The 55,463-nt window shown below is 72.3% G+C and carries 59 protein-coding genes (1 of these 59 only partly in view); 30 read left to right on the top strand and 29 right to left on the bottom strand.

Annotation, left to right across the window (positions count from 1 at the left end):
• The 4 genes from TR46_RS18495 to TR46_RS42400 all read right to left on the bottom strand — a co-directional run.
• Positions 1–1,020: the 5' portion of an MFS transporter gene (locus TR46_RS18495; RefSeq protein WP_236655377.1), read on the bottom strand. The gene continues 270 nt to the left of window position 1, outside the view; 1,020 of the gene's 1,290 nt are visible here — the first part of the coding sequence; the start codon lies at positions 1,018–1,020; its stop codon lies beyond the left edge, outside the window.
• A gap of 99 nt (positions 1,021–1,119) precedes the next feature.
• On the bottom strand, positions 1,120–1,329 hold the full coding sequence (locus TR46_RS18490; protein ID WP_042402250.1) for a hypothetical protein: 210 nt from the start codon (positions 1,327–1,329) through the stop codon (positions 1,120–1,122).
• 10 nt (positions 1,330–1,339) lie between these two features.
• Positions 1,340–2,794: a GDSL-type esterase/lipase family protein gene (locus tag TR46_RS18485; protein ID WP_236655376.1), complete on the bottom strand. Its 1,455-nt coding sequence runs from the start codon at positions 2,792–2,794 to the stop codon at positions 1,340–1,342.
• A gap of 185 nt (positions 2,795–2,979) precedes the next feature.
• Positions 2,980–3,159 carry a hypothetical protein gene (locus tag TR46_RS42400; RefSeq protein ID WP_042402247.1) on the bottom strand — a complete coding sequence of 60 codons (180 nt, stop codon included), beginning with the start codon at positions 3,157–3,159 and terminating at the stop codon, positions 2,980–2,982.
• Positions 3,160–3,382: 223 nt separating this feature from the next.
• Here TR46_RS42400 and TR46_RS42395 point away from each other — a divergent pair, with 223 nt between their 5' ends.
• The 3 genes from TR46_RS42395 (at position 3,383) to TR46_RS18470 (ending at position 5,858) form a co-directional block, all read left to right on the top strand.
• Positions 3,383–3,856: an STAS domain-containing protein gene (locus tag TR46_RS42395; RefSeq protein ID WP_042402244.1), complete on the top strand. Its 474-nt coding sequence runs from the start codon at positions 3,383–3,385 to the stop codon at positions 3,854–3,856.
• Positions 3,857–3,911: 55 nt separating this feature from the next.
• Complete coding sequence (locus TR46_RS42390) at positions 3,912–4,064, top strand: hypothetical protein (RefSeq protein ID WP_161790150.1); 153 nt, start codon at positions 3,912–3,914, stop codon at positions 4,062–4,064.
• Between the two features lie 114 nt (positions 4,065–4,178).
• Positions 4,179–5,858: a SpoIIE family protein phosphatase gene (locus tag TR46_RS18470; protein ID WP_052432910.1), complete on the top strand. Its 1,680-nt coding sequence runs from the start codon at positions 4,179–4,181 to the stop codon at positions 5,856–5,858.
• 36 nt (positions 5,859–5,894) lie between these two features.
• Here the strand turns inward: TR46_RS18470 and TR46_RS18465 are convergent, their stop codons facing one another.
• The 3 genes from TR46_RS18465 to TR46_RS45555 all read right to left on the bottom strand — a co-directional run bounded on the left by TR46_RS18465 (position 5,895) and on the right by TR46_RS45555 (position 9,089).
• Positions 5,895–7,802 carry a transketolase gene (locus TR46_RS18465; protein WP_042402241.1) on the bottom strand — a complete coding sequence of 636 codons (1,908 nt, stop codon included), beginning with the start codon at positions 7,800–7,802 and terminating at the stop codon, positions 5,895–5,897.
• Between the two features lie 60 nt (positions 7,803–7,862).
• Entirely contained in the window at positions 7,863–8,561 is a 699-nt protein-coding gene (locus tag TR46_RS38080) for a PRC-barrel domain-containing protein (protein ID WP_052432909.1), read from the bottom strand.
• Between the two features lie 66 nt (positions 8,562–8,627).
• Positions 8,628–9,089 carry a WhiB family transcriptional regulator gene (locus TR46_RS45555; RefSeq protein WP_063770615.1) on the bottom strand — a complete coding sequence of 154 codons (462 nt, stop codon included), beginning with the start codon at positions 9,087–9,089 and terminating at the stop codon, positions 8,628–8,630.
• Between the two features lie 171 nt (positions 9,090–9,260).
• Here TR46_RS45555 and TR46_RS18450 point away from each other — a divergent pair, with 171 nt between their 5' ends.
• Both TR46_RS18450 and TR46_RS18445 read left to right on the top strand, forming a co-directional pair.
• Positions 9,261–9,650, top strand: coding sequence for a hypothetical protein (locus TR46_RS18450; RefSeq protein ID WP_042402238.1), 390 nt, complete (start codon positions 9,261–9,263; stop codon positions 9,648–9,650).
• 122 nt (positions 9,651–9,772) lie between these two features.
• On the top strand, positions 9,773–9,985 hold the full coding sequence (locus tag TR46_RS18445; protein WP_042402235.1) for a hypothetical protein: 213 nt from the start codon (positions 9,773–9,775) through the stop codon (positions 9,983–9,985).
• Here the strand turns inward: TR46_RS18445 and TR46_RS18440 are convergent.
• The 8 genes from TR46_RS18440 to TR46_RS43130 form a co-directional block, all read right to left on the bottom strand.
• Positions 9,964–11,970, bottom strand: a complete 2,007-nt coding sequence (locus TR46_RS18440) for an aconitate hydratase (RefSeq protein ID WP_042402233.1) — start codon at positions 11,968–11,970, stop codon at positions 9,964–9,966. The two genes, TR46_RS18445 and TR46_RS18440, sit on opposite strands and share 22 nt — an antisense overlap.
• A gap of 88 nt (positions 11,971–12,058) precedes the next feature.
• Complete coding sequence (locus TR46_RS18435) at positions 12,059–13,921, bottom strand: complex I subunit 5 family protein (protein WP_042402230.1); 1,863 nt, start codon at positions 13,919–13,921, stop codon at positions 12,059–12,061.
• Between the two features lie 15 nt (positions 13,922–13,936).
• On the bottom strand, positions 13,937–14,293 hold the full coding sequence (locus TR46_RS18430; protein ID WP_042402227.1) for a sodium:proton antiporter: 357 nt from the start codon (positions 14,291–14,293) through the stop codon (positions 13,937–13,939).
• Positions 14,290–15,045, bottom strand: a complete 756-nt coding sequence (locus tag TR46_RS18425) for an MnhB domain-containing protein (protein WP_042402224.1) — start codon at positions 15,043–15,045, stop codon at positions 14,290–14,292. The genes TR46_RS18430 and TR46_RS18425 overlap by 4 nt, the downstream gene beginning before the upstream one ends.
• Entirely contained in the window at positions 15,042–15,344 is a 303-nt protein-coding gene (locus tag TR46_RS18420) for a Na(+)/H(+) antiporter subunit B (protein ID WP_042402221.1), read from the bottom strand. Before TR46_RS18420 ends, TR46_RS18425 begins: the two co-directional genes overlap by 4 nt.
• Positions 15,341–15,667, bottom strand: coding sequence for a monovalent cation/H(+) antiporter subunit G (locus TR46_RS18415; protein WP_042402219.1), 327 nt, complete (start codon positions 15,665–15,667; stop codon positions 15,341–15,343). Before TR46_RS18415 ends, TR46_RS18420 begins: the two co-directional genes overlap by 4 nt.
• Before the next feature lies 1 nt (position 15,668).
• Entirely contained in the window at positions 15,669–15,935 is a 267-nt protein-coding gene (locus tag TR46_RS18410; protein ID WP_052432908.1) for an MrpF/PhaF family protein, read from the bottom strand.
• On the bottom strand, positions 15,932–16,420 hold the full coding sequence (locus tag TR46_RS43130) for a hypothetical protein (protein ID WP_152626559.1): 489 nt from the start codon (positions 16,418–16,420) through the stop codon (positions 15,932–15,934). Before TR46_RS43130 ends, TR46_RS18410 begins: the two co-directional genes overlap by 4 nt.
• Positions 16,421–16,646: 226 nt before the next feature.
• Between TR46_RS43130 and TR46_RS18400 the strand changes: the two genes are divergently transcribed.
• Genes TR46_RS18400 through TR46_RS18390 form a run of 3 tightly spaced genes read left to right on the top strand, consistent with a single transcriptional unit; the run spans position 16,647 to position 18,449 of the window.
• Positions 16,647–17,213 carry a Dps family protein gene (locus tag TR46_RS18400; protein WP_042402210.1) on the top strand — a complete coding sequence of 189 codons (567 nt, stop codon included), beginning with the start codon at positions 16,647–16,649 and terminating at the stop codon, positions 17,211–17,213.
• Positions 17,210–17,902, top strand: coding sequence for an HAD family hydrolase (locus TR46_RS18395; RefSeq protein ID WP_042402208.1), 693 nt, complete (start codon positions 17,210–17,212; stop codon positions 17,900–17,902). Before TR46_RS18400 ends, TR46_RS18395 begins: the two co-directional genes overlap by 4 nt.
• Before the next feature lie 7 nt (positions 17,903–17,909).
• Entirely contained in the window at positions 17,910–18,449 is a 540-nt protein-coding gene (locus TR46_RS18390; RefSeq protein WP_084718689.1) for a cysteine hydrolase family protein, read from the top strand.
• Positions 18,450–18,496: 47 nt separating this feature from the next.
• On the opposite strand, the gene TR46_RS18385 is transcribed toward TR46_RS18390, so the two are convergent.
• Entirely contained in the window at positions 18,497–18,679 is a 183-nt protein-coding gene (locus TR46_RS18385) for a tudor domain-containing protein (RefSeq protein ID WP_042402205.1), read from the bottom strand.
• 41 nt (positions 18,680–18,720) lie between these two features.
• Positions 18,721–19,551 (bottom strand): DUF72 domain-containing protein, encoded by an 831-nt coding sequence (locus TR46_RS18380; protein WP_042402422.1) that lies wholly within the window; start codon positions 19,549–19,551, stop codon positions 18,721–18,723.
• Positions 19,552–19,645: 94 nt separating this feature from the next.
• Between TR46_RS18380 and TR46_RS18375 the strand changes: the two genes are divergently transcribed.
• The 14 genes from TR46_RS18375 (at position 19,646) to TR46_RS18310 (ending at position 35,123) form a co-directional block, all read left to right on the top strand.
• Positions 19,646–19,921, top strand: coding sequence for a DUF6479 family protein (locus TR46_RS18375; protein ID WP_042402201.1), 276 nt, complete (start codon positions 19,646–19,648; stop codon positions 19,919–19,921).
• 67 nt (positions 19,922–19,988) lie between these two features.
• The gene (locus tag TR46_RS18370) at positions 19,989–20,948 is read left to right on the top strand and encodes an LLM class F420-dependent oxidoreductase (RefSeq protein WP_042402199.1); all 960 of its coding nucleotides are present in this window, start codon (positions 19,989–19,991) and stop codon (positions 20,946–20,948) included.
• Between the two features lie 116 nt (positions 20,949–21,064).
• Positions 21,065–22,888, top strand: coding sequence for a thiamine pyrophosphate-requiring protein (locus TR46_RS18365; protein WP_174505128.1), 1,824 nt, complete (start codon positions 21,065–21,067; stop codon positions 22,886–22,888).
• Positions 22,889–22,959: 71 nt separating this feature from the next.
• Positions 22,960–24,051 carry an enolase C-terminal domain-like protein gene (locus tag TR46_RS18360; protein WP_042402419.1) on the top strand — a complete coding sequence of 364 codons (1,092 nt, stop codon included), beginning with the start codon at positions 22,960–22,962 and terminating at the stop codon, positions 24,049–24,051.
• Between the two features lie 128 nt (positions 24,052–24,179).
• A complete protein-coding gene (locus tag TR46_RS18355; RefSeq protein WP_042402193.1) occupies positions 24,180–24,749 on the top strand; it encodes a type 1 glutamine amidotransferase domain-containing protein in 570 nt (189 codons plus the stop codon).
• Positions 24,746–25,018, top strand: a complete 273-nt coding sequence (locus TR46_RS18350; protein ID WP_042402190.1) for a hypothetical protein — start codon at positions 24,746–24,748, stop codon at positions 25,016–25,018. The genes TR46_RS18355 and TR46_RS18350 overlap by 4 nt, the downstream gene beginning before the upstream one ends.
• Before the next feature lie 67 nt (positions 25,019–25,085).
• On the top strand, positions 25,086–25,715 hold the full coding sequence (locus TR46_RS18345) for a hemerythrin domain-containing protein (RefSeq protein WP_152626558.1): 630 nt from the start codon (positions 25,086–25,088) through the stop codon (positions 25,713–25,715).
• A gap of 40 nt (positions 25,716–25,755) precedes the next feature.
• Positions 25,756–26,337 (top strand): DUF6328 family protein, encoded by a 582-nt coding sequence (locus tag TR46_RS18340; protein ID WP_174505127.1) that lies wholly within the window; start codon positions 25,756–25,758, stop codon positions 26,335–26,337.
• Positions 26,338–26,380: 43 nt separating this feature from the next.
• Complete coding sequence (locus TR46_RS18335; protein ID WP_042402184.1) at positions 26,381–27,418, top strand: cation diffusion facilitator family transporter; 1,038 nt, start codon at positions 26,381–26,383, stop codon at positions 27,416–27,418.
• Complete coding sequence (locus TR46_RS18330; protein WP_042402182.1) at positions 27,415–29,067, top strand: alpha-amylase family protein; 1,653 nt, start codon at positions 27,415–27,417, stop codon at positions 29,065–29,067. The genes TR46_RS18335 and TR46_RS18330 overlap by 4 nt, the downstream gene beginning before the upstream one ends.
• A 59-nt stretch (positions 29,068–29,126) precedes the next feature.
• Positions 29,127–30,155, top strand: a complete 1,029-nt coding sequence (locus TR46_RS18325) for an SDR family oxidoreductase (protein WP_042402178.1) — start codon at positions 29,127–29,129, stop codon at positions 30,153–30,155.
• A gap of 165 nt (positions 30,156–30,320) precedes the next feature.
• Complete coding sequence (locus tag TR46_RS38075; protein WP_052432907.1) at positions 30,321–33,887, top strand: WD40 repeat domain-containing serine/threonine protein kinase; 3,567 nt, start codon at positions 30,321–30,323, stop codon at positions 33,885–33,887.
• A gap of 55 nt (positions 33,888–33,942) precedes the next feature.
• The gene (locus TR46_RS18315; RefSeq protein WP_042402175.1) at positions 33,943–34,653 is read left to right on the top strand and encodes an SDR family oxidoreductase; all 711 of its coding nucleotides are present in this window, start codon (positions 33,943–33,945) and stop codon (positions 34,651–34,653) included.
• Positions 34,647–35,123, top strand: coding sequence for a MarR family winged helix-turn-helix transcriptional regulator (locus TR46_RS18310; RefSeq protein WP_042402172.1), 477 nt, complete (start codon positions 34,647–34,649; stop codon positions 35,121–35,123). The genes TR46_RS18315 and TR46_RS18310 overlap by 7 nt, the downstream gene beginning before the upstream one ends.
• Before the next feature lie 66 nt (positions 35,124–35,189).
• On the opposite strand, the gene TR46_RS18305 is transcribed toward TR46_RS18310, so the two are convergent.
• Entirely contained in the window at positions 35,190–36,914 is a 1,725-nt protein-coding gene (locus TR46_RS18305) for a SpoIIE family protein phosphatase (RefSeq protein ID WP_152626557.1), read from the bottom strand.
• Positions 36,915–37,204: 290 nt separating this feature from the next.
• Between TR46_RS18305 and TR46_RS39555 the strand changes: the two genes are divergently transcribed.
• Positions 37,205–37,375: an SHOCT domain-containing protein gene (locus TR46_RS39555; RefSeq protein WP_084718700.1), complete on the top strand. Its 171-nt coding sequence runs from the start codon at positions 37,205–37,207 to the stop codon at positions 37,373–37,375.
• A 22-nt stretch (positions 37,376–37,397) separates the two neighbouring features.
• Here TR46_RS39555 and TR46_RS18295 read toward each other — a convergent pair whose 3' ends face one another.
• Positions 37,398–38,300, bottom strand: coding sequence for an aminoglycoside phosphotransferase family protein (locus TR46_RS18295; RefSeq protein ID WP_042402170.1), 903 nt, complete (start codon positions 38,298–38,300; stop codon positions 37,398–37,400).
• A gap of 358 nt (positions 38,301–38,658) precedes the next feature.
• Here TR46_RS18295 and TR46_RS18290 point away from each other — a divergent pair, with 358 nt between their 5' ends.
• The gene (locus TR46_RS18290; protein ID WP_084718682.1) at positions 38,659–40,650 is read left to right on the top strand and encodes a LamG-like jellyroll fold domain-containing protein; all 1,992 of its coding nucleotides are present in this window, start codon (positions 38,659–38,661) and stop codon (positions 40,648–40,650) included.
• Between the two features lie 193 nt (positions 40,651–40,843).
• Here the strand turns inward: TR46_RS18290 and TR46_RS38070 are convergent, their stop codons facing one another.
• The 5 genes from TR46_RS38070 to TR46_RS18265 form a co-directional block, all read right to left on the bottom strand.
• The gene (locus tag TR46_RS38070; RefSeq protein WP_052432906.1) at positions 40,844–41,749 is read right to left on the bottom strand and encodes a DUF2199 domain-containing protein; all 906 of its coding nucleotides are present in this window, start codon (positions 41,747–41,749) and stop codon (positions 40,844–40,846) included.
• 9 nt (positions 41,750–41,758) lie between these two features.
• Entirely contained in the window at positions 41,759–42,757 is a 999-nt protein-coding gene (locus TR46_RS18280; RefSeq protein WP_052432905.1) for a DUF6528 family protein, read from the bottom strand.
• A gap of 132 nt (positions 42,758–42,889) precedes the next feature.
• A complete protein-coding gene (locus tag TR46_RS18275) occupies positions 42,890–43,798 on the bottom strand; it encodes an acetamidase/formamidase family protein (RefSeq protein ID WP_042402167.1) in 909 nt (302 codons plus the stop codon).
• A gap of 29 nt (positions 43,799–43,827) precedes the next feature.
• Positions 43,828–44,733, bottom strand: coding sequence for a PhzF family phenazine biosynthesis protein (locus TR46_RS18270; protein WP_236655375.1), 906 nt, complete (start codon positions 44,731–44,733; stop codon positions 43,828–43,830).
• Between the two features lie 41 nt (positions 44,734–44,774).
• Positions 44,775–45,269 (bottom strand): GNAT family N-acetyltransferase, encoded by a 495-nt coding sequence (locus TR46_RS18265; RefSeq protein ID WP_042402164.1) that lies wholly within the window; start codon positions 45,267–45,269, stop codon positions 44,775–44,777.
• Positions 45,270–45,325: 56 nt separating this feature from the next.
• Here TR46_RS18265 and TR46_RS18260 point away from each other — a divergent pair, with 56 nt between their 5' ends.
• Both TR46_RS18260 and TR46_RS18255 read left to right on the top strand, forming a co-directional pair.
• Entirely contained in the window at positions 45,326–45,931 is a 606-nt protein-coding gene (locus tag TR46_RS18260) for a TetR/AcrR family transcriptional regulator (RefSeq protein WP_042402394.1), read from the top strand.
• A gap of 21 nt (positions 45,932–45,952) precedes the next feature.
• Positions 45,953–46,171 (top strand): ATP-binding protein, encoded by a 219-nt coding sequence (locus TR46_RS18255; protein WP_042402159.1) that lies wholly within the window; start codon positions 45,953–45,955, stop codon positions 46,169–46,171.
• A gap of 27 nt (positions 46,172–46,198) precedes the next feature.
• On the opposite strand, the gene TR46_RS18250 is transcribed toward TR46_RS18255, so the two are convergent.
• The 4 genes from TR46_RS18250 to TR46_RS18235 all read right to left on the bottom strand — a co-directional run bounded on the left by TR46_RS18250 (position 46,199) and on the right by TR46_RS18235 (position 49,822).
• Positions 46,199–46,993, bottom strand: a complete 795-nt coding sequence (locus tag TR46_RS18250; protein WP_042402156.1) for an ATP-binding cassette domain-containing protein — start codon at positions 46,991–46,993, stop codon at positions 46,199–46,201.
• The gene (locus tag TR46_RS18245) at positions 46,990–47,964 is read right to left on the bottom strand and encodes an ABC transporter permease (RefSeq protein WP_042402153.1); all 975 of its coding nucleotides are present in this window, start codon (positions 47,962–47,964) and stop codon (positions 46,990–46,992) included. The genes TR46_RS18250 and TR46_RS18245 overlap by 4 nt, the downstream gene beginning before the upstream one ends.
• Before the next feature lie 8 nt (positions 47,965–47,972).
• Positions 47,973–49,097, bottom strand: a complete 1,125-nt coding sequence (locus tag TR46_RS18240) for a sugar ABC transporter substrate-binding protein (protein WP_084718680.1) — start codon at positions 49,095–49,097, stop codon at positions 47,973–47,975.
• 359 nt (positions 49,098–49,456) lie between these two features.
• The gene (locus tag TR46_RS18235) at positions 49,457–49,822 is read right to left on the bottom strand and encodes a hypothetical protein (RefSeq protein ID WP_152626556.1); all 366 of its coding nucleotides are present in this window, start codon (positions 49,820–49,822) and stop codon (positions 49,457–49,459) included.
• Between the two features lie 219 nt (positions 49,823–50,041).
• Here TR46_RS18235 and TR46_RS18230 point away from each other — a divergent pair, with 219 nt between their 5' ends.
• The gene (locus TR46_RS18230) at positions 50,042–50,962 is read left to right on the top strand and encodes an SGNH/GDSL hydrolase family protein (RefSeq protein WP_042402147.1); all 921 of its coding nucleotides are present in this window, start codon (positions 50,042–50,044) and stop codon (positions 50,960–50,962) included.
• Between the two features lie 46 nt (positions 50,963–51,008).
• Here the strand turns inward: TR46_RS18230 and TR46_RS18225 are convergent, their stop codons facing one another.
• A complete protein-coding gene (locus tag TR46_RS18225) occupies positions 51,009–52,610 on the bottom strand; it encodes an MFS transporter (protein WP_052432904.1) in 1,602 nt (533 codons plus the stop codon).
• A 231-nt stretch (positions 52,611–52,841) separates the two neighbouring features.
• Between TR46_RS18225 and TR46_RS18220 the strand changes: the two genes are divergently transcribed.
• The 3 genes from TR46_RS18220 to TR46_RS18210 all read left to right on the top strand — a co-directional run.
• Positions 52,842–53,603 carry a PIG-L deacetylase family protein gene (locus TR46_RS18220; protein ID WP_042402144.1) on the top strand — a complete coding sequence of 254 codons (762 nt, stop codon included), beginning with the start codon at positions 52,842–52,844 and terminating at the stop codon, positions 53,601–53,603.
• The gene (locus TR46_RS18215) at positions 53,600–54,340 is read left to right on the top strand and encodes a 4-carboxy-4-hydroxy-2-oxoadipate aldolase/oxaloacetate decarboxylase (RefSeq protein WP_042402140.1); all 741 of its coding nucleotides are present in this window, start codon (positions 53,600–53,602) and stop codon (positions 54,338–54,340) included. Before TR46_RS18220 ends, TR46_RS18215 begins: the two co-directional genes overlap by 4 nt.
• Before the next feature lie 49 nt (positions 54,341–54,389).
• Positions 54,390–55,463 (top strand): 4-oxalomesaconate tautomerase (locus TR46_RS18210; protein WP_063770612.1); only part of this gene is annotated, 1,074 nt, incomplete at its 3' end.

Raw genomic sequence — 55,463 nt, 5'->3', positions numbered from 1 at the left:
CAGATTGGCGACTCCGCCGACCACCAGCATCAGCAGTGCCAACGGATAGCTGGTCGAGATGGCGAAGAACAGGCTGGTGGCGCCGAAGACCGCGGTGCTCACCACGGCGGCCGCCACACTCGGCCGGATCCACCCGGTGGCCTCCAGCACGATGCCGCCGAGCACGCCGCCGGCCCCGTTGGCGAACAGCAGCACCCCGTACGCGGTACCGGCACCGGACGCCCCCAGGTCGTGGGCGAAGACCGGCATCGCCGACTGCAGCGAGGCGCCGACGAAGAACGACGCCAGCCCGCCCAGCACGATCATGCTGACCAGGGTGCGGTCGGCGCCCACCTCGCGGATGACCCGGATCGATGCCAGCGCCCCCACCCGGGGCCGGACCACCGCGCCGTCGCGGGTGTGGCCGGTGAAGCGGGTCCGGAAGAGGAAGAACGTCAGCGGCAGGTAGAAGGCGACGTTGACGAAGATCCCGGCGGTCGGGCCCAGGCCCAGCAGCAGCGCCGAGCCGACCACCGGGCCGAACAGCACACCCAGGCTGCGGAAGGTCGCGTTCAGGCGCACCGCGCTGGGCAGTTCGGACGGGCCGACGAAGTCGTGCAGCATCAGCTGCTCGCCGGGCCCCCACAGCGAACCGGCCACGCCGTGCAGCACCAGCAGCAGGCAGGCCTCCCAGATCTGCAGGCTCCCGGTGAGGATCAGCACTCCCCAGGCCGCGGACACCAGCATGAACAGCCCCTGCGCCGCCTGGATCACCCGCCGGCAGTCGTACCGGTCGGCGAGCCCGCCGAACCAGACGGAGAAGAACAGGAACGGCAGCCAGTGGCTGATCACCTCGAACCCGGTCAGCGCCGGTGAGTGGAACTTCTGCCAGAGCACCCAGTAGGTGATGACGTGCTCGATGTTGTCCCCCATCATCGACAGCGCCGCGCCGAACAGATAGGGACGGCAGTCCCGGTTGTGCAGCGCGGCGAACCGCCGCGGCGCGACGGCGGTCTCCCCCTCCGTCACCGCCTCGGGCACGTGCGTGGCTATCCCGCAGGCGGCACACATATCTCTGCTTCAACTCCCCGGTGGTCAGTACTGCCCCGCATACCCTAGAGGCCGCGCTGACCTGGCAGGTCACCGGAGTGCCGCGGGTGCCTCCCGGGCGGTGCCCCCGGGGGTTCCGGACGCGATCGTCAGACCGGCGACCAGAGCCGCGAGCAGAAGGCTGCCGACCGCCCACCAGAGCGTGGCGGTGAATGCGATGGTCGTCGGATCTCCATTGATCAACTGGTCCACGGGAGCAAGATAGTCGAACACCCCGAAGACGTGGAGCCGCTGGTCCAATCGGTGACGATCAGCGGGCCGGCGCCGGGCTCGTCGAAGCCCGGGCCGGCGCGGAGCCAGAGGGCGGTGCGGAGGCGGGGGCCGAACCCGAGGGCGACGGCGTGGGGGTCGGGGTGGGGAGGGAGTCCAGGACCCGCTGGTCGGCCAGGGCGATGGCCAGTTCGCCCGCCGCCGTCGGGTGCAGCGGGGCCTGGTCCGCGGTGTTCTGCACGAAGGGCTGCTCGGTGCAGAGCTCATGGCCGTCGAACCGGGGCTGCACCGAGACGAAGTGGAAGGTCTGCGCCCCCTGGTTCAGCACCGAGTTCAGCGTCGCCAGCCGAGAGCGGAGCACCGCGGTCTTGGCCGTGGTCAGCCCGTCCTGCTTCAGGCAGTCGGTGTTGGCGCCGAAGGGCTCGAAGTAGTCGTTGATCAGCACGGCCGGGTGCTCCGGCAGCGCCGCCAACTGCTGCAGCAGGTCGAAATAGTTCTGAGTGAAGGTCCCCAGCAGCTCCTGGAAGTAGGCAGTGCTGGCCTTGTCGTCGCAGACCGGGGCCGCGGCGCAGAGCCCGGTCAGCACGGACCAGTTCATGTCGTTGGCGCCGATGCTGACGATGAACGCCTTCGCCTCGGCGGCCCGCTTCGCCGTGGCCAACTGCGGTGGCGCGACCTGCTCACCGCGGATCTGCACGCCCAGGATGCCGTTGCCCATGGTCGCACCCTGGCAGGCCAGGTTGAGCACGTTCCAGCCGTTCGCCGTCGCCAGGTCGGCGGCGTAGGCGTCGGCGCTGCGCCCGCAGGCCTTGTCCAGGGCGTCGGCATGGGCCACCGGCCGGTTACCCAGCCCGGCCGCGGTGGAGTCTCCCAGCACCACCACCCGCACCCCGGACAGGTCGGGCCCCTTCGCGGCGGGCACCGGCTCGAACGGCGCGATCCCCACCAGGTCGTCGATGCTGCTCACCTGCTGCAGCGCCCGCGGCGTGCCGGAGGCCAGCAGATAGATCCCGACCGCGTCGAGGGCGACGACCGTCACCACGCCGACGGCGAGCATCTTCAGCAGGGTGCGCCTGCTGGAGCGGCGCACCCCGGCGACGGCCACCACGATCACGGCGGTGCAACCCGCCGCTATCACCGTCTCCCAGGCGCAGTAGCGGGTCCAGCCACCGGCCAGCCGCCGACTGACCGTCAGTTCGAGGGTGTCGTGCCCTTCGGACCGTACGATCTGGTCGACCTGCGAGTCGATGGTGATCCGGCTGAGTCTCAGCCGCGGCCGGATCGGCCCCTGGAAGTGCGGCTCGGTCGGCATCGCCTGCCCGAACAGGTCCAGCTCACCGGGGCCGGACAGGCTCAGCCCCGGCTGCACCGCCCCCACCTGCATGCTCTGCCCGGCGACGGTGACCGTCTGCACCGGCGTGATCCGCACGGCCAGCCAGATCGACCCGGCACAGACCACCAGCAGCGCCACCAGGGCCAGGAGCACTCCGGCCACCCTCCCCGGCCGTATCCGTATCGCTGACCGGGCCCGCAACCAGCGCAACCAACCCACCCTCGGAACACCTCCGGCCTCGGCGTCTCTCCTCCACCAAGTCCGGCCCCTACCCGGAATCCCCGGTCGAACCCGCCCGATCCCGGCCGGACCGGGTCACGTCCACGGCCCGCCGGTACGTCGCTGCGTCAGTCCTCGCCCAGGATGATGTTGTCGGCGATCGGAGGCACCCGGTCGCCGCCCGTCTCCGCGCCGAACTCGGGCTCGGACAGGCGCGTGGGGGCCGGGCGCTGCTGTGTCCGCGGCGCGGTCCTCACCTGCGGGGCGGCGCTGGTCTGGGTCGTGGGCGTATGTGTCGTGGACTGCATGGCGAATCCTCTCCTCTTCTTCCTCGGGGTGTCGCCAATTGTTCGCCTGCCCCCGGGAGGGGGCGCGCAAAAGTCGTCCGAGCCGCACCGCGCTTCACCCGTTCGAGGGATCGTCACCGGTTCGCCGGACCGGAACGGCGTTCGTTGGTCGATGCTTGGGACAAGGCGCAGGCGGCAGGGGCGTCGGTGCCGTCCGGGTCGCCGTCGTCCGAGGAGATCGACCATGGTCGCGCTGCGTATCGACCCGATCGAGGGCGGTCTGCTCGTCGGGCTGCCGCCCGAGTTCGACAGCGTCCATATCGGCCAGCTCACCGCGCCCTTACGGGAGCAGGTGCTGAACCGCGACCCGCGACCCGGCCGGGTGGTGCTCGACCTGTCACCGGTGCAGTTCATCGACACCCCGGGGCTGGCCCTGATCTCCCGGGCCCGTCGACTGGGCGCCGACCTGGGCATCGAGGTCCTGGTGGTAGCGCCCACCCCGGCGCAGCGCCGACTGCTGGGGGCGATGGGCCTCGACCCCGGCGCCGTCCACGCCACCGTGCCCGCCGCGCTGGCCGGCAGCCGTCCCGACGGGCGCCGTCCCGACGGGCGCCGTGCTGACGGCCGGCCCGACGGCCGACCCGACGGCAGAGGGCCCGGTCCGGGATCCGGAACCCTCCTGGGCGGGTTTCGGCATAGTCGGGGCGATCGCGGGTAGCCGGGACTTCGGCCCGATGGGTCGACCCTCTGCCCGGGTGAAATGGAGTCTGTGGATGTCGACTTCTCCGACGCGTGCACGCTCACTGGTGTACAGCGAGGTGAACTGTTCCACGCCGCACCTGGTGCGCTACCTGACGGCGCGGGCGAGCGCGGTGGGTATCCGGCTCCGGCGCCGACTGGTCCGGCGCGGCCACCGGCAGCACTGACCGCGCGGGCGGGTCCTCGGCCGCAGACCGTGACCCGTTTCGGACGCCACCCGCCCGGCTGATGCGTATCCTGCAGACGTAGCAGGTCGACACCCGTCGGACGAGAGGGCTCGGATGACCATCGGCTCTCCGTCCGGCCCGGCCCTGGAGCGGCTGGGCGAATGGCCCGACCACGCCGACCTCGGCGTGCTCGCGGTGGACGACGGCGGCCACATCCTCGCCGCGAACGCCCGCGCGCTGGAGCTGGTGCGGCGCGACGAGATCGACGTCCTCGGCCAGGACCAGCACGAACTGCTGCACCGCGCCGAGGACGGCGGCGCCCTGCCCCGCGCCCGGTGCCCGATCATGCACGCGCTGCTCTCCGACCGTCCGGTCCAGGGCGGCACCGTCTGGTTCGAACGCGGCGACGGCACGCTGCTGCCGGTCGCCTGGACCGCGGCCCCGTGCGTCTGGGAGCCCGGTACCGCAGGGATGACGGTGATCTTCCACGAGGCCGCGGCGGAGCAGGTCGGACGTCCGTCGCCGTCACTTGCCGAGTTGGAGCGGCTGGCCCTGCTCGCGGAGACCACCTCCACCCTCACCTCGACGCTGAACGAACAGGAGTGCGTCGCCCGGCTCGTCGAACTGGTGGTGCCGCGGCTGGCCGACTGGGTGGTGGTCGACCTCGCCGACGAACAGGGCGAGATCTGGCGCACCGCCGTCGTGCAGCACCAGGAGGGCCGGCTGGTGCACCGGGACGACCTGGAGGGGCCGATGCCTCCGGTGTCCCCGCGGTCGCAGATGCCGCTGTCGCGCGCCCTGCGCGGCACCGCGGCCTCGGTGACCGGTCCCGAGGTCTACGAGGGTGCGCCGGACTCGGGCATCGCCGTGGTCCAGCGCGAGCTGTTCGCCGCCACCGGGATGCGCTCCGCCGCGATAGCCCCCATCCGCGGCCCCCGCGAGGTCCTGGGCGCGCTGACGCTGGGCCGCACCGCCGCCGACGCCCGGTTCGACGTCCGCGACCTGTCGCTGCTTGAGGACATCACCCGCCGGGCCGGGCTGGCCCTGTCGAACTCACGGCTCTACCAGCAGCAGCGCCGGGTCGCCGAGACCATGCAGCGGCACCTGCTGCCGCAACTGCCCAGGATCCCCGGCCTGCAGATGGCCGTCCGCTACCTCGCCGCCCCGCACGCCTCGCAGGTGGGCGGCGACTGGTACGACGCTTTCACGCTGCCGGACCGCAGCACCGCCCTGGTCATCGGCGACGTGGCCGGGCACGACCTGGACGCGGCGGCCGGCATGGCCCAGGTCCGCAACATGCTCCGCGCGCTGGCCTGGTCGCACCAGGAGCCGCCCGGGGCCATCGTGGACCGGCTGGACCGGGCGATGACCCACATCTCCGACGCCACCATGGCCACGCTCATCCTGGCCAGGGTCCAACGCGGCGACGACGGCACCTGGCGGCTGCGCTGGACCAACGCGGGGCACCCGCCGCCGCTGCTGGTCACCCACGACGGCCGGGCCCGCTACCTGGACTCCGGCAAGGTCCTGCTGCTCGGCACCGGCACGGCCTTCACCCGCGGCGACACCACCGAGCCGCTGCCCCCCGGCGCCACCCTGCTGCTCTACACCGACGGGCTGATCGAGTCCCCGGCGCACGGAACCGACCCGGGGATGGCCCTGCTGCGCCGCCACGCCGCCGCCCTGGCCCACCGACCCCTGGACGCCTTCTGCGACCTGCTCCTGGAGCGGGCGCGACCGCACGACAACTCCGACGACGTCGCCCTGCTGGCGCTGCGCACCCCTGAGGCATGACCTCTGCGGCATGACCCTTGAGGCATGACCCTGCGGCTACCCCGCCGTTCGGGCCGCGTCGAGGATCCCCCGGGCGGCGTGCACGATGCTGTCGCTGGAGATGCCCGCCGCAGCCAGCAGTTCGGCCGGGGCACCGGAGCCGGGGAGGTTGCGTACCGCGAGGTGGGCGAAGGGGGGAACCTCGCCGAGGGCGGCGAGTCCGGACAGCACGGCCTCGCCGATGCCGCCCTCCGGGTGGTGGTCCTCGACGACGACCAGCCCGCCGGTCTCCCGGGCCGCCCGCAGCAGTGTCACCGCGTCCAGCGGCTTGACCGAGTAGAGGTCGATCACCCGTGCGGGGACGCCCTGCGCGGCCAACTCGTCGGCCGCCCTGAGGCATTCGTGGAGGGTGACCCCCGCCCCGACCAGGGTGACCCGGTCGCCCTCGGCGCTGGTGCGCAGCGTCTTCGACCCGCCGACCGGGAACTGCTCGTCGGCGTCGTAGAGCACCGGGTAGCCACCGCGGGTGGTGCGCAGGTAGGAGATGCCGTCCAGGTCCGCCATGGCCAGGGTGAGTGCGGCGGCGGAGGCGGCGTCGCTCGGGTAGAGCACGGTGGAGCCGTGCACCGAGCGCATCATCGCCAGGTCCTCCAGGCCCATCTGGGAGGGGCCGTCCGCGCCGATCTCCACTCCGCAGTGCGTTCCGCACAGGGCCATCGAGACCTGGGAGACGGCCGCCATCCGGATGAAGTCGTGGGCCCGGGTGAGGAAGGCGGCGAAGGTGGTGGCATAGGGGCGGAAGCCGCGCACCGCCATGCCGACGGCGGTGGCCACCATCTGCTGCTCGGCGATGTACATCTGGAAGAACCGGTCCGGGAACTCCTTGCCGAAGTCCTCGGTGTGGGTGGAGTTGCCCACCTCGGCGTCCAGCACCACGACCTCCGGGCGCGCGCCCAGCGCCGCCAGCGCCTTGCCGAAGGCGGAGCGGGTGGCCACGGACTCACCCACCTCGAACCGGGGCGGCTGCACCGGCCCGGCGGCCTCCGTCCTCGGTCCGGCGGCGGCCAGCCGCGGCTGCGGCCCACGGACCGTCAGATGCCGCACCCCGCCCAGCTCCTGGACCGCCCGGTCGGCCAGGTCCTGGGGCAGCGGCTTGCCGTGCCAGCCCTCGGCGTCCTCCACCTCGCCGACGCCCTTGCCCTTGACGGTCCTGGCCACCACCACCGTGGGCTGCTGCCCGTCGGCCGCGGTACGCAGCACCTGGTCCACGGCGTCGAGGTTGTGGCCGTCGACGGCCAGGGCGCGGCAGCCGAAGGCCTCGGCGCGGCGCACATAGGCGTCGGTGTCCCAGCCGAACTCGGTGGGCCCGCTCTGCCCGAGCCGGTTGACGTCGACCAGGACCACGAAGTTGCCGAGCCGGTGCTTTCCCGCCTTGTCCAGGGCCTCCCAGACCGAGCCCTCCGCCATCTCGCTGTCGCCGCAGAGCACCCAGACCCGGTAGTCCTGGTGCTCCAGGTCGCGCCCGGCCAGCGCCAGGCCGACCCCGTAGGCGATGCCCTGGCCCAGCGACCCGGTGGCGACGTCCACCCAGGGCAGCGCCGGCGTCGGGTGGCCCTGCAGCCGGGAGCCCGCGCGGCGGTAGCCGGTGAGCAGTTCCTTCTCGTCGACGGCGCCGGCCGCGGCGAACATCGAGTAGAGCAGCGGCGAGGCGTGCCCCTTGGAGAGGACCAGGTGGTCATTGGCCGGATTGCCCGGATCCTGCCAGTCGTACCGGAGATGACGGGCCATCAGCACGGCCGCCAGGTCGGCGGCCGACATGCTGGACGTCGGATGCCCGGATCCCGCGGCGGTGCTGGCCCGGACCGAGTCCACCCGCAACTGCTGCGCGAGTTCGAAGACGTCCGCCAGGTCCGAGTCGGGGCCGATCACGGTGCCGGGGGTGCCGGGGGTCGGTGCGGCGGTCATGGTCCTCCTCCAGGTCCGGTCTTCAGGTCCGCTCTTCAGGTCCGGTCAGGTCGTTCCGGGTCACGGATGGTCGAGGTCGACCGGTGGGAGGTCTCCCACCTGCGCCTTGGACAGCTGCACCCGTACCGAGCCGCCGCCCACCCGGGTGACCGCACGGATCGGGATGGCCACGGTCTTCTTACCCCAGAAGTGCCCCTCCTGCAGCAGCACATGGGTGACCCCGTGGTCCGCCGGGTCGATCACCAGACCCTGGACCCGGCCGATCTCGCCGTCGTTCGCCTCGACCCGCTCGCCCCTGCGGATCTGCACCTCGCCGCTGGGCACCCGCTCGTAGGTCTGCTCTCTCGGCTCGCCGACTCCGGTCGGCAGGATCCCGGGGGCACCCGCGATGCCGCCGGTGCCGCTGACGCCCAGGCCGAAGTACGGCCAGGCGATCAGCTGCTCGGTTCCGTAGCCGAACCGGTCGTCGTCGTAGCCGGACAGGAACTCGGTCTCCTCGGCCGGTTCCAGCGCCTCGAAGGCGGCGGTGTCGCACCGCAGCACGATGACGCCGGCGTCGTGGCCCCGGCCCTGGACCGGGCTCTCCACCAGGTCGAGCGGCACGAGTCGCCGGGTGCCGCTGCCGGGGTCCACCACCAGGTGGGTGAGGGTCCGGGCCACCGGGTCGACCACCACTCGGTCCAACCGCCCGCAGGTGCCGTTCGCGCAGTGGACCTCGGTTCCGATGGCGTACTTCACGGTTGCCTGGGCTTCGGTCATGGCGATGTCCTCTCGCTCACTCAGCGTTCGATCGGCTACCCGCGACCTGCGGGTACAAACCCTCGATCAACTCGGACGCGTACCCGCCGGCCCGCTGGAACGACCCGCCGTCGCGCCCCGGTGCCGGTCCCGGTCACCAGCCTGCCTGCCGTCCCTGCCGTCCCTGCCGTCCCTCCCGTCCCTCCCGTCGAGGCCGCCGCGGCTGTCGCGCCGCTCCGTCCGCCGCTGGATCTGTGCCCGCCGCTGGATCTGCCGCCGCTCGACTTCGTCCCGGCCGCCCCAGATGCCCGACTCCTGGCCGGTGCGCAGCGCCCAGTCCAGGCAGTCCGCCGCCACCGGGCAGCGTGCGCACACCGCCTTGGCCCTGGCCTCCTGAACGGCGGCGGGCCCGGTCCCGGTGAGCGGGAAGAAGAGTTCGGGGTCGAGGTCGGCGCAGGCGGCGTCCCACCACCAGCCCTGGCGTGCGCCGGTCGGCGGAACCGTGCGCCGGAACCTGGCCCGGCCCACCGGCTCAGCCCCCCGTTCCACGGCCGCGGGTGTGTCCGTGGCGTTCGTCGTCGAGCATTCGGGTCGCCCCCTAGGGTCGGGTCCGGTGGCACGGGTGCCGTTCAACCCCCGTATGACCGGTCCGCCGAAACGCAAACGACTCCGTGCCGTCGACCCCGGCGACGGCGGTGCGACCGGGTTACGATCAGCCGCATGGCAAAGACCACCGCTGAGAAGCTGGGCGTCAGGGAAGGCTCGGCGCTCCTGCTGATCGGGGCGCCGCAGGGGTGGTCGCCGGGACCGCTGCCCGTCGGCGCCGTGCTGGCCGATGACGCGGACGGCCCGGATCTGGCCGTTCTCTTCGCCTCCGACACCGCGGCCGTCGACGCCGGGATCGGGACGGCGGTGGCCGCCCTCCCCCTGGACGGGCTGCTCTGGGTGGCCTACCGCAAGGGCGGGGCCGAGGCGGGCACCGATCTCAACCGCGACATCCTGCAGGCCCGGCTCGCCGGGCACGGGCTGACCGGCGTCACCCTGATCTCTTTGGACGACACCTGGTCCGGCATGCGGGTCCGCCCCACCAGCCACGTCGGACGCCGCTGACCAGCCCTACAGGGGTGGGGAAGGGGCGTTTCGGGCAGAACCGAGGGGTAGGCGAATCTTCCCGGCCGGGGCGTCACGTCAGCGCTCGCTGACCCGCCGGCCGAGGCAGAGGAGGCGCTGTCATGCGGATCTACGAGATGCGTGCCGAGTACGTGACGGGACCGGCCGGCCGGCGGATCGGCCAGTGGCACATGATCAAGGACAACGGCATCACGGCTCTGTGCGGGTACGACACGGACCCGGCCGCGGAGAAGATGTCCGACCTGGCCTGGGGGCACACCGAGGAGAAGTTCTGCCACACCTGCGGCGCCATCTACCTGCGCGAGGTCCCCTGAGCCGAGGTCCCCTGCCCCCGCGAGGGCTGTCCCGCCAGGGCCGGGATGACCCCGCCGGCCAGGACGTTGGCGCGCTGCCGCGGTGAGAGGCGGTGCCTGACCGGGTAGTCGTCCCCGGTCGTGGTGTTGTGGACGACGAGTTCCCGGCTGTCGCGGTCCGCGCCGAGCTGCTCGTGCAGGTGTTCCAGACACAGCTCGTCACCCCGGCTGATCCGCCCGTGGTCCTCCGGATCGGCGAACTCCAGGGCCAGCACCCCGAAGTTGGCCAGGTTCTGCCAGTGGATCCTGGCGAAGGACTTGGCCAGGACCACCCGCAGCCCCAGCAGCCGCGGGGTGATGGCCGCGTGCTCCCGCGAGGAGCCCTGGCCGTAGTTCTCTCCGGCGACCAGGAGATGCGTCCCCGCTTTCCGCGCCCGGTCGGGGTACTCGGGGTCGATGCGCGTCAGGGTGAAGTCGGCCAGCTTCGGCAGGTTGGACCGGTACGGCAGCGCCCGCGCCCCGGCAGGGGAGATCTCGTCGGTGGACACATTGTCACCCATGGTGAGCAGGACGGGTCCGCTCACGGTGTCGGGCAGCGGGTCGAGGTCGGGCAGGGCCGAGATGTTGGCGCCGCGGACCAGCTCCACCTCGGCGGCCTGCTCCGGCGGCAACGGCGCTTCGAGCATGGCGTCGTTGACGCTGGCCCGCGCGGGGAGGTCCAGCCGGGGCGGCTCCATCCGCTCCCCCGCGGCCCAGTCCCGCGGGTCGGTGATCGCGCCGGTCAGCGCCGAGGCGGTCGCGGTCTCCGGCGAGCACAGCCAGACCGAGTCGTCGGCGGTGCCGGAGCGCCCGGGGAAGTTGCGCGGGAAGGTCCGCAGCGAGTGCTGGCCGCTCGCCGGGGCCTGGCCCATGCCGATGCAGCCCAGGCAGCCGGCCTGGTGGATCCGGGCTCCGGCCGCGATCAGCTGGAAGGTGCCGCCCAGCCGGGTGAGGTCCTGCAGGATCTCCCGGGAGCTGGGGTTGATGTCCAGGCTCACCCCGGGCGCGCTCTGCCGCCCAGCCGCCATCGCCGCGGCGACGGCGAAGTCGCGCAGGCCCGGGTTGGCCGAGGAGCCGATGACCGCCTGCCCGATCGGAGTCCCCGCTGCCTCGCGCACCGGTACGACGTCGCCCGGCGAGTGCGGTCGGGCGATCAGCGGCTCCAGCGCGGAGAGGTCGATCTCCTCGGCCACGTCGTAGCCGGCGCCGTCGTCCGCGACGATGCGGTGGAAGTCCTGCTCCCGGCCCTGGGCCCGGAGGAAGTCCCGCACCGCCTCGTCGGCGGGGAACACGCTGGCGGTGGCGCCGAGTTCGGCGCCCATATTGGCGATCACATGCCGATCCATGGCGCTCAGCCCGCCGAGGCCGGGGCCGTGGTACTCCAGGATGCGGTTCACGCCGCCCTTGACCCCGTGCCGGCGCAGCAGTTCCAGGATTACGTCCTTGGCGCTCACCCAGGGCGGCAGGGTGCCGGTCAGCCGGACGCCCCACAGCTGGGGCATCGTCAGATGCAGTGGTTCCCCGGCCATGGCCAGCGCCACGTCCAGGCCGCCGGTGCCGATGGCCAGCATGCCCAGCGCCCCGGCGGCGCAGGTGTGCGAGTCGGAGCCGACCAGGGTCCGTCCCGGCCTGCCGAAGTGCTGCATATGGGTGGGGTGCGAGACCCCGTTGCCCGGCTTGGAGTACCAGAGTCCGAACCGGCGGGCGGCGGAACGCAGGAAGGCGTGGTCCTCGGCGTTGCGCTCGTCGGCCTGCAGGATGTTGTGGTCCACGTACTGGACGCTGACCTCGGTCCTGACCCGGTCCAGGCCCAGGGCCTCCAGCTCCTGCATGACCAGGGTGCCGGTGGCGTCCTGGGTGAGGGTCTGGTCCACCCGCAGGGCGATCTCCTCCCCCGGCACCGTCCGGCCGTCGACCAGGTGCTCCGCGATCAGGCGCTGCGCCACCGACATCGGGCCGCCGCTCATGAGGTCCACCTCCGCGCTCTCGCACACGCTGCCGTCGGATGCGTCTTCCCGCCCTGGTCGCCCGCTAACGCCGTCGGCGGAAGCCGGGTCACCTGAGTGCGGTGAACACGACCAGCAGCACTCCGACGCCGGTGGCCAGCCAGGCGACGTTGTCGCCGAGCCGTCCGGAGTGCAGTCGGCGCAGCGGCAGCACCAGCCGGTGCGATCCGGTCGCGGCCAGGTCGCGCAGCCTGCGGGCGCCCCGGCCGCCGAGCAGCGGCCCCCACAGCGCCGTCGCCGCCAGGGCGAGCGCGACCAGGGTGGAGACCAGGCCCAGCAGCGCGCCCTCGCCGGTCCACCCGGCCAGGGACGGGGCGCTCAGCGGCGGGAACGCCGTCGGCGGGCCCTGGCCGGCCGCGGCGAAGTAGTCCGCCCTGCTGGTGAACAGCGTCCCGGCCCGGGCCAGCCCCGCGGTCAGGCCCGGCAGTACGCCGCTCGCCAGGCACGCGGCGAGCAGCGCGGCGGGAACCGCCAGCATCGGCCGCGGGACGGGTCGCCCCGGGTCGCGTACCTCGGGCTCCTCGTCGTCGCCCCGGGTCTCGGCCTGGTGGCTGTCGTGCGGGACGGCCCCGGCGCCGGCGAAGACCCGGGCCGCCGTGCGCAGCACCGCACCGCCGGTGACCGCCGAGGTGACCACGAAGACCGCGGGCAGCCAGCCGAGGAAGTCTCCCGCCGCGTGCTCGGACAGGGCCTTGCCCAGCCCCGCGCCGAACGGCGGCAGCCCGGCCACGGCCAGGCCGCCGAGGGCGAACATCACACCGGCGCTCCACCGCAGCTCCCGGGCCCTGCCGTACAGCCCGTGCTCGTCCACCGAGCCGTACTGGTCCAGCAGCACGCCGGTGAGGCCGAACAGCGCCGCCTTGGCGCCCGCGTGCCCGAGCACGTAGAGGGCGGTCGCGGCGGCGCCGTGGGCGTCCAGGAGGGCGGTCCCGACCAGGAACAGTCCGACATGGCTGATGGTGGAGAAGGCGAGCATCCGTTTGATGTGCCGCTGCTGCCAGCACATCAGCGCGCCCAGCAGCGCGGTGAGCACCCCGGCGGCGACCAGGACGCCGCGTACGGCCCCGGCCGGGATCCCGCCGGGGCCGGCGAAGACCGTCCAGTAGACCCGCGCCGCTCCGTAGACGCCGAGCTCGACCATGACCCCCGACAGCAGCATGCACACGGGCGTCGGTGCGACCGCGTGCGCGTCGGGCAGCCAGAGGTGGAAGGGGACCATCGCGGCCTTGGTCAGCAGCCCGGTCAGGACCAGCACGAACGCCGTGACGGTGAGCGTGTCGGTGCGGTGGGCGGCCAGGTGCCGCCCGATCTGCGCCATGCCCAGCTCGCCGGTGCGGGCGTAGAGCAGCGCGATGCCCATCAGCGAGCAGTACGCGGCCAGGGAGTTGACGACGCCGAAGGTCAACGCGCCCTGCAGCGGGCGGGGGTCCTCCACCCGGTAGCCGGTGAGGGCGTAGGCGACCGCGCCCATCAGCTCGAAGAAGACGAAGGCGTTGAAGAGGTCGCCGGTGAGCGCGAACCCGCACATGCCCGCCTCGAAGAGCAGCACCAGCGCGGGGAACGTGCCCGGACTCCTGGTCGGCGGCTCGGCGAAGTAGCGCCACGCGTACACCACCGCGGCCAGCACCAGCAGCGACACCAGCAGCGCCAGCCCGACCCCGAGCGGGTCGCCGACCAGCACGATGCCCACGCTCTCGCCGTTCCTGGGCCGCCAGCCGCCGACCCAGGAGGCGAACGGACCCCGGTTGGCCGCACGCCAGAGCGCGGCCAGCAGCACCACGTCGGCCAACGCCCAGACGGTGACCAGGACGTCGCAGGCGCGCCTGGGCAGCAGCCGTCCGACGGCGGCGAACAGCGCCGCCCCCAGCAGCGGGACGGCGACGGCCAGCGGAAGCAGGTCGGGTGCGGTCATCAAGGATCCGTTCCGCTATCCGCGCAGGCTGTTCAGCCGGTCGGGGTCGACGGTGGCGTGGCGCTTGTGGAGCTGCATCACCAGGGCCAGCAGCAACGCGGTGACCGTGGCGCCCACCACGATGTCGGTGAGGGTGAGCGCCTGGACGACCGGGTCGACGACCACGGAGTGCGGCGAGGCGTCGGAGAACACCGGCGCGGTGCCGCCGCGGCGGAAGCCGACCGACAGCAGCAGGACGTAGGTGGCGGACTGGGCCACCGCCAGGCAGCCGACCGCATGGACCAGATTGCGGCTGGTCACCAGCCCGTACATGCCGACCAGCAGGATCCACCCGGCGACCAGGTGGGGCACCAGTCCGAACAGCCCGCTCATGAGGACCCTCTCTCCGTCGTCGTCCGCTCTCCCCTGGTCGCCAGGGCCTGGTCCAGGAAGTGGGCCAGCAGCACGATGACCCCCGAGGCCACCTCGACGCCCACGGCCGCGTTGATGACCGGGACCAGGCCCCCGGACGAGAGCGTGTTGAAGGTGCCCAGCGGCAGCACGTTCTGCAGGTAGGCCGCTCCGGTGATCAGTCCGGCCAGGCCCAGGGTGGTGAACGCGCCGGCGGCCACGGCGTCGACGCCGTCCAGCAGTTCCCTGGGCCGGATCTCCTTCAGCGACCGGTAGTCGGCGGCCACATAGGCCAGGTGCAGGGCACTGGCCAGCACCACCCCGCCCTGGAACCCGCCGCCGGGGCTGAGCTGCCCGTGGGCGACGATGTAGACGCCGGTCAGCAGCGCGACCGGGAGCAGCAGGGTGCCGAACAGCCGGGTGGACGGCAGCACCCGGACCTGACCGGGTGTGAACTCCTGTTCGTCGTCGGTACGGCGCAGCAGCGCGGTGGCACCGAGGACCGAGCCGAGCAGGATCGACTCCTCCCCCAGGGTGTCGAAGGCCCGCTGGTCGAAGTTGATCGAGGAGACGGTGTTGGCGGTGTGCTGCCGCAGCGTGGCGGCGACCGCGCGGTCACCGTAGGGATGGGCAGCCGTGCCGAAGTGCGGCAGCCCGGTGCAGGCGAGCACATAGAACACGGCGATCGCCGCAGCCGCGCCGAGGAACAGCCGCACCCGTGCGCTGCGGCTCAACGGTCCTCCCCCTCGGGCGCCGACTCCTTCGTGCCGGTCTCGTCGGGGGCGTCCCCGCGCCTGATCCGACGCAGCGTCAGCATGATGAGCAGCGGCGTGATCGCCGTGCCGACCCCCAACTGGGACAGGGCCACGTCGGGGGCCTGCAGCACGGTGAAGAGCAGCGCCAGCGTCAGCCCGAGCACGGCCAGCACCACGGCCTGGCGGGCCGGGTCGCGGGTGAGCACGGCGACCGTGGCCACGACCGCGACCACCAGCAGCACCACCAGCGCCAGTACCTCGGTGACATCGGGATTCATCCGTCGGCCTCCTCGTTCGCGCCTTCGCCGGTGGCCGCGGTGCCGCCGGTGGCCGCGGCGACCCGGGCGACGGCCATCGTGGTGACCGGTCCGGCCACGGCCAGCAGGCCACCGATGAACAGCAGCTTCACGGCCGCACGCCCCGGGCCGGTGTCCACCGCGAGGGCCAGTGCGATCAGCGGCGCGCCCAGCGAGGTCGCCGGAGCGAGCGCGTGCAGCCGGGCGAACGGCGCGGGCAGGACGACCAGCGCGACGGCGGAGACCACCAGTGCCGCTGCGCCGAGGGCCAGCAGCACCAGGGCGACGACGTGCCGCGGACCCATCTCAGCCCTCCCCGGGTTCGGGGGCCAGCAGCCGGGTGAACACCAGCGTGCCGACCGGGCCGAGCACGGCCAGCACCAGCGCGAGGTCGGTGTACGAGGAGGAACGGCCGAAGCCCTGGGCCAGTAGCAGGAACAAGACGCAGGTCAGCACCGAGGCAAGGTTGGCGCCGACCAGCCGCCGCACGGCCGGCCCCCGGCAGGCCGCCCAGACGCAGGGGGCCAGGCCCCCGGGGATCAGCACCGCGGCAGCGACCAGCCAGGCGTTCATGCGCCGTCCTCCTCGGTGAGCACGTCCTCCAGCCGCGAGCGCCCCGGGAACAGCGCGTGGATCCGCACCAGCGGCGGCGCGCCGTCGGTTCCCTCCACCTCGACCACACAGCCGCCCGGCGTTCCCGACACCAGCGCGCAGGCCCAGGCGGCCCCCACTCCCGGACGCAGCCGGACGGTCCGGAACCGGCCCGCGGCGTCCCGTCCGCGCAGAGCGGCCACGGTCAGGCCGGCCAGCCGCACGGTCTCGACCACCAGCGTCCCGGGCCAGGTCCACAGCGCGGCGCCGCACTGCGCGGCGGGTCCGGCTACCGGCCGCGCCGCACGGTGCACCGCCCACGCGCCGACCGCCGCCAGTCCGGAGCCCCCGGCGCCGACGGCCAGTTCGAGGACGGACACCGTACTGATGAACACCAGGTACAGCGCGAACAGCAGGGCCCACCAGGAGAGCAGTTCGACGAGCACACGCGGCCCCGTTCTCGGCATCGGTTCCCTCCTCGGTGCGCCCCTTCCCGGCGGTGCGGGCGGGATGCGTCTTCCCCGCGCCCCGGAACCAAACGCCGCAGCATGAAGCTAACGGACCGCGACCGGTCGGCCGCGCAGCCGCACAGTGTCGCCCCGGACTTCGGCCATACGGAGGAGTCGGGATGCTTCCGGTGAAACCGGGAAGGCGACCGCGACAGGACCTTCACCGCACAGAGAGCGAAGCGAGATGAGCACTCCCCGGTACACCGTCCCCGGTATCACTCCCGCCGACGCCGGCCAGGTCATCGACCGGCTGCAGCAGCGGCTGCACGCGCTCAACGACCTGGCGCTGACCCTGAAGCATGTGCACTGGAACGTGGTGGGGCCGCACTTCATCGCGGTCCACACGATGATCGACCCGCAGGTCGAGGCCGTGCGCGCGATGGTCGACGAGACCGCGGAGCGCATCGCCACCCTGGGCGGCTCCCCCGACGGCACCCCCGGCACCCTGGTCGCCGAGCGGACCTGGGACAACTACAAGCTGGGCCGCGCCGACGCCCAGGAGCACCTGGTGGCGCTCGACCACGTCTACAACGGCATCATCCAGGACCACCGCAGGGCCGCCGAGGCAACCGGGTCCGCCGACCCGGTCACCCAGGACATGCTCATCGGCCAGCTGCACGGCCTCGAACAGTTCCACTGGTTCGTCCGCGCCCACCACGAGACGGCCGGCGGCGCCCTGACGGACGCCCCGGCGAAGAACCCCCCGGCGGCGAAGCGGACGACGACGGCCTCGAAGGGCCGCAAGAAGTGACCGGGGCGGCGTCCGGAGGGCGCGACCGCGCCGTCCTCCTCGACGTGGACGGCACCCTGGTGGACACCTCCTACCTGCACGCGGTCACCTGGTGGGAGGCGCTGCGCCAGGCCGGGCACGTCGTCCCGATGGCCCGGGTGCACCGGGCGGTGGGCCTGGGCACCGAGCAGCTGTTGGACCGGCTGCTGGGCGAGGAACGGGACAAGGACCGCGACACCGCCCTGTCCGACGCCCACAGCGCCCTCTACGCCGCCTACTGGCCCTCGCTGCAGCCGCTGCCCGGTGCGGCCCGGCTGCTGCGGGCCTGCGCCGAGCGGGGCTGGACCGTGGTGCTGGCGACCTCGGCGAAGCAGGAGGAGCTGCAGGTCCTGCGCAAGGTGCTGGACGCGGACGACGCCATCGCCGACGCGGTGAACGCCGACGACGTGGACACCGCCAAGCCGGCACCCGACCTGGTCGAGCAGGCCCTCGCCAAGGCCGGGGTGCCGGCCGGCCGCGCGGTGTTCGTCGGCGACACGCCGTGGGACGTGGAGGCGGCGCACCGCAGCGGGGTCCGCTGCGTCGGCGTGCTCACCGGCGGCGTCAGCCGGGCCGAACTGCTGGAGGCGGGAGCCGACGAGGTCTACCAGGACCCGGCCGAACTGGCGGCCCGCCTGGACGCGAGCGCGCTCGGTCCCGCCGAGGGATAGTGTCCCTGTGCACCAGGACACCGCCGTCATCGTCATCGACATGATCAACACGTATGAACACGCCGACGCCGAAGCCCTGGTCCCCTCGGTCCGCGAGGTCCTGCCCAACGTCCGCACGCTGATCCGGCGGGCCCGGCACAGCGGCGTGGACGTCATCTACGTCAACGACAACTTCGGCCGCTGGCGTTCGCAGCACGACGAGATCCTGGAGCCCGCCCTCCACGGCCGCCACGCCGACCTGGTGGAACCGGTGCGCCCGGACGAGCAGTCGCTGTTCGTGGTCAAGGCCCGCCACTCGATCTTCTTCCAGACCCCGCTGGACTACCTCCTGCAGCAGAACGGCATCCACCGTCTGGTGATGTGCGGACAGGTCACCGAGCAGTGCGTGCTCTACTCGGCCCTGGACGCGCACATCCGCCACTACGAGGTGACCGTGGTGCGGGACGCCGTGGCCCACATCCACGCCGACCTGGCCGACGCCGCCCTGCGGATGATGGAACGCAACATGGACGCCCGCCTGGAGACGGCCTCGGAAGTCAAGCTGTGAGGCGTCAGGCTGTGAGACGTCAAGCTGTGACCGGGCGTCGGCGCCGATCAGGCCGCGCGCAGCGATGCCACGTCGCGCGCGTCGCAGGTGCCGCAGTGACCGTCGGCGAATCGCACCCGCAACCGCCCGTCCCTCCGCACCCCCACCACGGTGCCGCGTTCCGCGGCCCGCTCGGCCGACTCGCGGTGTACGACGACTTCCTCACCCGCTGAGGGGTTCTCCCGCGTCACTGCCCTCATCCTCCACTGTCGGAGCTGTATGCCACCGACGCCTACCCTGCCGACGCCGATCCATGGGCGGGCAGCAGCCGTCGCAGGGCCTCCGCGGCGCGCTGCGCCTCGCCCGCGCAGCAGGTGTTGAGCACCGCGTGGACCTCGTCGGCCTGCGCCGCCAGTTCCGAGAGCCGGTCGGCCCAGAGCGCGAGTTCCCGGTCCGAGTAGGTGTAGCGGAACCGGTCCTCCTTGCTCCCGCCGATCCAGTCCTCGCTGTGCCCGTGCAGTCGGACCACGGCCGTCGACGAGGTCGCTGCGAGGAGCGGCGGGACCGCTCCCGGATGCCCCTTCGGCATGTCGACGCAGACATGGGCTGCGTCCCGCGACCGCAGGTACTCGAGCGTCCTGCCCCGGCGCTGCGGGTCCGCGAACCAGGACGGGTGGCGGAACTCGACGGCGGCGGGCAGCGGACGACAGCGGTCCAGGGCCTCTCCCACCCGCTGCTCCCAGTGCGGTCCCGCGGTGCACCAGGGCGGGAACTGGAGCAGCACCCGGCCCATCCTGCCGGCCGTCCGCAACGGCGCCAGCGCCTCGTGGAACCGCTGCCAGGCGAGCTCGGGGTCGCGCGGATGCACCCGGCCCGGATGGCCGGTGAGCGCCGAGAACGCCTTGACGTCCATCACGAACCCGTCGGGGGTGCTGTCGGCCCAGCGCTGGACCACGGCGGGCGTGGGGATGGCGTAGTACGGCGAGTCGGCCTCCACCAGGCCGAAGCGGCTCGCGTAGTGGGCCAGCCGCTGCGCCGGGGTCCGGGTCCCCGGCGGGTACCAGCCCGACGCGGTCAGCTCACGGTCCGCCCAGCCGGCGGTGCCCACCAGAATGATGCCCATGGGCGGCGCGTGCCCGATCCGACCCGTCCGATGCACCCGAACGGACCATGGTTCGCGCGGCTGCGCGGGGTAGACGCCGACCATGAACACCGCCATGAGTGCAGACGCCGTCCTTGCAGCCTCCACCAGCGGTTCCGGCGGGATCATCGCCCTGATCATCGGAATCGTCGTCGTTGTCATTCTGATCGGCGCGTTCGTGTGGGGCTCCCGCCGGCGTGAGCGCGAGCCCGCGCCGCTCCCCGTCGCACGCGACCTCGGCGAATCGCCGTCGGCGACCGACCCGGAAGCGACCGCGGACCGTGCCGCCCCGGACTCCGGCTCCTGGGCCGCCCCGCCCGGCACTCCGGGCGAAGCCCCTCACGGCCGGTGAGGTTTCCGCGGGCCGGATCGCGGCTAGCCGATCCGTGAAGGCTGTGGGCCGAGTGAGAGGTGCTGCGATGACTTCCTTCGGATTCTTTCTCTCCTGCGAGGAGTTCACCCCCTACCAGCTGCTGGAACAGGCCCGGCTGGCCGAGCAGGCCGGGTTCACCGGCCTGGCGGTCTCCGACCACTTCCATCCCTGGAACGACGAGCAGGGCAGCAGCCCCTTCGTCTGGTCCATGATCGGGGCCCTCTCGCAGGCCACGGACCTGCCGGTGACCACCCTGGTGACCTGCCCCACCGTGCGGCTGCACCCCGCGGTGACCGCCCAGGCGGCGGCCACGTCGAGCGTGCTCACCCGGGGAAGGTTCGCGCTCGGTGTCGGAACCGGTGAGGCGCTCAACGAGCACATCCTCGGCGACCGCTGGCCCGAGTACGACGTCCGCGCCGAGATGCTGGAGGAGGCCGTCGAGGTGATGCGCGCCCTGTTCAGCGGCGAGCGCATCAGCCACCACGGCCGGCACTACACCGTCGAGGACGCCCGGCTCTACACCGCGCCCAGCCGGCCGGTGCCCGTCCATGTCTCCGGCTTCGGCCCGAGCAGCGCCGAACTGGCCGGGCGGATCGGCGACGGCTTCGTCACCATGCAGCCCGACACCGACCTGGTCGGCGCGTTCCGCGAGGGCGGCGGCACGGGCAAGCCGGTGCTCGGCGGGCTGAAGGTGTGCTGGAACCCGGACCGCGACACGGCGGTGAAGACCGTGCACCGGCTGTGGCCGACCGAACTGCTGCCCGGCGAGCTGGCCCAGGTGCTGCCGACGCCTGAGCACTTCGAACAGGCCTCGCAGCTGGTGACCGAGGAGCAGGTGGCCGACGCGGTGGTGTGCGGCGACGACGCCGAGCAGCATGTCTCCGCCGTGCGGGAGTACGTGGACGCCGGTTTCGACGAGGTCTTCGTCGGCCAGATCGGCCAGGACTACCACGGCTTCTTCGACTTCTACCGGGACCGGGTGCTGCCCCGGCTCACCGCGGCCTGAGCCGCCGTCCTGAGCCACTGACAGTTCCTCCCCGGAACCGGGGTTTCGTCTTCCCGACTGCGGCTAGGCGATCAGTTGAGTCCATGTCGACATGTCCGAGCGAAGTGGAGTCTGCCGTGGCAGAGAAAGTGTCCGACCAGGTACTGGACCGACTGCGGGACTGGGGCGTGGAGCAGGTCTTCGCCTACGCGGGGGACGGGATCAACGGCCTGCTGGCCGCCTGGGGCCGGGCCGAGGACCGGCCGCGCTTCATCCAGGCCCGGCACGAGGAGATGGCCGCCTTCGAGGCCGTGGGGTACGCCAAGTTCTCCGGCAGGGTCGGCGTCTGCGCCGCGACCTCCGGGCCCGGCGCGATCCACCTGCTCAACGGCCTCTACGACGCCAAGCTCGACCATGTGCCGGTGGTGGCGATCGTGGGTCAGACCAACCGCAGCGCGATGGGCGGCTCCTACCAGCAGGAGGTCGACCTGCTGAGCCTGTACAAGGACGTCGCCTCCGAGTACTGCGAGATGGTGACCGTCCCGGAGCAGCTGCCCAATGTGCTGGACCGGGCGATGCGTACCGCCTACGCCAAGCGCACCGTCACCGCGGTGATCATCCCGGCGGACGTGCAGGAGCTGGACTACGAGGCCCCCGCCCACGCCTTCAAGATGGTCCCCTCCAGCCTGGGCCACCCGCACTACACCCCGGTCCCCGACGAGCAGGACCTGCAGCGGGCCGCCGAGGTGCTGAACGCCGGTGAGAAGGTCGCGATCCTGCTGGGCCAGGGCGCCAGGCGGGCCCGGCCGCAGGTCGAGCAGGTCGCCGAACTGCTGGGCGCGGGCGTGGCCAAGGCGCTGCTCGGCAAGGACGTGCTGCCGGACACCCTGCCGTTCGTCACCGGCTCCATCGGGCTGCTGGGCACCCGCCCCTCCTACGAGCTGATGCGGGACTGCGACACCCTGCTGGTGATCGGCTCCAGCTTCCCGTACACCCAGTTCCTGCCGGAGTTCGGGCAGGCCAGGGCGGTGCAGATCGACATCGACCCGTTCATGGTCGGCCTGCGCTACCCCTTCGAGGTGAACCTGGTCGGCGACTCGGCGGCGACGCTGGACCGGCTGGTGCCGCTGCTGGAGCACAAGGAGGACCGCGCCTGGCGCAGCACGGTGGAGAAGAACGCAGCCCGCTGGTGGGAGGTGATGGAGCGGCGCGCTGCTCTGGAGGCCGACCCGGTCAACCCGGAGCACGTGGTCCACGCCCTGGACGAACTGCTGCCCGAGAACGTGATGCTCAGCGCCGACTCGGGTTCCTCCGCCAACTGGTACGCCCGGCACCTGCGGCTGCGCGGCGACATGCGCGGCTCGCTGTCCGGCACGCTGGCCACCATGGGCCCCGGCGTCCCGTACGCCATCGGCGCCAAGTTCGCCCACCCGGACCGCCCGGCGATCGCCATCGTCGGCGACGGCGCCATGCAGATGAACGGGCTGGCCGAGCTGATCACCGCCGCCAAGTACTACCAGGACTGGGACGACCCCCGGCTGGTCGTCGCCGTGCTCAACAACCGCGACCTCAACCAGGTCAGCTGGGAGATGCGGGCCATGGAGGGCGCCCCGCAGTTCCTGCCCTCGCAGCAGATCCCCGACGTCCCCTACGCCCGGATCGCCGAGAACTTCGGGCTGCTGGGCATCAGCGTGGACAAGCCCGACCAGGTCGAGGCCGCCTGGCGGCGGGCCCTGGCCGCCGACCGGCCCTGCGTCGTCGAGTTCCGCACCGACCCGGCCGTCCCGCCGATCCCGCCGCACGCCGACTGGGACCAGGCACTGGCCACCGCCTCCTCCATCCTGCACGGCGACAGCGACCGCGCCGGGATGGTCAAGCAGGGCGTCAAGGCGAAGCTGCAGGAGTTCCTGCCCGGGAACGGCAGGGGGAAGGACGCCGACCAGAAGGACGACGGGCAGTGACCGGCCTGAACGGCACCGGCGCGCACACCGCCGGCGCGGACAAGGTCCGCACCGGGAAGCCGGATCCGGCGATCGACCGGATCGACGTCGCCGTCTACACCGTCCCCACCGACGCCCCGGAGGCCGACGGCACCATCGCCTGGACCAGCACCACCATGGTCCTGGTCCAGGCGGTGAGTGGGGGCACGGCCGGACTGGGCTGGACCTACGGCGCGCCGGCCACCCGCGAGGTGGTCGGCGGCGAACTGGCCCCGCTGCTGCTGGGCCGCTCCGCGCTGGACGTCCCGGCCGCCAACGAGGCCATGCACCGTTCGGTCCGCAACGCCGGCGCGCCCGGACTGGTGGCCGGCGCCGTCTCGGCGGTGGACATCGCCTTGTGGGACCTCAAGGCCCGACTGCTCGGTCTGCCCCTGGTGCGGCTGCTGGGCGCGGCCCGCGAACAGGTCGCGGTCTACGGAAGCGGCGGGTTCACCAGCTACGACGACTCCATGATGGACCGTCAACTCCGCGGCTGGGCGGACGGGCAGGGCATACCCCGGGTGAAGATCAAGGTCGGCGAGTCCTGGGGCGGCTGCGAGCGCCGCGACCTGGACCGGATCCGCCGGGCCCGCGAGGCCGTCGGCCCGGACTGCGAGCTCTATGTCGACGCCAACGGCGGCTACACCGGCAAGCAGGCGGTCCGGGTCGCCGCGGCCTTCGCCGACCAGGACGTCCGCTGGTTCGAGGAGCCGGTCTCCTCCGACGACCTGCCCGGGCTGCGCGCGGTCCGCGAGGCCGTGCTGCCCGACGTCGCGGCCGGGGAGTACGGCTACGACCTGCCCTATCTCACCCGGATGGCCGCCGCCGGGGCCGTCGACTGCCTGCAGGCCGACGCCACCCGCTGCGGCGGCATCACCGTCTGGCTGCGCGCCGCGGCGGTCGCCGAGGGCCTCGGGCTGCAGCTGTCCGGCCATTGCGCCCCACACGTCCACGCCCACGCGGCGGCCGCCGCCCCCGCGTTCCGGCACCTGGAGTGGTTCCACGACCACGTCCGGATCGAGAACCTGTTCTTCGACGGCACCCTCGACCCCCGCGGCGGTGTGCTGACGCCCGGCGCCGACGGCCGTCCCGGGCACGGCCTCAGCCTGGTCGAGGAGCGCGCCGTGGCCTACCGGGTCGCCTGAGAGCGGTCCCGTCCAGTGCCGCCCAGTCCCGGTTCGCCCGGTTTGCCCGGGCCGACAGCGGCAAGGCGGGAGGGGTACGCGCGGTACGAGAGCCCACTGACGAGAGCCCACTGAGAGGAACGATTCCCATGGTCACCCTGCAGGGACGGACCGTCGCCTTCCTCGTCGCCCCGGAAGGTGCCGAGCAGGTCGAGCTGACGGACCCGTGGCAGGCCGTGCTCGAAGCCGGCGGCACCCCGCGCCTGGTCTCCACCCGGTCCGGCCAGGTGCGGGCGTTCAACCACCTGGACCGCGCCGACACCTTCGAGGTCGACGACGTCGTCGGCAAGGTGTCCGCGGCCGACTACGACGCCCTGGTACTGCCAGGCGGCGTCGCCAGCCCCGACGCCCTGCGGCAGGACCCCGAGGCCGTCGCCTTCGCCCGGGACTTCTTCGAGGCCGGCAAGCCCGTCGCGGCGATCTGCCACGGCCCCTGGACCCTGATCGAGGGCGGCGTGGTCAGCGGCCGCACCCTCACCTCCTGGCCCAGCCTGCGCACCGACCTGATCAACGCCGGCGCCCACTGGGTCGACGAGCGGGTCGAGGTCTGCACCGCCGGCCCGAACACCCTGATCACCAGCCGCAAACCGGACGACCTCCCCTCCTTCGACGAGGCCATGGTCACCGAGTTCGCCCGGGCCGAGGGGCGAGCGGCATGACCGACACGGAGATCGAACCGCAGGGCGACCACGAGTACCTGGTCCGCCTGGACGACGCCGAGACCCGGATCCAGGTCACCCCGGACGTGCTGCGCCGGATCTCGGCCGCCGTCACCGACGAGCCCCGGGTGGTCGACCTGACGGTCCAGTGGCTGCTGGAACGGCAGTCGGCGGCGGACCTGCCGCCGATGCTGGACCTCGACGACATCGCCGCCGGCTACCCGGACTTCGTCCCCGACCTCGACAGGCGGCTGGCTGCGGCGTCCTGAGCCACGACCTCGTCGACCCACAACCTCGACCACGACCTCGACCCTCGGACCTGACGTACGGAGGGACATGATGAGCACCGACATCCTCGACGACCTGGAGTCCGACCACACGGAACTGCGCCGCATCTTCAGCGCCTACACCGGGCTGCCGTTCCACGACCCCGAGCGCAAGGAACTGGTCGACCGGGCGACGGCCCTGCTGATGCACGACATGCGGATCGAGACGGGCCTGCTGTACCCGCTGGCCCGCGAACTGCCCGACAGCGGGTACCCGATCGAGCAGGCCAGGGCGGAGAACGCCGAGATCGAGGCCCTGCTGCTGGAACTCGGCCGCAGCGACCAGGACAGCCCCGGCTTCGACCGCCTGGTCGCCCAACTGGTCGAGCGGGCCACCGGCCACGCCAATCACGAGGAGGCCCAGTTCTTCCCGGCGCTGCGCGAAGGACTCGGCTACCGCGATCTCGCCGAGGCCGGAGAGCGGGCCCAGGCCATCCGCCGGCACGGCTCGACCGCACCCCGCCCGGAGACCGTCTCGGCCCAGCCCCGCGACGACCTGCCGCCGGCGGAGCGCGGCGTCCGTCAGCGGGTGCGCGACCTGTTCAGCCCTGCCGGCTCCGGACAGCGGCCCGGCTACTCGGCCGACACCGTGAAATACCGCGAGGACCCGGTGCACCCGGACCGCGAAGGGAACGAGTAGCCCGGACGGCAGGTGGCCGGGAAGGGCAGGGCGCCGGACCATGCGCGAAACGAGCGGAGGACCGCACGGCGGCGGCCCCGGGCGGTCGGAGACGCCCGAGCAGCGCGCCGACCGGATGTGGAACGAACTGCTCCAGGAGGTGCGGGTCTCGCAGACCGGAGCGCAGATTCTGTTCGGCTTCCTGCTGAGCGTCGCCTTCACACCGCGGTTCGCCGCCCTCGGCACCTTCGACACGTACCTCTACGTGGTCACCGTGGTGCTGGGCGCCTGTGCGACCGGGGCGCTGATCGCCCCGGTGGCCTTCCACCGGTTCCTGTCAGGGCACGACCTCAAACCGCAGCTCATCCATGTCGCCGTCCGGTTGATGGCCGTCGGGCTGGCGCTGCTGGCCCTGACCATCGGCACGGCCCTGCTCCTGCTGCTGCGGACCGCCACCGGCAATCCGGCGCTGGCCGCCGTGCTGGCGGCGGCGGTGTCGGCCTGGTTCGCCGTCGCCTGGCTGCTGCTGCCGTACACGGTGCTGCGCCGCGCCGAACGGGCGGAGAGGACCCACCGTCCCGGGCCGACCGGTCCGTCCGATCCGACCGGCCCATCCGGCCCGACCGGTCACGGCGAGGGCTGAAATCGCCCCACATACCGCTTCGCCGCGCGGGTAGCCGCAGCACATGAGCGATCACCGCGCCGCAGCCCCCGCACGGCAGCGCAGCACCCTGGTCACCGTCGGCGTCGCGCTGGCGGCGAACCTGGTGATCGCCGTGGCGAAGACAGCGGCCGGCCTGATCGCCTCGTCCCCGGCCATGCTCTCCGAGGCGGCCCACTCGGTCGCGGACAGCCTCAACGAGGTGTTCCTGATCGCCTCGCTGCGGCGCAGCAGGCGCGCCCCGGACCGCGAACACCCCTTCGGCTACGGCAAGGAGCGCTTCTTCTGGTCGCTGCTGGCCGCCGTGGGCATCTTCGTCACCGGCGGCTGCTTCTCGTTCTTCCAGGGGCTGCAGGCCTGGCGCCACCCCGAGAGCGAGACGCACACCGGCTACCTGGTCTCCTTCGTGGTCCTGGGCGTCGCCCTGCTGGCCGAGGGCGGTTCACTGGCCAGGGCGCTGTTCCAGGCCCCGGCGGTACGCCGCGGACGCGGCCCGTCGTCGGTGCTGCGGGCCGCCGGCGACCCGGCCCTCCGTACGGTGCTCGCCGAGGACGCGACCGCGGTGGTCGGCGTGCTGCTGGCCGCGGCCGGTCTGGGGCTGCACGGGCTGACCGGCGACGGTCGCTGGGAGGCCGGCGCGTCACTGTGCATCGGCCTGCTGCTGGTGTTCGTGGCCTACCGGCTGGGACGCCAGGCCGAGCACGAGCTGATCGGCCGGGCCGTCGACCCGGAGCTGCAGGGCGAGCTGCGCGCCTTCCTGGACCGGGAGCCCGACGTCGACACCGTGGCCGACCTGCTCACCATGCAGCTCGGCCCGGACTCCACCCTGCTGGCGGCCCGGCTGGACATCCACGCCGGCCGCGACAGCGAGGAGGTCGAGGAGATCTGCATGCGCATCAGAAAGGCGATGCGGGACCGCTGGCCGCAACTGGACCAGATCTTCCTGGACATCACCGACGCGTCCCCGGAGCAGCGCAGGCGCGCCGAGGGCGAGCTGAACCGCCTGCACGGCGGCCCCCGCAACGGCCTCCAGGCCACTGCAACCGAATCGGAGGCGGAATGATCGGGCACTGGTACAAGCAGGCCGTCGTGTACTGCGTCGACGTCGACTCCTTCCAGGACTCCGACGGCGACGGGGTCGGCGACTTACGGGGCCTGATCAGCAGGCTGGACTACATCGCCCGGCTGGGCGCGACCTGCCTGTGGCTCAACCCGATCCACCCCTCGCCGATGCGCGACGGCGGCTACGACGTCACCGACTTCTACAACGTGCACCCGCGGCTGGGCACGCTCGGCGACTTCGCCGACCTGCTCCGGGCCTGCGACGACCGCGGCATCCGGGTGGTGATCGACCTGGTGGTCAACCACACCTCGGACCGCCACCCGTGGTTCCGCTCGGCGGTCTCGGACCCGGAATCGCCCTACCGGGACTGGTACGTCTGGTCCGGGAAGGAGCCCGCCGACCGCAGGCAGGGCATCGTCTTCCCGGGCGAGCAGGACGAGACCTGGACCTGGCAGGAGGAGGCCGGGGCCTGGTACTACCACCGCTTCTACGACTTCGAGCCCGACCTGGACATCGCCAACCCGGCCGTCCGCGAGGAGATCAAACGGATCATCGGCTTCTGGACCCAGCTCGGGGTGGCCGGCTTCCGGGTGGACGCCGCGCCCTTCGTGATCGAGCTGACCCGGCCCGACGTCCCGGACCCCGAGGAGGACTGGGGCTTCCTCACCGAGCTGCGCGAGCACCTGTCCTGGATCCGCGGCGACGCCGTCCTGCTCGCCGAGGCCAATGTCGAGCCGGACCGCCTCACCGACTTCTTCGCCGACGCGGGCGGCTCCGACGACCGGATGCACCTGCTGTTCGACTTCCCCCTCAACGGCCGTCTGCTGCTGGCCCTGGCCACCGGCGACGCCGCGCCGGTCACCGAACTGCTCAGGAACAGCCCGCGGCTGCCGGAGCCGGCCCAGTGGGCGTCCTTCCTGCGGCTGCACGACGAGGCCGACCTCAGCCGGCTCGAACCCTCCCAGCGCGAGGCGGTCTTCGCCGCCTTCGCCCCCGACCAGGACATGCGGCTGTACGGCCGCGGCATCCGCCGCCGGCCGGCCCCGATGCTGGGCGGCGACCGGCAGCGGCTGCGCCTCGCCTACTCGCTGCTGCTCTCGCTGCGCGGCACCCCGGTGATCCGCTACGGCGACGAGATCGGCATGGGCGACGACCTGCGGCTGCCCGGACGGGAGTCCATCCGCACCCCGATGCAGTGGTCCGGCCATCCCGGCGGCGGCTTCAGCACCGCCCCGCGCCGCGGCCGCGCCGCGCAGCTGATCAAGTCCGGACCGTACGACTACCGCGAGGTCAACGTCACCGAGCAGCGGCGCAACCCGGACTCGCTGCTCGCCTTCCTGGAGCGGGCGATCCGGATGCTGCGCGAGTGCCCCGAAGTGGGCCGGGGCAGCTGCCGGGTCGTGGACGCCGAGGTGCCGCCCCCGGTGCTGGTCCACCGCGCCGACTCCCCCACCGGCGCCGTGCTCTTCGTGCACAACCTCGGCGACCGCGCGGTCACCGTCGACCTGGGCGAGCAGGAGGGCACCGGCCCCGACTTCGGCGAGGTGTTCGGCGACCGCCGCTACGAGGAGCCGGAGCCCGGCCTGACCGGCCTGGAACTGGCCGGACACGGCTTCCGCTGGATACGCCTCAGCCGAAGAACGGAATAGCCGCCCGGTGGCGGGTAGGCGCTTGGACAGAGCGTCCCGACCGACTTGGAGGATCCGCCATGTCCGACCACGAGATCCCGCCGACCACCCGGAACGTCGTCGTCACCGGAGCCTCCGGTGGCATCGGCCGCGCCGTCGCCCGCGCGTTCGCGACCAGGGGCGACCGGGTCGCGCTGCTGGCCCGCGGCGACACCGGGCTGGAGGCGGCCAGGCTCGACGCGCTGAAACTGGGCGCGCCCGAGGCCGTGGCCGTGGAGGTGGACGTCGCCGACGCCGACGCGGTGGACGCCGCGGCGGAGGAGGCCGAGAAGCAGCTGGGTCCGATCGACATCTGGGTCAACGACGCCTTCACCTCGGTCTTCGCGCCGTTCATGGAGACCTCGCCGGACGAGTTCCGACGGGTCACCGAGGTCACCTACCTCGGCTACGTCTACGCCACCAGGGCCGCCCTGGCCCGGATGCTGCCGCGCGGACGGGGCACCGTGGTCCAGGTCGGCTCGGCGCTGGCCTACCGGGGCATCCCGCTGCAGAGCGCCTACAGCGGCGCCAAGCACGCCATCCAGGGCTGGCACGAGGCGCTGCGCTGCGAGCTGCTGCACGACGGCTCCGGGGTGAACGTCACCATGGTGCAGATGCCGGCCGTGAACACTCCCCAGTTCGACTGGGTGCTCTCCCGGCTGCCGCGCCGGGCGCAACCCGTCCCGCCGATCTACCAGCCCGAGGTCGCCGCCCGCGCCGTGCTGTACGCGGCGGACCACCCCGACCGGCGCGAGTACTGGGTGGGCGGCAGCACCGTCGGCACCCTGCTCGCCAACGCGGTCGCCCCCGGGATCCTTGACCGCTACCTGGCCCGCACCGGCTACTCCTCGCAGCAGGACCAGGGCAAGGCCGACCCCGACGCCCCGGAGAACCTCTGGCAGCCGGTGGACGCCGACGTCGACGAGGGCGCCCACGGCCGCTTCGACGACCGCTCCAGCTCCCGCAGCTACCTGCTCTGGGCCTCCCAGCACCACGGCGCCGTAGCGGCAGCCCTGACCGCCGCCGCGGCCGGCGGCGCCGTCGCCGGCATCCGCGCGGCCCGCCGCTGACGCCCGGTCAGCGGCGGCCGTCTCGCTGTTCCCACCCGACCCACAGGTGCGCACCGGAACCATGGACGACGTGAACTCGTCAGAATGGAGCAGGAATGGATCAGGCGTGACAGATGTGGGGGCTACGACATGGGGGGACCTCTTCTCCCAGGGGATCCTCGGCAGTTGGGGGACTTCTACCTCGACGGCAGGCTCGGCGCAGGCGGCCAGGGCGCCGTCTTCGAGGGCTACGCCCCCGACGGCAGGCGCGTCGCCGTCAAGGTCCTGCACGAGGTGGACGCCGAGAGCCGCGGGATGCTGCGCCGGGAGCTGCGCGCCTGGCAGCTGGTGGAGCCCTTCTGCACCGCGCGCCTGCTGTACACCGACCTCGCCGGGCCGATCCCCTTCGTGGTCAGCGAGTACGTGGCCGGACCCAATCTGCGGCAGGCGATCCGCGCCGCCGGACCCCACGCGCCGCAGGAGCTGCGGCGACTGGCCGTCGGCATGGCGGCGGCCCTGGTGGCCGTCCACCGGGCGGGGGTGGTCCACCGGGACCTGAAGCCCGAGAACATCCTGCTCGGCCCGGACGGCCCGCGCGTGATCGACTTCGGTATCGCCCGGGTCGTGGAGGGCACCGCCACCACCGGTCTGCCCATGGGCACCCTGCGCTACATGCCGCCCGAGCGCTACCGGGGACTGCCCGGGGACGGCAAGGTCGACGTCTGGGGCTGGGGCGCACTCGTCCTGTTCGCCGCGACGGGCCAGGACGCCTTCGGCGGCGAGAACCTTGCGGAGATCGCCTACCGGGTCGCCACCCACCGGCCGGACGTCTCCGGCCTGGAGGAACCGCTCCGTTCACTGGTCCGGTCCGCGCTCTCGCACGACCCGGCGGAGCGGCCCAGCGCCGAGCAGTTGCTGCTGACGCTGGTCGGCCGCGCGGATCTGGCCTCGGCGGTCCGGGAGGCGGGCGCCGGCGGTCCCGTCAAGGACGTCCCGGCCGACTCCGTCGGCCCGTCCCGCGGCGAGGTGGCGGAGGCGGTCTTCTCCCGGCTGAACGCCGCTGCCCAGGACGCCGTCCCGGCGGTGCTGCTGCGTCTGGTCGCGGCGGGGGAACGTGCCGAGGACACCCTCCGTTCGGCCCACCGGGGCGAGTTCTCCGACGGCCGGACCCCCGAGCACGTCCTGGACTGGGTGCTGCGCGCCTTCACCGAGGCCGGGATCCTGGTATGGCAGGGCTACACGGCCACGCTCTCCTCCGCCGCGCTGCTGCGGTCATGGCCGCGCCTGCACGACTGGGTGGAAGCCGAGCGCTCAGGCCTGAGCACCCATCAGCGTCTGACCGAGGGGGCCAGGACCTGGACCGAGCACGGCCGCCGCAGGAACGACCTGGTCCAGGGAAGCACGCTGGACCGGATGCGCGACTGGTCCGCGACCGGACGGCGCCACCTCGCGCTGAACCTGGCGGAACAGGCCTTCCTGGAGGCCGCCGCCGAGCTGGGCCGACGACGCGGTCGACTGCGCATGCTGCTCAGTGCCGTGCTGGCGTTCCTACTGGTCGTCGCGGTCGGCGGCGCAGCGGTCGCATTCGACCAGTGGCGGACCACGGTCGCCCAGCGCGACCAGGCGGCCTCCGGCCAGGTGGCCGCCCTCGCACTCTCGCTCCGGGTCACCGACCCCCAGCTCGCCCGGCGCCTGGCGGTCGCCGCAGCGCAGTTGGGCGACACACCGCAGGCCTGGTCGGCCCTGCTCGCCGTGCGCTACCAACTGGAGCACGACGCCTTCAAACTGGAGGCCCCGACGACCGCCGGCGCCGACGACCTCGACGGCACCGGACAGACCTTCGCCGTCGCCGCAGGTGCCCGCGTGGACTTCTGGAACGTCCGGACCCGCGCCAGGACCGGCAGCTACACCGCACCCGCGAAGGTCCGCAACGTCATCCTCTCCCAGGACGGCACTGTGGCGGCCGTCGTCGGCGACGACGGTGTCGTCCGATTCGTCGGGGTGACCGCCGCCAAGAACGGCGCCATGGCTCAGGTCGCCCCCGCCCTGAGTGCCCCGAAGAGCTCCCAGGGGAACTGGCCGGCTCTGCAACTCAGCCCGCACGGCGGCTTCCTGGTCGTCGAGACCAGTGACACCAGGTCCACGATGACCGTCCGTGACATCCACACCGGTCGCGCCGTCGCAAGCCTCGACGCGGGGGGTTCCTCGACCCCCATCTTGGACACATCGTTCTCCCCGGACGAGGGCGTCCTCTCCCTTCCCGTCCCGAGCGGCGGTCAGCCCTTCACCTGGATCGACCTTCACACCGGCAGGCACCTGCCGGTCCCGGTCATGAACGTCCAGGCCAAGAACGTCACCGGCGCGGTGGCGTTCAGCCCTGACGGCAAGTCGGCAGCCGTGGCCACGCTCAGCAACACCGTCAGCCTGTTCGCCCGGACGCAGGACGGGGCGTCCGATACCCTCACCGGCGCCGACCAGTTCTCGCCCTACCCGCTCACCTTCAGCCACAACAGCCGGTACCTGGCCCAGGGCGCGACCGTCTGGGACGCCGAGGCCACCACCCCGAAACTCGATCCCGTCCTGACGCACCCCACCACCCGGACCGACTGCTCCGCAGGCACGTTCTACCGCTTCACGGCCGACGACAAGGCGTTGGAGTGCGTGGGGATCGACGGATTCATCCGCTCCCTCGATGTCAGCGCCTTCACCGCACCGCCCGGATGGGAAACCGACGGCAACGTCGACCAGGCCGCGGTGAGCCCCGACCGCTCCGCCTTCGCGCTGCTCCACCAGAACAGGCTGGAGATCTGGTCGGCGCAGTCGCGGACCAGCCGTCTCAGTGTGGAGGCGCTGGCGAAGACCGACCCTCCGACCTCGACGCCGGACAAGATCCAGATCGGCCCTGGCGGGCAGCTGGCAGCGGTGCTGCGCGGTACCGGTATCGAAATCTGGGAGCCGGCGAAGAAGGACGGTGCCCTGCTGGGCACCTTCCCGTTCATCGACCCGACCAGGGTCAGCAACGCGGTCACGTCCTTGGCCTTCTCCCCCGACGGCAGCTCGCTCGCGGCCTTCGTCACCACGACGGACGGGACCGACACGCTCACCTTCTGGAACCTGCGCACCATGAAGCAGATCCACTCGGTGAGCGCCCACCTCGGCAATCCCGGCAACCCGGGATCGCTGCTCTTCGCCCCCGACGGCCGGTCCGTGGTCTCACCCGAGTTCGGCAAGGTCGCCTTCCCCTCCGGACAGACCCTTCTCGCCGGCTCCTCGGACGTGCAGTTCGACGCGATCAGCACCGACGGCACCACCCTCTACTCCTACCCGCACGCCTCCCGGCCGTCCCTCCAGACCTGGAACGCGGCGACCCTGCGTCCGCAGGGAGACGACCTGTACACCGGCACGCTGAACGAACCGTTGTTCAATCCGGTCTGGGACAACGCCGTCTCCCCCGACGGGCGCCTGCTGGCCACGGCGCAGCAGCAGGGAACCGACTTCCAGTTCGCCCTGTGGGACACCCGCGACCGGACCCAGCTCGGCGTCCCGCTCATCGGACCCACCGGCGACATCGAGGCCGTCGCCTTCTCCCCGGACGGTGCGACGCTGACCGCGGTGGACAAGTACGGCAGGTTCTACGCCTACCCGCTCGCCCCGACCGCCCTCGCCCACTCCCTCTGCACCGAGTCCGGCGCGCTGACCAAGGCCGAATGGAAGGCCTACATTCCGGACGTCCCCTACCGCCACGACTGCTGACAGCCACCGGGTCCGCTGCTTGACGTAGATACTTGTACATCACACAATAGTTATCATGACTACAATCAATCAGGAGTCCGGCAGGCGTGTCCTGCTGATCGGCGCGTCCCGCGGCCTCGGACTGGCATTGGCGCAGGAGTGGCTGTCGAGCGGGTGGGACGTGGTGGCGACCGTGCGCGGCCAAGGGCGTACCGGCCTGCATGAGCTGGCCGAGGCGCACGGCGACCGCGTCGGGATCGAGGCCCTCGACGTCACCGAGCCCGCGCAGATCGCGGCGCTCCGCGAGCGCCTGGCGTCGCGCAGCTTCGATCTCCTCTTCGTCAACGCCGGCGTCACCAACCAGCCCGAGGGCACCGTGGCCGAGACGTCGACCGAGGAGTTCGTCCGGGTCATGGTCACCAACGCGCTCAGCCCGCTGCGGGTCGTCGAGGCGCTGCAGGACCTGGTCACGCCGACGGGCACGATCGGGGTGATGTCCTCGGGCCAGGGCAGTGTGGCCGACAACGAGAACGGCGGACACGAGGTGTACCGGGGCAGCAAGGCGGCCCTGAACACCTTCATGCGCAGCTACGCGGCGCGCCACCGCGACGATCAGCGCACGCTCGCGCTGATCGCCCCCGGCTGGGTACGCACCGACATGGGCGGACCCGGTGCCCGGCTGGGCATCGACGAGAGCATCCCTGGCGTCGTCAAGACGCTCGACTCGCTCCAGGGCCGCACCGGACTCCACTACGTCGACTACCTCGGCCGGACCGTCGCATGGTGAGCCCCCCGCCGACGACCGGCCCCGTCGAACATGTCTGGTCCCTGATGTACGCGTTCGTCGAGGCCAACAGCCGTCGCGGTGATCTCGCCGAAGCACTCGGGTTCCGCCTCGGCGCTGGACGGGGCAAGATCCTCTTCCGGCTGCGCCACGAACCGCTGACCCTCAGTCAACTCGCGGAGTTCCTCGGCGCTGACGCCCCCTACACCACCCTCGTGGTGGACAAGCTCGAAGCGCACGGGCTGGTGGAGCGCCGACCGCACCCCGACGACCGCCGGCGCAAGCTGGTCGCTCTCACCGCCGCCGGGCGGCAGGCCATCGAAACAGCCGACGCCATCCTGCTGCGCCCGCCGCAGGCATTCAGTTCGCTTCCGCCCGAGGACCTTGACGAGCTCACCCGGCTGCTCACCCGCCTCGTCGGCGCGGACCGGGCCGCCCGGCGGGACGACCGACGCCTCGGACCGGAACAGTAGCGAGCACGCCCGTGTACTCCGACGCAGGCGGTGGCGTGCGGGCCCGGCGGCCGCCGAAGCGGGGGATCAGAGCTGCGGCTGCCGGGGGTGGATCCTGGCGGCGAGGACGGCGATGTCGTCCTCGGGCTCCTCGGTCACCAGCCGGGCCATCAGGGTGTCGAGCAGCGTTTCGAGGCTGCCCGCCACCGGCGGGCTTAGCGCGGCGAGGCGGCCGAGCGAGTCGTCGATGTCCTCGCCTCGGCGTTCGACCAGGCCGTCGGTGTACATCAGCAGCACCTGGCCGGGACGAAACGGCACGCTCGACGACTCGTAGCCGCCGAACCCGGTGCCCAGCGGCGGCCCGACCGGCAGGTCGACGAGCTCACCGGGACCGTCGGCGCTGAACAGCGCGGGCGGCAGATGGCCCGCGCTGGCGAAGGTTATCCGGCCGCGCGCCGGGTCGAGCAGGGCGAGCAGGCAGGTCGCCGGGCGCCCGGAGTCGGCCTCGGTGATCATCGTGTCCACCTGCCGCAGGATGCGGTGCGGGGGCAGGTCGCTGCCGGCCAGGTAGCGGATGAGCGAGCGGTAGCCGCTCATGTCCACGGCCGCCTCGACGCCGTGGCCCATCACGTCACCGATCACCAGCAGGGTGCGTCCGTAGGCCAGCCGCACGGCCTCGGACCAGTCGCCGCCGACCACTGTGCTGGTGCCGGACGGCGCGTGGCGCGAGGCCAGTTCCACGCTCACATGCGGACTGCCCGGCTCGGAGAGCAGCGCGCGCTGCAGCTGCATGGCCGTGGTCTGCGAGCGCGAGTAGCGGACCGCGTTGTCGACGGCGACGGCGGAGCGGCGGGCGAGGTCGGTGGCGACGGTGAGGTCGTGCTCGGTGAAGGCCGGTCGCCCGCCCGGGCGCCCCAGGGTCAGGGCACCGACCAGGCGGCCCCGCACCTGGAGCGGCACTGCGAGCACGGAGTCGAACCCCGCCGCCGCAGCATGTGCGGCCAGCCCTTCGGAGCCGGCCGAAAGCTCCTGCTCGACGCACTCACCGGTCGCCAGGCAGCGGACCACGGCCGACCGCGGGCCGTAGCCGGTCTCCCGGCCCGGTTCGAGGGGCGTCAGGACGTCCGCCAGCGCCGGTGCGGAGGTCACCAGCGCCACCCTGCGCAGCCTGATTCCTTCGGAGGCGAGCCGGCCGCGCTGGGTGAATCCGGTCGGCACCAGCTCCACCAGTGCCGCGTCCGCCAGCTGCGGAACGGCGAACTCGGCCAGCTGCTGGCAGGTGAGGTCAGGGTCCAGGGTGGTGCCGACCCGCTGCGTGGCGGCGTCCAGCAGCGCCAGCCGGTCCCGGGCCTGTGCGAGCTCGCCGTCCGGCGCCGCGGGCGCGATACCGGTCGGGACCGCGACCCCCACCACGCCTTCGGTCCGGCCGTCGATCTCCAGGCGGTGGTACATGACCCGCCACGATTCGGTTCCGCCCGGCGCGGCGATCGTGGCAGCGCGCGGACGCCCGTCCCGCAGCACCCGGCGCGGCAGGTCGGGGGCGCTGCCCTCCGCACCGCCGCTCCCCTTGCCACCCAGCAGCTCCCCCACCGGCCGACCGACCAGCCGGTCACCGGACCGGGTTCCGAGCATCCGGGCGAAGGCCGCGTTGGCGAAGGTCAGGCACAGTTTCAGGTCCAGGACGACGATCCCCGCACCGGTGCCGTCCACGACGGACCGCAGCACAGCGTCGCCACCGGCTGCGGAGAGCGCGGCTGCCAGGTCCGGGACGAAGTCGTCGAAGCTGCCGCGGCTGGAATGGTCGAGGTGCACGTGCCGCCCTGTTCCTCCGGGAGGGCTCCACCGCCGTAGAGGGTTCCGGCGAGGGACCAGCGCCGTCAGCCTAACCCGCGACCGCCCTCGAACGGGAGTGACGCCCGGGTAAGGACTTGCGAAACGGTTCCCCCGCCCGGGCCGGCGGCGACACCGGGCCAAGCCCCGTCCCCGACCGGCCGTTCCCACACGACCGAAACGTAGCCGGTCACAACCAGCAGCCAGGCGGCGCCGGCGATCCACGGAGGGACCGCTCCCAGCGTGGCCCTCACCGGAAGCTGCACAGCGCGATGGCGGCAGCCGTGAACGCGCCGCCGGACGTCGCCGACCCCTTGGCGAAACCCGCTGCCGGGGATCCCGAACTGCTGGACCAGCTGGAACGGCTGGCCGCACTGCGTGCCTCGGGCGCCCTCGACGACGTCGAATTCACGGCGGCCAAGCGGCGGCTACTCGGCCTCTGAAGGACTCCGGCTGCGGGCCGGGTCAGCGCCGGTGGTCGGCCAGCACTTCTTCGACCACCCGCCGCTGCACCGCGGCCTGCCGCTGGTCGGTGTCGATGCACTCGGACAGCACCAGCAGCGCCTTCCACAGCGCCCAGCCCCTGGCCCGCGCCCACATCGCGCCGTCCTGCCCGACGGCGCCGCGGAACGCCTCCCGGTCCGCGCCGGCGAAGAACGTCCAGGCGATCACCAGGTCGCAGGCCGGGTCGCCGACGCCCGACGTGCCGAAGTCGATGACGGCGGTCAGTTCGCCGTCCACGACCAGCAGGTTTCCGGAGGCGATGTCGCCGTGGAACCATACCGGCGCCCCGCGCCACTCGGCGGCCAGGGCGGACTCCCAGACCTCCGCCGCCCGCTCGGTGTCGACCCGGCCCTTGAGCACGGTCAGGCACCGCCGGGTCTCGTCGTCGTAGTGGGCAGGCGACGCACCGCGGTAGAAGCTGTGCTCCGCTGCCAACGGCCCGCCGGCGGCGTCGCAGCGCTGGAGGGCGAGGATGAACTCCGCCACTGAGATCGCGAACCGCGTCCTGTCGGCGACCCCGGCGCGGGCCACCGTCTCGCCCTCGATCCAGCCGCGCACGGACCAGGGGAACGGGTAGCCCTCCCCGGGCACGCCGCTGCCCACGACAGCGGGAATCGCGACCGGCAGCGACGGCGCCAGCCGGGGCAGCCAGCGGTTCTCCTTGTCGATCGCGGGCACATAGCCCGCAGCGGTGGGCAGCCGGACCGTCATGGCGTCGCCCAGCCGGTAGGTGCGGTTGTCCCAGCCGTCGACCTCCACCGGCGTGACCGGCAGGCCGCGCCACTGCGGGAACTGAGCAGCGATCAGGCGTTCCACCAGGGCGGCGTCAATACCGGCCCGTCCGTCCGGAGCAGTCGAAACCATCGCACGATCATCGCCTCCGGCGGACCGGCCCCGCAACGCGATATCGGCCGCACGTTCCAAAGGGGTTCGGCGCGTTTCCGCATACCCCTTCTACTGGGCCGCCCGAGCCGACCTGGAACGACGGGACGGCCGCGACGCCACGGCCCGGGAGGACTACCAGCACGCCATTGGGCTGGCCCGCAGCCGGGTCGAGCGCCGGGGCCTGTGGGCCCTCAAGGGCAAGGCCGACGCGCTCAAGGACGTCCGGGCGGGGCGGGTGTTGGGGCAGTGTTCGGTGCTCGGTATCCGCCGCGCAATCCGGTAGTAGCGCCGCGGTGACTGGATGCGGAGGGTTCAATTCCTCACGCCTGGAGGGCCCATGCACGACACCCACGACCCCGCCGCGCAGTCCGCGGACTGCGGCTGCCCGCGCACCGCCGACCTCGACGGCGACGGTCACGCCGCTTCGAGCCGCCGTACCTTCCTGCGCGGCGCCGGTGTGCTCAGCGCGGGCGCCGCCGCGGCCGGTCTGCTGGGTGCCACGCCGGCCCTGGCGGCCGGCAGCGACGGGCAGGGCGGAAAGGGCGATCCCTACGGACAGACCACGCTGGCCCCCGCGCCGCGGGGAACCTGGCGTCCGGACCCGGAGAGCCCGCGCTTCACCGTCGTCGTCATGCCCGACACGCAGTACATGTTCGACGAGGACCGGATCCACCCGAGGCCGATGGAGGCCTCCTTCGAGTACGTCCTCGACCCGGCCGGGCGCGCGGGCGGCTACGACGAGAACATCGTCTTCCTGTCCCACCTCGGTGACGTCACCAACAACGGCCAGGCCGAGGAGTACGCCGCGGCGACCAAGGTCTTCGACCTGCTCGACCGCGCCGGCGCCGCATACAGCGTGCTGGCCGGGAACCACGACGTCAGCGGGGACGACCAGCGCGGCAGCACCCCCTACCTGGACACCTTCAGCACCGCCCGGGCCAGGAAGACCCCCGCCTACCACTCCTCCAGCCCGGACGGCTACAACACCAGCCACATATTCCGGGCGGGCGGCCGCAGGTGGATGGTGCTCGCGCTCGACTGGCGGATGTCGGCGGCGGGCTTCGCCTGGGCCAACGCCGTCATCAAGGCCAACCCCACCCTGCCGGTGATCGTGACCACCCATGAGATCGTCGGCTCCTACGACGACGGGACGGCCGGGCTCTCCGGCTACGGGCAGCAGTTGTGGGACGGTCTGATCAAGGACAACGACCAGGTCTTCCTCACCCTGAACGGCCACTACTGGCCCCCCGGCAGCACGGTGATGAAGAACAGCGCCGGCAACGACGTGCACCTGCACATCACCAACTACCAGGACCGCTACTACGGCGGCGCCGGAATGATCCGCTCCTACCGCTTCGACCTCGACCGCGGCGCGGTCGACGTGGCGACCTTCTCGCCCTGGATCCGCGAGCTGGCCGCCAAGGACGAGCTGAACCCGCTGGCCGCCCAGGAGATCGAACTGACCTCCCCGGTCGACTACTTCTCCATGTCGATCGACTTCGACCAGCGCTTCGCCGGCTTCGCGCCGGTCCCGCAGCGGGGGCCGCGTCCGGCGAAGCAGCTGGTGGTGCCGGGCACCGTGGCCTACTGGCGGTTCGACGGCGGCGGGTCCGCCGGCAGCGACGTGTCGACCGGCGCGGTGGTCCGCGACCAGACCGGGCACGGCAACGACCTGATCGTCCGTCAGGTCGCCGGCGCCCCGGCGGACGCGCTGAAGTGGGACGGCGCCCACCACCCCGACCAGCCCGGGCACGGCAGCATGGTCTTCGCCGGCGAGGGCGGCCCGGTGGGCGGCGCCTACCTGCAGACCGTCGACAAGGCGCCGATCAACGCCGAGACCTTCCGCAACGGCTACACCTTCGAGCTCTTCTTCAAGGTGCCGGACGACTGGGACGGCGGCCGCAACGGCTGGTCCGCGATGCTCAGCCGCGGCGGCAGCGCCGGCCAGGCCGGCAAGAGCGGCCCGACCACGACCGCCGAGGAGCCGATCCTCAGCTTCGGCCTGAGCAGCTCGATCGAGATCCAGTGGAACGCTTACCCGCTCAACCTGGTCGGGGCCACGACCGCCTGGAGCCATCTGCTGCAGAAGGACGCGTGGTGGCACGTGGCCGTGGTGAACGACGGCAAGGTCAGCAAGCTGTACGTGAACGGCTGTGAGGAGGGCCGCAACCCGTCCACCCCGGCCGTCGGCCTGACCACCCTGAACCAGCCGTTCCTGATCGGCGGCTACGACTGGGCCGGGGCGATCAACCAGGTCTTCCACGGCTCCCTGGGCGACATCCGCATCGTGAACCGCCCGCTGCCGGTCCGTCAGTTCATGATCGGCTAGAGCCTGTCGTTCGCCCGTTCGCCCGTCCGCCCGTCCGTCCGCCCGTCCGCCCGTCCGTCCGCCCGTCCGCCCGTCCGCCCGTCCGTCCGCCCGTCCGAACCGGCAGCCGCCGCCCGCGCGCCATGCGCTGTCGCGGCGGCTGCTACCCGGTCGGAAAGCCACTGCGAGGCGTCGCCGTCGCCGTTGGACCCGCTCAGCGCTCCAGAGTGACGGAGCGCCAGACGTGTCGGGCCCATGGGAGCAGCTCGGCGTCGCCGTAGAAACAGCCGAGCATGACCGCGGCGCCGGGGCTGACCGCGTAGCCGTAGAACTGGTGCCGTTCCTGGCCGTCCACCGTCTCCGACTGCCAGAACGCGTGACGCAGCACCCCGCCCGGGGTGTGCTCGGTCAGTCGCTGAGCCGCTGGGACTTCGGGTGCGCCTTCGAGGAGGGCGGCCAGGAACTCCTCAGGTGTTCGGTCGCGGTCGTCGTTGAGACGGTCGATGTAGACGGCCCGGTCCGGTCCGCTGAACTCGGAGGTGCCGTCGACCACACGCCCTGACAGGCCCGCGCTGCGCTCCACGGACCACTGCCGGTCCAGCGGGGTCCGGATCGCGACCGGGAGCGGGTGGCCGAAGCAGCGGAGTACCTCGTCGCGCTGCCAGGTGTCCTGCAGGATGCGGTTGAGCAGGCCGTCAGCCGAGGCCGAGGAGTCCACCCAGGGGATCTGGTCGCGGCTGCGGACGAGGGCCGTGGCCGGTGCGCCGAGCAGCTCGTCGCCCCAGGGTCTGATCGCGTTGGCCAGCGTCCCCGCCACGACGAGACCGGCGTACGCGGGGGTCTCCCACACCTCCCGTGCATGCTCGAAGTCGGACTCGTCGATCCGCATCCAGGTGCCGAGCACGAACTCCAGGTCTCCGGTCAGGCGTACCGGGAGCAGGCAGCGGACGTACGTCCCGCCGCCGGCGAGCCGCAGCAGCCCGCCGCCGTTGGACAGTTCGCGGTCGCTCTCGGGCAGTTCGAAGGCGACGTCGGGGAGGCCGAAGCGGACGTCGATCCGATCGGTGTCCGCGATCGGCGCCCCACAGCACGTGCAGGCCGCAGCGGGAGAGATGGTCACCCGGGAAGGTTACGCCGTGCTGTGCGCCGGGACGGCCCAGCGGGCCTTGTAGAGGCTGGAGCCCTGGACGGTCTCCTGTCCGGCGGGGCCGACGAGTTCGACCGTGGACGTGCACCAGGTGCACGGGTTGTCGGCCGCCGGGGTCGCCAGCAGGATGCGTCCGGTCACCGGGTCCGTGCCCACGCTCTTCACCTGGGGCCGGTCCACCAGCCCATGCTCCGGGTAGGGCACGAACACTGCCTGGGACGTCGAGAACTGGTGGACGTGCGCGTTGGTGGTGACCCACAGCCGGTCGCTGCCCGGTCCGGCGGCCGCCAGATCGTGGCCGCCCGGATCCGGCAGCGGGTAGCGGGCAGTCGCGGCCAGCGACGCCAGGCCTCGGACGTCGCCAACGGTCAGGCCGACCGTCAGTGCGACCAGATCATGGTCGCCCAGCGCCCAGAGCACTCCGCCGCGCTGGTCCCAGTGCAAGCCGTGCGCGCCGGGCAGTGCGAACTCGGTGTACTGGCCGCAGCGGGGCCCCAGCGCCGCCGCGTACACCCGCACCCACCCCGCCGTGCTGGCGCACACGGCGACGCTGCCATCCGAAAGCAGCTCCACCGAATGCAGGTTCGCGTGCGGCACGGCGACGGCCCAGCGGACCGCGCCGTCAGCGAGGGCAACCAGGGCGGCCAGCCCCTCCGAGGCGCAGCACAGCACGCCCGCGCTCCCGGGCAGCCCGACCCACTTGGCGTCGCTGACGTTGCGCCAGGTCAGATCCGGCCGCAGGTCCGCCAGGCCGTCACCCGGCGCCCACGACCAGCGCGGTGCGAGCAGCGACCGCGTCGCCACGGCGGCCGGGTCCAGCAGCAGTACCCTGCGCGAGGCCTGGTCGGCGGCGATGATCCGGCTGCCCGGCGGGTCCGAGACGCGCACGGCCCTCGTCGCTCCCACGAGCCCCGGCGCCGCCGCGGCCGCCGCGACGGCGGCCAGGAAGCGGCGGCGGCCCACGTGAGCGGTGGTCATCATCGCAGCGGCCCCTGCCCCTTGTTCAACGCGTCGGCGACGAGTTCGAACCCTACGGCGGGGGCCGCAGCGACACGGGCGGGCGCGAGTGCGCCCGTGTCGCTGCCACCCGAACGGAGTCGCCCGGCGCCGCGCTCAGTCGAGCAGGGCGAGCGGGAGGTGGGCGGTGACCACCCAGTTCGGGGCGTCCACGATCTCGGAGATCTTCAGGTCCGCGGTGACGCTGGCGAGCAGGTAGGCGTCCTCGGGGGCGAGCCCGCTGCGGGCGACGATCTGGTCGACCAGGGCGCGCACGGCGTCCCGGGAGGCCTGCATCAGGTCCGGGCCGATGCCGGTGGTCGCCAGGGCGCGGCCGGTGCGGTGGGTGCGGGCGTCGGTCTCGACGAAGGGGGTGGGCGGGGCGGCGTCGCGGAGCAGGTCGACCCGGATCCGTACGGTGGCGTCCGTCTCGATGCCGGTTCCGGCGACCTCGCCGTCCCCCATCGCGCCATGGGCGTCGCCGAGCGAGAGCAGCGCGCCGTCCACCCCGACCGGCAGCACCAGCCGGGCGCCGGGGCCGATGTGGCGGATGTCCATGTTCCCGCCCCAGCGGCGCGGCGGGATCATGCCGTGCGGGCCCGGCTCGGGCGGTGCGACGCCGATGGTGCCGAGCATCGGCGCCAGTGGGATCTCCAGGCCCGGGAGCAGTTCGGCGGACCGGTCGCCGATCTTCGAGATGCGCAGGTGCGGCGCGGTGAAATCGTCCGCCAGCAGCCCGAACCCCGGGATGCAGGCGGTCCAGCCCCAACTGCCGACGCTCATCTCCAGGATGTCCACCACCACGGCGTCCCCGGGCCGCGCCGAGGCGATGCTGAACGGTCCGGTGACCGGGTTGAGCTGGGAGAAGTCGAGGGCGGTGAGGTCCTGTGCCCCGGAGCCGGCGTCCAACTGGCCGCCGCTGGCCTCGGCCGTGTCCACGACGGCCTCCTGGCCCGGCGCCAGCTCTGCCAGCGGCGGAAGGGTCCGGTCCCAGACGGTGTGGGTGCTGGTACGCGCGAAGTGCATGGCTTGGTCCTCCGGGGCCGATGGGTGGATCAGTTGACGCGGGTCACGACTGCGGTACCGCCGACCCGGACGAGCGGACCGGACCGGACCGGCCGCGCGCTCGCGCTCGCGGTCGACGTCGCCGTCGCGGTGACGGCCGCGGGGCTGCCGAGGGCGTCGCCCATGTCGACGGTGATACCGGTACGGCCGTCGGCCTCCGCGAGCCGGGCCATCAGGCAGGCGGTGCTGTTGGCGTTGGCGATGTCCTCGGGGACGCCGATCGAGGGGGCGAACATCCGAGCCGCGGCCCGGCCGTCGTCCGTCGGCACCGAGTGGACGTAGCAGCCCAGCAGCCCGAGCCCGTCGCAGGCCTCGCGCAGCCGGTCCTGATCCGGGGTCAGCCCGGCGAGCGCGGCCCGGGTGCGCACCGGGACGAGCAGTCGCGGCCGCCCCAGCGAGGCGACGCAGGCGCCGGGGGCGAGCAGGTCGGGGGTCACGCCGAGGGCTCCGAGGACCGGAGCGAGCTCCGCCGCGGCCGGCTCCCGGAGCTCGACCGGCCCGGGATCGAACGAGGCCCGGAACCGGTCGCCCTCGCGAACGGCGCTGCCGGAGAAGTCACGCCCGGACGCCCGCAGCGTGACCTCGTACTCCTTCTCCCCGCTGCGCTCGGCGAGCAGGGCGAGGGCGGCGACGGTCCCATGGCCGCACCCGGGCAGCTCGCCCTCGGAGGTGAAGAAGCGGAGCGAGACCCTGGGACGGAGACGGGGACGGCCGGGTCCGTCGTCCCCGGGCGAGACGAAGACCGCGTGCGAGGTCCCCGACGCCACCGGCACGCCCCGACGCTCGGCATCGGTCAGCGGCGTCTCGTCCAGGACCGCGGTCGGGCTGCCGCCGCGGCCCTCGCGCAGACAGGCGTTCACGACGGTGAGGCCCCGCAGGGCTGCGGTATCGGACACGGAGAGGATGCTACCGCCGCCCTCCCCCGCGGCGTCACGGCTCAGAGATCCAACTCGTACACCTGGCCGAGGATCTCCACACCGAAGTCCCGGTGCGGCTGCTCCTGCACGAGCCGGAAGCCGGCGGCGAGGTAGATGCGGCGGGCGGAGGCCAGGGGCTGGTTGGTCCACAGGCGCATCCGCCGGTAGCCGGCCGACCGGGCGAACTCCAGGCACTGGTCGACCAGGCGGGTGCCCAGCCGGTGGCCGCGGGCGGCCGGGTCGACCAGCAGGAGCCTCAGCTTCGCGGTGGTGTCGTCCTCGCTGACGCAGAAGACGCAGCCGACCCGGCGGCCGTCGAGCTCGGCGATCCAGCCGGCCTCGCGGGCCGGGTCCTGCGCGGCTGCGAAGTCGCCGACGATACGGGCCGTCAGACCCTCCATGCTCATCGCGTCCCAACCGTACTCGGCCGCGTACTGCTCGCCGTGGGCCTGCACCACCCACCCCAGGTCACCCGGCTCGCCGACCGACCGCATGACCGCTTCCCGATTCTGCATGGCATCCCCACCGCGAGTGCACTGAAACAACTGTTTCAGTGAAGCACAATGGCGGCGTGACCGCATCAGCCACCGCAGATTCCGCCCGCAAGCGCCAACTCCTCGAACTCGCCTACGCCTATGTCCTCGACCACGGACTCGCGGACATGTCGCTGCGGCCGCTGGCCGAGGCCGTCGGCAGCAGTCCGCGCGTTCTGCTCTTCCTGTTCGGCAGCAAGGAAGCGCTGGTCCAGGCGCTGCTGGCACGGGCCCGCCAGGACGAACTGCGGGTCCTCGACGCGGTACGTTCCGACCAGGACGGCAAGCAGGACGGCCGGCAGCACGACCTGGCCCGGGTCGGCGCCCTGGTCTGGGAGTGGCTCGCCGCTCCCGAACACCTCAGGCTCAACACGCTCTGGGTGCAGAGCTATGCGCGCTCCCTCACCGACGACTCGGGCCCCTGGGCCGACTTCGCCCGACGCACCGTCACCGACTGGCTCGACCTGCTCGCCGCCGCACAGCCCCCGGCCCACCGCGACTCCCCTGCCGCTGAGGCCGAACGCGCCCTGCTGCTGGCCGTGCTGCGCGGCGCCCTGCTCGACCTCCTCGCCACCGGCGACCGCCCCCGCAACGACGCCGCCGTCGCAGCCCACCTGGCCGCGATCGCACCGGGCCGGGACTGAGTGCCCTGCCGGACGCACCGAGTGGAGCGGGCGTTCCGGCAGGCGTCGATGTCGCTGTCGGTCTTCGCCATCGAACAGCGCTACCTGCCCTGCAGTTCCACCTCCCCGCACCTGCGCAGGGCCCGGATCTTCGACGAGGGCGGCCGGGGCCTGCTGCTGGTGGCCCAGATGACCACCGGCTGGGGCACCCGGCACACCCCCACCGGCAAGACCATCCGGACCGAGCAGGCGCTGAACTGACCCCGTGAACTCACCGGGTGGGTCCGGTCAGTTGACCCCGTACTCGGCGTGCACCAGCTCCAGCAGCTCGCTCACCGAGGTCTCCTGGGACGCCCGGTCCAGGGTGATCTCACCGTGCTGCAGCAGGTTCACCCGGTCGCAGATGTCCACGATCTGGGCGTAGTTGTGCGCGATCAGGATGATGGCGATGTCCCGGCGCTCCTTCAGCCGCTTCAGCAGCCGCAGGATCTGACCGCCCTCCTTGGCCCCCATCGCAGCCAACGGCTCGTCCAGCAACAGCAGTTGGGTGGACTCCGCGTACACCGACCGGGCCACCGCGATGGCCTGGCGCTGGCCGCCGGACAACTGTCCGACCTCGGTGTCCACCGAGGGGATGCTGATGCCGATCGAGTCCAGCGCCTCGCGGGCCCGGCGCCGCATCTCGGAGCGGCGCAGGACGGGCAGCGGGCGGTGGGTGAGCTCGCGGTTGAGGAAGAGGTTCAGGTAGACCGGCAGGTCGTTGATCATGGCCAGGTCCTGGAACACGGTGTCGATGCCCAGCGACCGCGCGTGCACCACCGACCGCAGCGCCGTCTCGGTCCCGTTGAACAGCAGCCGGCCCTGGTCCGGGCGGTGGAACCCGGTCAGGGTCTTGATCAGGGTGGACTTGCCGGCGCCGTTGTCGCCGATCAGCCCCAGGATCTCGCCCCGCCGGACGTACAGGTTGACGTCCTTGAGCGCCTGGACCGCGCCGAACCGCTTGCTGATGTGCTCGGCCCGGATCACCTCCGGCGCCGTCTCGGCGCCTCCCGCCGTCACGCTGCCCTCCTCCTGCGCCGTCATCGGCTCGCCTTTCTGCGCAGCACACCGAGGTACACGTTCAGCAGCATGGCGGCGATGATCGCGATGCCGAGGACCACGTCGAAGGCGTTGGCGTTGACTCCGGTGAGGTTGAACCCGTCGTAGACGATGCCCAGCAGCAGCGCGCCCAGCAGGGCGCCGATGATGGTGCCGGAGCCGCCCAGCAGGGCGGTGCCGCCGATCACCGCCGAGGCGACGGCCAGGAACATGGTCTCGTTGCCGCCGTTGGTCGGGTCGAAGGAGCCGACCCTGATGCCGTCCAGGATCCCGCCGAGGCCGGCCAGCCCGCTGCACAGCGCGAAGTTGACGATCTTGATGCGGTTGATCCTGATGCCGGCCTCCGCCGCCCCGATCGGGTTGCTGCCCACCGCCTGCGTATTGACCCCGAATTTCGTGGTGGAGAGCAGCGCCTGCATCACCGCGACGATCGCCAGCGCCCAGATCAGTTCCGACCAGCGTGCGCGGCCGAACACCTGGGCCACCCAGCCGTTGGCCGGGGCCGCCTCCGGCTGGGCGTTGGACGCGATCAGCGACATGCCCTCCAGGAAGAAGGCCATCCCGAGGGTGACGATGAAGGACGCCAGGTTGAACAGAGTGTGGATGAGTCCGTTGACGACCCCGACCAGGGCGCTGATCGCCACCGCGCAGACCAGTGCGAGCAGCAGCGGCATGCCGTCGCCGGTGAAGGAGGTCAGCACGAACGGTGCCAGGGTGAACACGAACCCGGCGGACAGGTCGATCTGACCGCAGATCAGCAGCATCACCTCGCCCGCGCCGATGATGATCCACGGAGCCACGTACTGGGCGATGGTGTGGTAGTTCTCCGAGGTGGTGAAGCCCGACCCGGTGACCGCGAAGTAGATCGCGGCCGCGACGCACACCACGAAGATGCTCAACTCGCGCCGACGGACCAGCCCGCGCCCGACGGCGGTCGCGACCTGTTTCGCTTCCATGCGCTCCCTCACAGGGTGGCGGTCGAGGCCGGCGGCAGCGGGATGGAGCCGGGCATGGTGATCAGAGCCTTGTTGGAACCGCCCTCGAAGCGGCTGTTCGCGCTCACATACAGCGCCGCGTTGTCCTTGGTGACGAAGGTCAGGCCGGTGTCGGTGCTCGGCGGCACCACCAGCGTCCCGGACAGCCGGTAGAGGTAGAGGTAGAGCACCGGCAGGAAACCCTGCAGGTAGGCGGACTGGTCGATGGTGAAGTCCAGCGCACCCGACTTCACCCCGTTGATGGTGTCGGTCAGGGTGTCGAAGCCGCCGCCGTGCACCTTGCCGGTCAGCCCGCGCTGGGTGATCAGCTGGGCGATCGCCGCGGTGCTGCCGGCGTCCACCGCGTACAGGCCCTTGGCGTCGCTGTGCCCGGAGTAGGCGGCGGTCATCGCGTTCAGCTCACCGGCCTGGGCGGCCCCGGTGTTGATCGAGGTGACCTGCACCGACGGAGCGGCCGACTTCAGCGCCGCCTTCAGCCCGTCCAGCCGCGGCTGCACATTGTTGCCGCCCGGCTGCGAGATACCCACCAGGATCTGTCCGGAGGTCACGTTCTGGGCGATCCGCTGGCCCATCTCGAACCCGGACTGGTAGAGGTCCTGGCCGACGTAGGTGAGCGGGAAGTTGCCCGGCGCGGTGGCGTTGTAGGCGATCACCGGGATGCCCTTTGCCAGGGCGTTCTTGGTGGGGGTGACGAACGCCGAGTTGTCGGTCAGCGGGATCGCTATGCCGTCCGCGCCGCCGGAGATGGCCGTGTCCATCGCGCTGACCATCTGCGACACGTCGCCGGTCTCCGAACCGGTCCACTGCGGAGTCGGCAGACCCAGCACCGACGCGGCGTCGGCCAGGCCGTAACGCGTGGGCGTGAAGAAGGAGTTGGTGGTGACGTGGTTGACGAAGACGAACTTCCACTTCGGCGTGGAGGGGAAGTCCCCGGTCCCGCCCGCGGTCGAACCGTTCCCCGAGGAGCTCTTGCTGCTGGTGCAGCTGGACAGCAACGCGGACGCGGCGAGCACGCCGCCTCCCGTCCCGGCCAGCCCCAGCGCCCTGCGTCTGGACAGCGACGGTACCGCCGCCGGGTTCTGCGCATCACTCATGACGTCGCCCCGCATCCTCTGGTCAGTGGATCTGATGCACCCTCAACTGTGAGCGTTAACAAAAGCGTCGGCACCGATGCTCCGCCTGCTCTGACGGTGAGTCAAGAGATCAGTCCAAGGCGGCGCGAACCAGTGCCGCGGGTCGGATTGGCGATCGCGGCCTGCGGCGGTCGCCAGGGCGCCGTCGACACCGGTGGTGTTGGCCGGCACCAGCAGCGGGGGCCGCCTCCGCCGTGCCGCCGCCCAGGCCGCGGACGGCCAGCGCACCGCCGCCGGCCGCCAGGGCCAGCGCCAGCACGGCGCCCACCACCTTGTGGCTGCGGCGGATCCGGATCCCGCTTCGTCCGGTCCGGTGCGGTTCAGCGGCGGTGGCTCTCGCCGTAGTGCCGCCACTGCTCGCCGATCCCCCGCCCCCGCTGTTCGGCCTCGCGACCACGCTCACGTCCGCGTTCCTCGGCCTCGCGCCCCCGGTCCCGTCCGCGCCGCTCGTCGGCGTCGCGCGGGGTGGCGGCCGCGGAGGAGGGCGACGAGGAGGGCGACGACGGGGTGGACGGCACGGCGGACGGAGTCGTGGCCGGGGTGGTCGCGGGAGTCGAGGCGGGAGTCGTCGCCGGTGCCACGGAGTCCTCGGCCCGGTCGCTCGCGCCGCAGGCGGCCAGCGGGACCGCCGCTGCCCCGAGCAGCAGGGCCACCACAGCCGACCTGCGGATTCCTCTTCTGTACATACGCATGCCATAAGGCTCCACCCGGCTGCGGCCCGCAGGAGCCGCCGAAGGTCACCTCTCCCGGGACGAAGGGCCCGCGCGGGCCAGGAAGGAAGATTTCCCGATGCCGGTACTGCGAGCACAGTATTTCGGACAGTCAGCAGGCGCATGACGACGTCGGAAGCCCTGCCGGGAGACTCTTGAGCGGTATCCGAGACAGATACCGAAAGCAGGGCACTGATGAGGAACCACCTACGGACCGGCGTGGTCTGCGTACTGGCCTGCGGCGCGCTGGTCGCCGCGGTCGGCCTGACCCAGAGCAGCCGGGACGACGGCACGGCCCCGGTGGGGCCCTACGTTGCGCTGGGCGACTCCTACACCTCCGGCCCCGACATCCCGGACCAGAACGGCACGCCGCTCGGCTGCGACCGTTCCAGCCAGAACTACCCGGCCCTGGTCGCCGCCGCGTTGAAGCTGCAGCCGGCCCAGATCACCGACCGCTCCTGCAGCGGCGCCACCACCGCCGACCTCGCCGGGCAGCAGTCCACCGGCAACGGGACCAATCCGGCCCAGTTCTCCGCACTGACCTCCGAGACCAGGCTGGTCACTCTGGGCATCGGCGGCAACGACATCGGCTTCAGCTCGCTGCTCACCCGCTGCGTGGAAACCGGCGTGCTGTACTACGCGGTCAGGTTCGGCGCGAACGGCAGCGGGGATGCGCCCTGTCGTGCGCAGTTCGTCGCCGACGGCACCGACCAGGTGCAGCAGCGGATCGACGGGGCCGCGGACAAGGTGTCCGCGGCGCTGGCCGAGATCAGGAAGCGCTCGCCGAAGGCCAGGGTGTACGTGGTGGGCTACCCGGCGATACTCCCCGACGGGGGCGAAGGGTGCGCGCGGGCGCTGGGGCTGGCGCCCGGTGACGTGAGCTATCTGCGGCAGAAGGAGCAGGATCTCAACGCGATGCTCCAGCGCGAGGCGAAAGCCGCGGGCGCGGGGTACGTGGACACGTTCGGCCCGTCGACGGGACACGACGCGTGTTCGGCGGAATCCAGCCGGTGGATCGAACCGCTGGTGCCGTCCTCGCCGGCGGCGGCCGTGCATCCCAACGCGCGGGGGGAACAGGGGATGGCCGGCGCGGTACTGAAAACGGTCAACGGCTGAGCAGGGGCGTCTGCCGGCCGGTTTCCGGACGGCCGTCAGGTAGTTGTCAGGCGGCGGCGGATTCGGCTTCGATCATTGCGATTTCCGCCTCCTGCTCCTGCTTTCCACCCAGCAGGGCGACCGTCACCAGGCAACAGACCAGTGCCGCGATTCCGCAGATCAGGAATCCGAGCGAGTAGCCGCTGTCGAGTGCCTTGACCGCGAGCGGTGCGGCCTTGCTGAACGGCACGTCGGGCGGAACGGAGTTGGTCGCGACCGCACCCGCGCCCTCGGCCGCCGCCTTGACCGCGGACAGTGAGGGATCACCGGCGAGAGCGTTGTTGAAGTTGGTCGCGGCCCTGCTCAGGGCGATGGCGCCGATCAGCGCCGGGCCCATGGCGAAACCGAAGTCGCGGACCATGCTGGTGGTGGCGGCGGCCATCCCGGCCAGCTTGCTCGGCACCGTGTTGACCACGGTCGCGGTCACCGAGGACACCGCGAAGGAGAAGCCGACCCCGACCAGTCCCATCGGCAGGATCAGTGAGGGCAGCGAGGTCTCCGTGATCGACAGCCCGGAGGCCAGGAACTGACCGACCGCCATCAGCAGGAAGCCGCCGCCGAGGATCCAACGCGGCTGGTAGCGGGCCATCATGAAGGAGGTCAGCGGCAGCAGGAAGATGGTGAGCCCGCTGAGCAGGATGAAGGCGAAGGCGGTGCGCATCGCGCTCTGGTGCTGGATGACCTCCATCCGGATGCTGATGGAGTAGGCCGTGCCGAGGAAGGAGAACATCCCCAGCACCGTGACCGCGGCGGCCAGCGAGAAGGCCCGGTTGCGGAAGAGGTCCATCCGCAGCAGCGGGTTGGGGACCCGGGTCTCGATCACCACGAAGGCGACCAGCAGCACTGCCGCCGCGATGAAGCAGCCGATGACGGTGGCGCTGCCCCAGCCGGCGGTCGGACCCTCGATCACCGCGTAGAGCAGGGCGAACAGGGCCAGGCCGATGGCGGTCTGGCCGGGGACGTCCAGCGAACGGCCTTCGGGGGAACGCGAGTCGGTGGTGAAGAACCAGCAGAACACGGCGACGGCTGCGGACAGCGCCACGATGATCCAGAACGCCGTCCGCCAGCTGCCGTAGGTGGCGGTCAGGCCACCGAGCATGGGCGCGATGAAGTTGCCGGTGGAGAGCAGCGCCGCCCAGAGCGCGATCATGCGGGCCCGACCGGCATGGGTGTGACTGCCCGAGGCGATGATGGCCAGGGTGGTGGGGAAGAGCGCCGCCGAGCCGAGTCCGGCGGTGAACTGCCCGACGTACATCTGGCCGACCCCGGTCGAGGTGCCGGAGATGATCTCACCGACCATCAGCAGCAGCGCGCCGCCGACAAGCAGCTTCTTGCGGCCGAACAGATCGCCCAGCACGCCGAAGGTGAGCTCCAGGGCGGCGATCGGGAGCAGGGTGCAGTCGGAGATCCAGTCGAGCTGGGAGGCCCCGGTGGGATGCAGGACGGTCTGGAAAGTCCCGTTGAGGGTGGCCGGTACGGCCAGGCCTATCTGGGCCAGACAGACTGCCAGCCCGACGGCGACGATGGTGGCCGTGTTGAGCGTGGTGTGCGAGACCGAACGGCGCGGTTCGGTGCTCGCTCCCCCCGTCGCGGACAGCGGGATGGACATGGGTGGGCCCCCTGGTTCATGGAGAACTTCATCGTTTCTCAGGTGGGGTGCAGCGTGGGGTGGCGCCGTGTTCGGTGCCGTGTTCGACCGGTACCGGCGTCGTGTTTCGGCGACTGTAGACCGCTGTCGATAGTGGCGCAATAGTTGAGACGAAGATTGTTGACAATGTTGTAGCCACCTCTTAGCGTAACCACCAGTGGCACAGGAGCTGGCTGGTCAGGGGAAGGCAACATGAACACAACGAGCACCACCACCGGCGTCCCGGCGGCCACCGGACCGCTGCTGGTGATCAGCGCACACGCCGGCGACTTCGTCTGGCGGGCCGGCGGGGCGATAGCCCTCACCGCAGCCGCCGGGCAGCGCGCCAAGGTGGTCTGCCTGAGTTACGGCGAGCGCGGTGAGTCCGCCCGTGCCTGGCGCGAGGGCAAGTCCCTGGACGAGATCAAGACGGTCCGCCGCAGCGAAGCCGAGCAGGCCGCGGCCGCGCTGGGCGCGGAGATCGAGTTCCTCGACGCCGGCGACTACCCGCTGCTGGAGACACCGGAGTTGGTGGACCGCCTGGTGCATGTGCACCGCGAGGTCGATCCGGCCGTGGTGCTCACCCACACCCTCGCCGACCCCTACAACGGCGACCACCCGGCCGCCGCCCGGATGGCGGTCCAGGCCAGGATCCTGGCCCAGGCCGTCGGCTACGACGCGCCCGGGGAGCCGCTGGGGGCACCTCCGGTGTTCTTCTTCGAGCCGCACCAGCCCGAGCAGTGCGACTTCAAACCGGACACCCTGCTGGACATCACCCCGGTGTTCGACCGCAAGCGCAAGGCGATGGAGTGCCTGCCCGCGCAGCAGCACATGTGGGACTACTACACCGACCTGGCCAAGCGGCGCGGTGTGCAGCTCAAGCGCAACGCCGGACCCAACCTGGGCCTGCCGCACGACTGCCTGGCCGAGGCCTTCGTCCGGGTCTACCCGCAGACCACGGCGGTGCTGGGATGAGCACCCCGCGGAACCCGCCCAGGAACCCGCCCCGGAACGTGGTCGTCACCGACCCGCCGCGCGCGGCTGCCGCAGAGGTGGACGCCCTCGCCGGGTACGGCGTGGCCACGGTGCACGAGGCCATGGGCCGCACCGGCTACCTCGGCCCCGGGATCCGCCCCGTGCACCTGGGCTCGCGGATCGCCGGAACGGCGGTGACGGTGCTGTCCTGGCCCGGCGACAACCTGATGATCCATGTCGCGGTCGAGCAGTGCCGTCCCGGGGACGTCCTGGTGGTGTCCACCACCTCGCCGTGCACCGACGGCATGTTCGGCGACCTGTTCGCCACCGCGCTGCAGCACCGCGGCGTACGCGGCCTGGTCACCGCCGCCGGGGTGCGCGACGTGGCCGACCTGCATGCGATGGGCTTCCCGGTCTGGTCGGCGGCGGTCAGCGCGCAGGGCACGGTCAAGGCCACGCCCGGCTCGGTGAACGTCCCGGTCACCGTCGGCGGGCAGACCGTCCGCCCCGGCGACGTGATCGTCGCCGACGACGACGGGGTGCTGGTCGTCCCGCGCCTGGACGCCGCCGCCGCGGTCGCCGCGGCGCAGGCCCGCACCGAGAAGGAGGACGCCACCCGCGCCGCCTTCCGTGAGGGGCAACTGGGCCTGGACCGCTACGGTCTACGGGAGAAGATCAAGGACATGGGGATCGAGTACCTGACCGCCGACGAGTACGCCCGCCGCGGCGACTCCTGACCGGAAGGCGGGCGTTGTGCCTCCCTCGTCGTCAACGGGCCTGCCGTGCATGCTGATGCGTGGCGGCACCTCCAAGGGCGCCTACTTCCTGGCCGAGGACCTGCCGGCCGACCCGGCCGAGCGGGACCGGCTGCTGCTGCGGGTGATGGGCAGCCCCGATCCCCGGCAGATCGACGGCATCGGCGGGGCCCACCCGCTCACCAGCAAGGTCGCCGTGGTCTCCCGCTCGGACCGCCCGGACGCCGACGTCGACTACCTGTTCCTGCAGGTGGGAGTGGACGCGGCGACCGTCTCCGACCGGCAGAACTGCGGCAATCTGCTGGCGGGGGTGGGACCCTTCGCGGTGGAACGCGGCCTGGTCGACCCGGACGCCTCCGCCGAGGGCCACACCCGGGTCCGGATCCGGATGGTCAACTCCGACAGCCTGGCCACCGCCTCCTTCCCCACCCCCGGCGGCGTGGTCGACTACGCCGGGACCACCTCGATCAGCGGCGTCCCCGGCACCGCGGCCGCGGTACTGCTGGACTTCGCCGATACCGAGGGATCGTCAGGACACGGGCTGCTGCCCACCGGCAGGCTCCGGGACCTGATCGACGGCATCCCGGTCACCTGCATCGACAACGGCATGCCGGTGGTCGTGGCGGCCGCCGCCGACCTCGGCGTCACCGGCTACGAGTCCCCCGCCGAACTCGCCGCCGACACCGCGCTCGTCGAACGGATCCAATCGCTGCGGCTCAAGGCCGGCCGGCTGATGCGCCTGGGCGACGTCAGCGACGCCCCTGTCCCGAAGACCACCCTGGTCGCGCCGCCCAGGGACGGGGGCGCCGTCTGCACCCGCACCTTCATACCGCTGCGCCCGCACGCCTCGATCGGCGTGCTCGGCGCGGTCACCTTGGCCACCGCGCTGCTGCTGGAGGGAGCGGTCGGACGCGACCTGGCCCGGCTCCCCTCCCCCGGCACCCCGCTGGGCATCGAGCACCCCTCCGGCCGACTGGACGTCGAGGTGGAGGTGGAGGTGGAGGTCGATCCCGGTGACGGCACCGCACCGCCCCGGGTCCGCCGCTCCAGCCTGGTGCGCACCGCCCGCAAGCTCCTCGACGGCACCGTCTTCCCCCGCCCCGCC

This window comes from Streptacidiphilus carbonis, from assembly GCF_000787775.1.
GTDB classification, from domain to species: domain Bacteria; phylum Actinomycetota; class Actinomycetes; order Streptomycetales; family Streptomycetaceae; genus Streptacidiphilus; species Streptacidiphilus carbonis.
The sequence above is the reverse complement of the archived record's forward strand: the minus strand, read 5'-3'. Positions and strand labels throughout refer to the sequence as shown.

Bases quoted from the DNA above. Each gene is read 5' to 3' on its own strand.
- TR46_RS42400 (WP_042402247.1), bottom strand. From the start codon at position 3,159: ATGCAGTCCACGACACATACGCCCACGACCCAGACCAGCGCCGCCCCG.
- TR46_RS42395 (WP_042402244.1), top strand. From the start codon at position 3,383: ATGGTCGCGCTGCGTATCGACCCGATCGAGGGCGGTCTGCTCGTCGGG.
- TR46_RS42390 (WP_161790150.1), top strand. From the start codon at position 3,912: ATGTCGACTTCTCCGACGCGTGCACGCTCACTGGTGTACAGCGAGGTG.
- TR46_RS18470 (WP_052432910.1), top strand. From the start codon at position 4,179: ATGACCATCGGCTCTCCGTCCGGCCCGGCCCTGGAGCGGCTGGGCGAA.
- TR46_RS18465 (WP_042402241.1), bottom strand. From the start codon at position 7,802: ATGACCGCCGCACCGACCCCCGGCACCCCCGGCACCGTGATCGGCCCC.
- TR46_RS38080 (WP_052432909.1), bottom strand. From the start codon at position 8,561: ATGACCGAAGCCCAGGCAACCGTGAAGTACGCCATCGGAACCGAGGTC.
- TR46_RS18450 (WP_042402238.1), top strand. From the start codon at position 9,261: ATGGCAAAGACCACCGCTGAGAAGCTGGGCGTCAGGGAAGGCTCGGCG.
- TR46_RS18445 (WP_042402235.1), top strand. From the start codon at position 9,773: ATGCGGATCTACGAGATGCGTGCCGAGTACGTGACGGGACCGGCCGGC.
- TR46_RS18440 (WP_042402233.1), bottom strand. From the start codon at position 11,970: ATGAGCGGCGGCCCGATGTCGGTGGCGCAGCGCCTGATCGCGGAGCAC.
- TR46_RS18435 (WP_042402230.1), bottom strand. From the start codon at position 13,921: ATGACCGCACCCGACCTGCTTCCGCTGGCCGTCGCCGTCCCGCTGCTG.
- TR46_RS18430 (WP_042402227.1), bottom strand. From the start codon at position 14,293: ATGAGCGGGCTGTTCGGACTGGTGCCCCACCTGGTCGCCGGGTGGATC.
- TR46_RS18420 (WP_042402221.1), bottom strand. From the start codon at position 15,344: ATGAATCCCGATGTCACCGAGGTACTGGCGCTGGTGGTGCTGCTGGTG.
- TR46_RS18415 (WP_042402219.1), bottom strand. From the start codon at position 15,667: ATGGGTCCGCGGCACGTCGTCGCCCTGGTGCTGCTGGCCCTCGGCGCA.
- TR46_RS18410 (WP_052432908.1), bottom strand. From the start codon at position 15,935: ATGAACGCCTGGCTGGTCGCTGCCGCGGTGCTGATCCCCGGGGGCCTG.
- TR46_RS43130 (WP_152626559.1), bottom strand. From the start codon at position 16,420: ATGCCGAGAACGGGGCCGCGTGTGCTCGTCGAACTGCTCTCCTGGTGG.
- TR46_RS18400 (WP_042402210.1), top strand. From the start codon at position 16,647: ATGAGCACTCCCCGGTACACCGTCCCCGGTATCACTCCCGCCGACGCC.
- TR46_RS18380 (WP_042402422.1), bottom strand. From the start codon at position 19,551: ATGGGCATCATTCTGGTGGGCACCGCCGGCTGGGCGGACCGTGAGCTG.
- TR46_RS18375 (WP_042402201.1), top strand. From the start codon at position 19,646: ATGAGTGCAGACGCCGTCCTTGCAGCCTCCACCAGCGGTTCCGGCGGG.
- TR46_RS18370 (WP_042402199.1), top strand. From the start codon at position 19,989: ATGACTTCCTTCGGATTCTTTCTCTCCTGCGAGGAGTTCACCCCCTAC.
- TR46_RS18355 (WP_042402193.1), top strand. From the start codon at position 24,180: ATGGTCACCCTGCAGGGACGGACCGTCGCCTTCCTCGTCGCCCCGGAA.
- TR46_RS18350 (WP_042402190.1), top strand. From the start codon at position 24,746: ATGACCGACACGGAGATCGAACCGCAGGGCGACCACGAGTACCTGGTC.
- TR46_RS18345 (WP_152626558.1), top strand. From the start codon at position 25,086: ATGATGAGCACCGACATCCTCGACGACCTGGAGTCCGACCACACGGAA.
- TR46_RS18340 (WP_174505127.1), top strand. From the start codon at position 25,756: ATGCGCGAAACGAGCGGAGGACCGCACGGCGGCGGCCCCGGGCGGTCG.
- TR46_RS18335 (WP_042402184.1), top strand. From the start codon at position 26,381: ATGAGCGATCACCGCGCCGCAGCCCCCGCACGGCAGCGCAGCACCCTG.
- TR46_RS18330 (WP_042402182.1), top strand. From the start codon at position 27,415: ATGATCGGGCACTGGTACAAGCAGGCCGTCGTGTACTGCGTCGACGTC.
- TR46_RS18325 (WP_042402178.1), top strand. From the start codon at position 29,127: ATGTCCGACCACGAGATCCCGCCGACCACCCGGAACGTCGTCGTCACC.
- TR46_RS18315 (WP_042402175.1), top strand. From the start codon at position 33,943: ATGACTACAATCAATCAGGAGTCCGGCAGGCGTGTCCTGCTGATCGGC.
- TR46_RS18310 (WP_042402172.1), top strand. From the start codon at position 34,647: ATGGTGAGCCCCCCGCCGACGACCGGCCCCGTCGAACATGTCTGGTCC.
- TR46_RS39555 (WP_084718700.1), top strand. From the start codon at position 37,205: ATGGCGGCAGCCGTGAACGCGCCGCCGGACGTCGCCGACCCCTTGGCG.
- TR46_RS18295 (WP_042402170.1), bottom strand. From the start codon at position 38,300: ATGGTTTCGACTGCTCCGGACGGACGGGCCGGTATTGACGCCGCCCTG.
- TR46_RS18290 (WP_084718682.1), top strand. From the start codon at position 38,659: ATGCACGACACCCACGACCCCGCCGCGCAGTCCGCGGACTGCGGCTGC.
- TR46_RS18280 (WP_052432905.1), bottom strand. From the start codon at position 42,757: ATGATGACCACCGCTCACGTGGGCCGCCGCCGCTTCCTGGCCGCCGTC.
- TR46_RS18275 (WP_042402167.1), bottom strand. From the start codon at position 43,798: ATGCACTTCGCGCGTACCAGCACCCACACCGTCTGGGACCGGACCCTT.
- TR46_RS18265 (WP_042402164.1), bottom strand. From the start codon at position 45,269: ATGCAGAATCGGGAAGCGGTCATGCGGTCGGTCGGCGAGCCGGGTGAC.
- TR46_RS18250 (WP_042402156.1), bottom strand. From the start codon at position 46,993: ATGACGGCGCAGGAGGAGGGCAGCGTGACGGCGGGAGGCGCCGAGACG.
- TR46_RS18245 (WP_042402153.1), bottom strand. From the start codon at position 47,964: ATGGAAGCGAAACAGGTCGCGACCGCCGTCGGGCGCGGGCTGGTCCGT.
- TR46_RS18240 (WP_084718680.1), bottom strand. From the start codon at position 49,097: ATGAGTGATGCGCAGAACCCGGCGGCGGTACCGTCGCTGTCCAGACGC.
- TR46_RS18235 (WP_152626556.1), bottom strand. From the start codon at position 49,822: ATGTACAGAAGAGGAATCCGCAGGTCGGCTGTGGTGGCCCTGCTGCTC.
- TR46_RS18230 (WP_042402147.1), top strand. From the start codon at position 50,042: ATGAGGAACCACCTACGGACCGGCGTGGTCTGCGTACTGGCCTGCGGC.
- TR46_RS18225 (WP_052432904.1), bottom strand. From the start codon at position 52,610: ATGTCCATCCCGCTGTCCGCGACGGGGGGAGCGAGCACCGAACCGCGC.
- TR46_RS18220 (WP_042402144.1), top strand. From the start codon at position 52,842: ATGAACACAACGAGCACCACCACCGGCGTCCCGGCGGCCACCGGACCG.
- TR46_RS18215 (WP_042402140.1), top strand. From the start codon at position 53,600: ATGAGCACCCCGCGGAACCCGCCCAGGAACCCGCCCCGGAACGTGGTC.